Raw genomic sequence first — 56,662 nt, 5'->3', positions numbered from 1 at the left:
TCGTCCAGAAACTGGTCAAACAGAAACTCCGTGTCCTGAGGGCCGCCGGCGGCTTCAGGGTGAAACTGGGTGGAGAAGAACGGCTTGGTTTTGTGCTTGATGCCTTCGCAGGTGCCGTCGTTGAGATTCTCGAACAGCATGGTCCACTCGGCGGGCAGCGTTTCGGTGTCTACCGCGAAGCCGTGGTTCTGGCTGGTGATGTAGCAGCGCTGGGTGCCGGTGAGCTTCACGGGCTGGTTGTGGCTGCGGTGGCCGTACTTAAGCTTGAAGGTGTCGCCGCCCGCCGCCAGGCCCATCAGCTGGGAACCCAGGCAGATGCCGAAAATGGGTTTGTCCTGCTGCAGGGCTTTTTGCAGGTGCCGGATGGTGGCGTCGCACATTTTCGGGTCGCCGGGGCCGTTGCTCAGGAACAGGCCGTCGTAGTCGAGCGTGGTGAAGTCGTAGTTCCAGGGCACCCGAATCAACTCCACGTCGCGCTCCAGGAAGCAGCGGATGATGTTGGTTTTGGTGCCGCAGTCTACCAGCACGATTTTGTGCTGGCCCGAGCCGTAGTGCTGCACGCCTTGGGGGCTCACCTGGGCCACCAGGTTTTCCAGGTTGGGGTCGTGCAGGGGTACGTCCTGCTCGGCCACAATTTTGCCGAGCATGGCCCCCTTCTCGCGCAGCTTCTTGGTGAGCATACGCGTATCCACGCCGAAGATGCCGGGGATGTTGTACTCCGCCAGCCAGTCGCCCAGGCTCTTGGCGGCGTTCCAGTGGCTGTGCTCCTCGGAGTAGTAGTTCACCACCAGCCCGGCAATGTGAATCTTGTCCGACTCGAAAATCTTGGAAATCGACTCGTACAGCTCCTCACCCGGCACGCCATAGTTGCCCACCATCGGGTAGGTCAGTACCAGAATCTGGCCGGCGAAGGACGGGTCGGTAAGGTTTTCGGGGTAGCCGGTCATGGCCGTGCTGAACACCACCTCGCCCGCGGCCGAGGTAAAGGCACCGAAAGAAGTACCCTCGATTTCGGTGCCGTCTTCCAGCACTAGTTTTACTGTTTGGGACATCTGGTTGTTCTATTGCAGAGACACAACATGTTGCGCCTCAATCGTTGCTGACGTTGTTAAAGCTGCGTTGTTCTGACACAAGTCGTTCAACGACGAGACGCGAAATAGTGCGTCTCTACACCGTCCTGGTCCAGCGCCGAAGCCTGCTGGATGACAGGTGTTGACTTCTCCGTCAGTGCATACAGCGCCTGCAGGAAACGATCAACTTCGGCTTTAGTGATGTTGAGTGGCGGGAGCAGGCGGAGCACTGTCGGGTCAGAAGCGTTGCCCACGAAGATGTGATAGTCTGAGAGCAGCTTGTCGCGTACGTCCTTAATGGGGAAGTCGTACTTGATGCCCACCATCAGACCGCGGCCGCGGATTTCCTCGGCCCCGGCGTGGGCTTCCAGCTCCGTGCGGAGGTAGTGGCCTAGCTCGGCGGCGTGCTGCACCAGGTTTTCCTGCTCAATCACCTCCAGCACCGCCAGGGCGGCTGCGCAAGCCAAGTGGTTGCCGCCGAACGTGGTGCCCAGCAAGCCATAAGATGCCTTCAGCTCCGGCGCAATCAGGATGCCGCCGATGGGGAAGCCGTTGCCCATGCCTTTGGCCACCGAAATAACATCGGGGCGGATGCCGGCGTGCTGGTGCGCGAAGAATTTGCCGCTGCGGCCGTAGCCGCTCTGCACTTCGTCGGCAATCAGCAGGGCACCGTACCGTTTGCACAGCGCGGCTAGGCCAGTCAGGAACTCATCAGAAGGCATGATGATGCCGCCTACCCCCTGAATGGGCTCGATGATGGCCGCGCACACGTCGCCGCCTTGCAGCACCTGCTCTACCGCGGCTAGGTCATACTCCACGAAGGAAATGGCATGGTCGGCGTTGAAGGGCGCTACGATTTTAGGGTTATCAGTAGCGGCTACTGCCCCGGAGGTGCGGCCGTGGAAAGCGCCTTTGAAGGCCACCACGCGCTTTTTGCCGGTGTGGAAGGAGGCCAGCTTCAGGGCATTCTCGTTGGCCTCAGCGCCGGAGTTGCACAGGAACAGCGAGTAGTCCTCGTAGCCCGACACCTGGCCTAGCTTGTGGGCTAGCTGCGCCTGAATCGGAATCTGCACCGAGTTGGAGTAGAAGCCGATGTTCTGCAGTTGCTCCGTGAGGCGCTGCACGTAGTGCGGGTGGCTGTGGCCGATGGAAATAACGGCGTGGCCGCCGTAGAAATCCAGGTATTCCTGGCCCTTATCGTCCCAGAGTTTCGCCCCCATCGCCTTTACCGGCGTGATGTTGACGAGCGGATACACGTTGAAAAGCTCCATGGTTTTGCGGTATTCCCAGGGTTGAAACCCTGGGCTAGTCAGCGAAAATGTAAAGAGACTGGCTGGGCCCTGCGTAGCCCAGGGTTTCAACCCTGGGACACCTGTGCCGCTAAAACAGCCCCGCTTTCAATCCTAGGCCAGTCGTTTCCGGTAGGCCAAATAGCAGGTTCATGTTCTGCACGGCTTGGCCGGAAGCGCCTTTCACCAGGTTGTCGATAACCGAGGTGATAAGCAGCTGCTTGCCGAATTTCTGCACGTGCAGCAGGCACTTGTTGGTATTCACTACCTGCTTCAGGTGGATTTCCTTATCCGATACCGTGGTGAACGGCGCATCGGCGTAGAATTGCTGGTACAGCTCCCGCGCCTCTTCCTGGGTCAGGTCCGACGGCGTGTAGACGCTGGCGAAGATGCCCCGCGTGAAGTTGCCACGGTACGGGATGAAGTGCATGGCGCTATCCAGCTGCGGCTGCAGCTGCGCCAGGCTCTCCCCGATTTCGCCGAGGTGTTGGTGCGTGAAGGGCTTGTAGATGGACACGTTGTTGGTGCGCCACGAGAAGTGCACCGTCTCCGACAAGCTCTGCCCCGCGCCCGTACTGCCCGTTATGGCCGATACGTGCACATCGTCCGTGAGCTTACCCGCTTGCGCCAGGGGTAGCAACGCCAGCTGGATGGCCGTAGCGAAGCAGCCGGGGTTGGCAATACTCTGGGCCTGCTGAATGCGGCTCCGGTTCAACTCCGGCAACCCGTACACAAACTCCCGGCCTTCAAACTCCGCGTCAGCTTCCAGGCGGAAGTCGTTGCTGAGGTCGATGATGTGGGTGGTTTCTGGTAGCTCGTGCTGGGTTAGCCAATCTTTAGAGTTGCCATGGCCCAGGCATAGGAACACCACGTCTTCATCACCGGCCAGCTCCGAGGCAAACACCAGGTCCGTCTCGCCCACCAAGTCATCATGCACCTGGTAGATAGGGTTTCCGGCGTTGGAGGAACTGACGATGGCACCTAGCTCCGCGTACTCGTGGTGCAGCAGAATGCGAAGTAGCTCCCCCGCCGTGTAGCCGGCCCCGCCGACGATGCCGACCTTAATTTTCATCGTTGAAGGAGCTATGAATCCGCAGCTGGTTGCTGAATATCTTGATGAAGCCTTTCGCGTCCCGCGAATCCCAGGCGTTGTTTTCCTCGCCGTAGGTGGCCACCTTCGACTGCATCATGTCAAAGTCTGACTCAATGCCCAACAGCTCAAACTGGTAAGGCTTCAGCGTCACGTACACCGTGCCCGACACCCGCGCCTGCGACGACTCCAGGAACGCCTCCATGTCGCGCATCACCGGGTCGAGGTACTGGGCCTCGTGCAGCAGCGTGCCGTACCAGTTGGCAATGTAGTCTTTGTGCAACAGCTGCCAGCGGCTCGACACGTGCTTTTCCAGCAGGTGGTGGCCTTTGATGAGAATGAGCGGCGCGGGCGCCTCAAAGCCCACGCGGCCTTTAATGCCCAGAATCGTGTCGCCCACATGGGTATCGCGGCCGATAGCATACTGACCGGCCAGCTCGTTGAGGGCCACAATCAGGTCCACCGGATTCATGGTTTCGCCGTTCAGGGCTACCGGCTCGCCTTCCTCAAACGTAATGCTGATTTCCTGCGGCTCGGTTTTGGTAAGCTGCGTCGGCCAGGCCGCTTCGGGCAGGCCCTGGCGCGAAGTCAGGGTTTCTACCCCGCCCACGCTGGTGCCCCAGATACCTTTGTTAATGGAGTATTTGGCTTTTTCCCAGCTCATCTCCACCCCGTTGGCCTGTAGATATTCGATTTCCTGCTGGCGCGACAGGCCCAGGTCGCGGATGGGCGTGATGATTTCCGTATTAGGCGAAATCACCGAGAAGGCCACATCAAAGCGCACCTGGTCGTTGCCGGCGCCGGTGCTGCCGTGGGCAATGTAGTCGGCCTTGTTTTCGCGGGCGTATTCAGCCAGGGCCAGGCTCTGGAACATGCGCTCGGCACTTACGCTCAGCGGGTAGGTGTCGTTTTTTAGGATGTTTCCGGCCAGCAGGTAGCGCAGGCAGTCCTGGTAAAACCGCTCGGTTACGTCAATTACTTCGTGGCGCTTGGAGCCCATTTCATAGGCGCGTTTTTCGATTTCAGCCAATTCTTCCTTCGAAAAACCGCCTGAGTTAACGATGACCGTGTGGACTTCCAGGCCCAGCTCTTTCGTCAGATACACAACGCAGTAGGACGTATCCAAGCCGCCGCTGTAAGCTAAAACTACCTTTTTCATTTAGGAGAACTTAGAACTCAGATGTTAGCGCGTAGAAAGCAGGACTCGGAAGAGGGAAGTGAGAGCAAGGAAAACCCATTAGAACTGCTCTAAGCTCTAACGGCTCACTTCTAGGCTCTCTATCGTTCCTGACTCAGGATTTCGATGGTTTGCTGGCTGAACTGGTCGTCGAGCTTGTCGTAGACCATGCCGGTGCACAGGCACATTTTGCGCTCGTTTTCCATCAGGATGCCGTAGTTTTTGCAGCTCGAGCAGCCTTTCCAGAAATCGTCCGACTGGGTCAGCTCGGGGAAAGTGACGGGGCGGTAACCCAGCTCGTTGTTGATCTTCATCACGGCCGCTGAAGTCGTGATACCGAAAATCTTAGCCGCTGGGTATTTCGTGCGGGAAAGCTCAAACACGCGGTGCTTGATAGCGCGACCCAAGCCTTCTTTGCGCAACTCCGTGTTTACAATCAGCCCCGAGTTGACCACGAACTTGTTGTCCTCGAAGGTCTCGATGTAGCAGAAGCCGGCCAGTTGCTCGTCGATAAAGGCAATAATGGCGTCGCCTTTCACCATCTTCTTTAGCAGATAGTTAGGGTCGCGTTTGGCAATGCCGACGCCCCGCGCTTTGGCAGATTCGGCATACCACTGGCAAAGGGTGTCCACGTACTGCGCATCAGCAGCATCGGCGACTCGTAAAATCATGGTCGAAGCTCAGTTAGTTGCCTTTTGTGTACGGCAACAGACTCGAAAAGACGGTAAGGGAGGAGCTTGGAAACGAGGTCCAGGGTTGCGGCTTCGCTACCATCAGCGGGGTAGCTGACAGCCTGAAAAAGCTCGAAAAAGCAAGCGTCCGCTGAATTGCCCCGGTTGCGGGGTACTTAGGGTTCAGTCGGGCAAGGGTGCACTAGGGCCTACACTCGTGTCAAGTCGTTACTCTGAGAAACTTTCTTCCGTAGGGCGCTTACTGGGTGGCCCTCTCGCCAGGTTTTATCCTAAAAACCCCGACGACGTATTGCATGCCAGCTCTTAAGCTGGCATTGTTCGCACAACCAGGTTTGGTCGTCGCAGAAGCGCAATAGAAGAGAGAAGAGGCATTGACAACGGCCGCGGGGCGGCGTGGGGTGTTTCTGCGGTTTAAAATGAATAGGACCGCTAAATCGTTGCAAAACTAGATGTTTTTTTTTGGAAACTTTGCCGGCCCGGCCGCAAAAAATGTTCCCGGCTCCGGCGTGTTTGCGCCGGGCCGCGGCACCGGCAGCGGCTTCATTTGGCACTTGGCGGCCCGTTACGCCCATTTTTCCCGAATCCTATTCCATGCGCGAAGGCCTGAAAATTTTTAAAATCGGCGGCGGCATCATTGATGATGAAGCCCAGCTAGGCCACTTCCTGACGGAGCTGGCCCGCATCCCCGGCCGAAAAATCCTGGTGCACGGCGGCGGCAAAGGCGCCAGCCAGATGCTCCAGAACCTCGGCATCGAGCCCCAGATGGTGCAGGGCCGCCGCATCACCAACGCCCCTACCCTCGACATCGTGACGATGTTCTACGCCGGCAAAACCAACAAGCAGGTGGTGGCCTTGCTACAGGCGGCCGGCGTGGATGCGCTAGGCCTGTCGGGGGCCGATGGCAATGCTATTCGGGCCGTGAAACGCCCGGTAAAGGACATCGACTACGGTTTTGTGGGCGACTTGCCCGACGGTAGCGTCAATACGGAGCTGCTAGGCCAGTTGCTGCAGGCCGGCATCACGCCCGTGTTCTGCGCCATCACCCACGACGGCCTAGGCCAGCTGCTCAATACCAACGCCGATACCATTGCCAGCACTTTAGCGTGCGCTCTGGCCGTGCAGTATAAGGTGGAGCTGCACTTCTGCTTCGAGAAAGATGGGGTGCTTTCGGACACCAACGATGAGCACTCGGTGATTCCGCAGATTGTGCCGGCCCAGTATCAGCAGCTGAAGGCCGAGGGCGTTATTGCCGCCGGCATGGTGCCGAAGTTGGATAATGCTTTTGCCGCGCTAGAGGCCGGGGTGGAACGCGTAGTGATTGAAAACGCCCTGAAAATCAACGAATCCGTGAAAACTGTGCTATGCCGGAGCTAATCGAGCGGCTGACCGAGGACGCCATTGAGCTGCTGCAGGAGTTGATTCAGACGCCTTCCCTTTCGCGGGAAGAAGACCAGACAGCCGAGCTGATTTTCCGCTTCCTGACCTTCCACGGCGCCCACCCGCGGCGGGATAAAAACAATGTCTGGGCCGTGTCGAAGCACTTTGATGCCGCCAAGCCCACCATCCTGCTCAACTCCCATCACGACACCGTGAAGGCCGGCAACACCTGGACCTATGACCCGTTGGGCGCTGTAGTGGAAGGCGACAAGCTGATCGGCCTGGGCAGCAATGATGCGGGCGCCTCGGCGGTGAGTTTGCTCGCTACGTTCCTGTACTTTCACGAGCGCACCGACTTGGCCTACAACCTGATCTGCGCCATTACGGCGGAGGAAGAAGTGTCGGGGGCAAATGGTATCCGGAGCGTGTTGCCCCTGCTAGGCCACATCGACCTGGGAATTGTAGGAGAGCCCACCCAAATGGCCCTCGCCGTGGCCGAAAAAGGCCTCGTGGTGCTCGACTGCGTGGCTCATGGCCGGACAGGGCACGCTGCCCGGGAGGAAGGCGAAAACGCCCTCTACAAAGCCGTAGCCGATATTCGGTGGTTCGAGGAGTTCCGCTTCCCAGAGGTGTCGGAGCTGCTGGGCCCGGTGAAAATGACCGTGACGCAGATTCAGGCCGGCTCCCAACACAACGTGGTGCCGGACCGCTGCACGTTTGTGGTGGATGTGCGCACCAACGAGTTGTACTCCAACCAGGAGGTAGTGGAGCTGGTGCGCCAGCACGTCACGTCCGACGTTACGCCCCGCTCCACCCACCTCAACTCTTCCCACATCGAGCCAGGCCACCCGCTGGTGCAACGCGGTATAGCCCTGGGCCACCGCACGTTCGGCTCCGTGACGCTGTCGGATCAGTCGATGATGCCGTTTACCACGGTGAAAGTCGGCCCCGGCGACTCGGCCCGCTCCCACACCCCCGACGAGTACATTCTACTCAGCGAAATCCGTGCGGGTGTGCAGGGCTACGTAGCTTTGCTGGACGGGCTGGTGCTGTGAGGCCGCCCGAAGCCGATGCTTCGCGTATCGTTTAACGAAAGCCAAAAAGCACGTCATGCTGAGCTTGTCGAAGCATCTCGCGTGCTGACGTTGCAACAGTAATCATACGTCAGTACGCGAGATGTCTCGACAAGCTCGACATGACTGTCTGTCTACTATTTACCACGACTGCACTGGTCGTGACAACCAACCACGCAGCATGAAAATCTGGGATAAAGGCATTGCCGTCGATAAGAAGATTGAACAGTTCACCGTGGGCCGCGACCGGGAGCTGGATATGTACCTCGCGCAGTTCGACGTGCAGGCTTCCAAGGCCCAGGCCAACATGCTGGCGAAAGCCAGGCTGCTTTCCGGGGACGAAAACCAGCAGCTCCAGCAGGGCCTCACGGAGCTGGCCGCGCAACTCGAAAACGGCACCTTCACCATCGAGGAGGAGTTCGAGGATGTGCACTCCAAAATTGAGTACTACCTGACCGAGAAGTTCGGCGACGCGGGCAAGAAAATTCACACGGCCCGCTCCCGCAACGACCAGGTGCTGACGGCTATCCAGCTGTTCCTGAAGGACTACACCGAGCGGGCCGCCGCCAAAACACTGGAGCTGGTGCAGGTGCTGCTGCAGAAAGCCGAAACGCACAAAGAGGACCTGATGCCCGGCTACACCCACTTCCAGGCGGCCATGCCCAGCTCTTTCGGGCTGTGGTTTTCGGCCTACGCTGAGCACCTGCTGCTGGACTTGGCCCTGTTCGAAGCCGCCCACACCGTGGCCGACCAGAACCCACTGGGCTCCGGGGCCGGGTTCGGCAGCAGCTTCCCCATCGACCGGCTCCAGACCACCCGGGAAATGGGCTTCGGCAACCTCGCCGTGAGCAGCGTGGGCGCCCAAATGCTGCGCGGCAAAACTGAGAAGACTGTGGCGTTTGCTCTGGCCGGCATGGCTGCTACCCTCGCCAAAATGGCCTACGACCTGGTGATGTACAACTCGCAGGACATGGCCTTCGTGGAGTTGCCCAAGGAGTTTACCACCGGCTCCAGCATCATGCCCCACAAGAAAAACCCCGATGTATTTGAGCTGATCCGGGCGCGCTGCAATACCTTCCAAGCCCTGCCTAATACGCTCATGCTAGCCACCAGCAACCTGCCCAGCGGCTACCACCGCGACTTTCAGATTCTGAAGGAGCTGCTCTTCGAGCCCATGACCCAGATGCTCGACATCCTCGATATCGTGCTGTTCGCCCTGCCCCAGCTCCGCATCAAGCCCAACCTGCTGAATCAGGAGAAATACGACGCCGTGTTTACGGTCGAAAACATCAACCAGCTCATCCAGAGCGGCACGCCCTTCCGCACCGCCTACAAACAGGTAGGCTTGGCCGTGGAAGAAGGCTCGTACGTGCCGCACAAGGAGTTTCAGACCACGCACCTGGGCAGCGTGCACAACCTGGGCCTGGACGAAATACGGGCGAAAGTAGAGCGGCTGCGGCAGGGCAGCCGGCTGCTGTAGCGCCGGCCTCCCCCACTATGCGGCCCGGAACGCTGCCCGAAGCGCCGACCGGTTGCTACAGGCTGTCCGGCTTCCCCGAAACCCCTTCCGGGGTGCCCGAAGACCCAAAAGTATCTCCGGGAACGTCTTCGGTTGCTCCGGGAAGAGCTTCGGAGAGGCCGGGAGAGGCTTCGGGCAAGCCGGGCGACGCTTTGGTCGGGCCGGCAGGCGTTTCGGGTGGGCCGGGGGTGGTTTTGGTCGGACCGGGCGAGGCTTGGGCCGCTGCCGGGGGCGGTAGTAGTGGGCCGGGAAGCAGAGATAGGCAGATAGGCTTCGGGCAGCTTTCAACCCAATTTTAATTGAGATGAATACCGACGATGTACCGCTTCGTGATGGATACTGCGGGGTCTACGCTTAGGCTGATGCCACCACTAATCCGCTCCTTTTGCAGTGTGCCGAACATGGATAGCATCTGTTGCATCTCGCCGCGGGCTTTGTGTTCAAAAAACTCAAAACCCTGCAATTGAAATGCTTTGGTCTGGCCATACTTTTCGTCGGCATTGATAAAAGCAGTTTTCAGATTATCCAAAGCAGAAGGTGCAATATCAGCATCGTTTACTCGTGCCAGCAATTCATCATAACGTTTGTAAGCAATCAAGCTCCCTACTTCATCAAACTTATCTTTAGCCAGCTCTACTATTGCTAATTGCTTAAGGGTATATGCCTGCGTATACAGGTTGTTTTTTCCTTTAATTGCTATTTTTACATAAGAATAATTCTGTTTTTCTGCTTCAGTCAAGTTTGTGTAGAATAAGTAAGCACAATTAGACGCCGGGATGCTAAGCTTACTGAATTGCGTTCCAAGCTTATCATTAACCAATTCTAATTCCACGTAACGCCCTTGCAATTCTTCTGCGTTGGTTGAGGCGCCCATTCCGATTTTATAATTTACTTGTCCGCCATAATATTTGGCGACGGCATCAATACCTTTTTTTTCTACTTCCGGAACGCAGCCACACAGCATTACCAGCAACAGATACAACGATAGATTTTTGAGCATAAGTCCGCAAGAATTAAAACAGAAAGGCGTCCTGCAATAATACAGGACGCCTTTTACATTTCGGCACAACCGGAGGTCGTGCTACACTCTTACAGGTGAATCACCTCGCCGTAGGCAGCAGCGGCGGCTTCCATAATAGCCTCACTCATAGTGGGGTGCGGGTGTACGGCTTTGATGATTTCGTAGCCGGTGGTTTCGAGCTTGCGCGCTACTACCACTTCGGCAATCATCTCGGTTACGTTGGCACCAATCATGTGGGCACCGAGCCACTCGCCGTACTTCTTGTCGAAGATGACTTTCACGAAGCCGTCTTTCACGCCGGCAGCCGAGGCTTTGCCGGAAGCAGAGAACGGGAATTTGCCCACCAGCACGTCGTAGCCCTGTTTTCTGGCTTCGGCTTCGGTGAGGCCTACCGAGGCAATTTCCGGCGAGGCGTAGGTGCAGCCGGGAATGTTCTGGTAGTTGAGCGGCTCGGGATGGTGGCCGGCAATCTTCTCGACGCAGATAATACCTTCGGCCGAAGCCACGTGAGCCAGCGCGGGGCCGGGCACGATGTCGCCGATGGCGTAGATGCCGGGCACGTTGGTCTGGTAGAAGTCGTCGACGATGACGCGGCCTTTCTCCACCTTGATGCCCAGCTCTTCGAGGCCGATGTTTTCGAGGTTGGTTTGCACGCCCACGGCGCTCAGCACCACGTCGCAGGCAATCTGCTGGTCGCCTTTAGCGGTTTTGATGGTTACGTTGCAGCCGGCGCCGCTGGTGTCCACCTTCGTTACCTCGGCGCTGGTCAGCACATTCACACCGATTTTCTTGAAGGATTTCTCCATCTGGCGGCTCACTTCCTCGTCTTCCACGGGCACAATGCGGGGCAGATATTCCACCACCGTTACTTCGGAGCCCATGGTGCGGTAGAAGTAGGCAAACTCGACACCGATGGCGCCGGAACCCACCACCACGAGGCGCTTGGGCAGCTCGGGCAGCACCATGGCCTGGCGGTAGCCGATGATTTTCTTGCCATCAACGGGCATGGTAGGCAGCTCGCGCGAGCGGGCGCCGGTGGCCAGAATGATGTGCTTGGCTTCGACGGTTTCCTTGGTGCCGTCTTCCTTGGTTACTTCTACTTTGCCGGGAGCCAGCAGCTTGCCGGTGCCCATGATGGCGTCAATCTTGTTCTTTTTGAACAGGAAGTTGATGCCTTTGCTCATGCCTTCGGCCACGCCGCGGCTGCGCTTAATCACGGCATCGAAATCGTAGCCTACGCCGTCGGCTTTGAGGCCGTAGTCGGCGGCATGGTTCAGATATTCAAATACCTGGGCGCTTTTGAGCAGGGCTTTGGTAGGGATACAGCCCCAGTTGAGGCAGATGCCGCCGAGCGACTCCCGCTCGATGACGCCGACTTTCAGACCAAGCTGCGAAGCCCGGATAGCGGCCACGTAGCCGCCGGGGCCGCTGCCGACAACGACCAGGTCGTATTGCAATGCCATGTTGTTGTACTTGAGGGTGAGATAGGGAAACCCGCGCCGGGCACGAGGCCCCACAGATGGAGCCCGGCAAAGATAGGCAGGCGGCGCAACTCACCAACCGCCGGCTTTTGCCCGGCCGCCGGCCGCTCCACTGCCGAAACCCGGGGCCAGGGCATATCCGTTCGGGTAGCGCTGCCGTAGAAGGCCCAACTGGCTTTTTTCGGCCTGTAGCTTCCTTTTTTTGTTCCCCCGCCATGACTCATCGTTACGTTTCGCTCCTTTCTATTGCCGGTAGCCTGCTTTTCTTCTCGCAGTGTGCTACCACCGTTGAAACCGATAAGCCTACCGCCACCGCGCAGCGTGCTATGCGCCAGGAAGTGGCCGCCCCACGCGTAGCCGACAGCACTGATGCCACGCTCTCGGCTTCGGCGGCGCCTGCTATTCCGCTGCCGGATGCACCTTCTTCGGTGGAAGCGGCGGCTCCCAAAACCAGTGCCGACTACCGCAAGGCCATTAAGGTAGCCGATGCCACGCTGGCCAGCAAGCCGCGCGACTTTGATGCCGTGCTGACCCGCGCCAAGGCCAAAAGCCACCTCAAAGACTACAACGACGCCATTGCCGACTACAACTTCGCGGCCCGCCTGCAGCCCAAAAACGCCGAGGTATACTACAACCGCGGCCTGAACCGCCTCAAGCTGAAGCAGTACACGGCCGCCGTTTCCGACTTCAGCAAAGCCACCCGCTACAATCCCGCCGACAAGGAAGCCTTCTTCGGACGGGGCGCGGCCCGCATGCAGATGTTCCAGTTCAAGAGCGCCATTCCGGACTTCACCAAAGCCATTGAGCTGGACCCGACCTACGCCGACGCGTACGAATACCGCGGCATCAGCTACTCATCCATCAACAAGCCCAACGAGGCCAAAGCCGACCTCGAAAAGGCCACCCAGCTTAACCCTGCCGCCGCCAAAAGCCTGCGCCGCTACGCTGGGAAATAGGTTCTGGGTGACAGGTGACAGGTGACAGGTGACAGGTGACAGGTGACAGGTGACAGGTGACAGGTGACAGGTAAAAAGAACGTCATTCCGAGCTTGTCGAGGAATCCTGCTAGGCTGGTAAGTACTATCACCACCTCAGCACGCAAGATTCCTCGGCTTCGCTCGGAATGACGTTCTTTTTACCCCCATCACCTGTCACCTTTTACGTGTCACCTGTCACTTCTTCACCTCATCACTTTCCCCCAAACAGCAGCTTCAGGTAGAAGCTGGGCTGGCGGACGCGGGCGCGCATGTCCAGGTCCAGGAACATCATGGACAGGGTTTCGGCCAGCGTGGGGTTGCGGGCAGCGCGGTTGGCCACAAAGTTGAACAGCCACGGATAGTCGAGCAGCTTCTGCATAGCCCGGCTCAGGCGCAGCTCCTGCCCCAGCCGGTTATACACGGCGGCATCGTAGCCGCGCAGGAACGCCGGCGTGAAATCCTGGGCGGCCAGCGCCCGGCTGGCCCAGTCGGCGGCATGCCGCCCCGACACCATAGCGTGGCTGATGCCTTCGCCGGTAAACGGGTCGATGAGCGAGGCGGCATCCCCGAGCAGCAGGTAGTTCCGGCCCGACAAGGCGCGCCGTCTGGAGCCCAGCGGCAGCCCGAAGCCCCGCACCGGCCCCAGCCGCTCAGCGTCAGCAAACCGCTCTTTCAGCGCCGGGTGCGTGGCCAGAATTTCGGCGAGCCGCTTCCGCAGGTTCACTTTCTTCTTCGACACGGCCTCCGTGAGCATCCCCACGCCCACGTTGGCCTCGCCGTTGGGCAGCGGAAACACCCACAGGTAGCCCGGCAGAAAATCCTTGATGAAGTGCAGCTCGATGAAGTTGTCGGGGTGCAGGCCGCGCACGCCGCGGTAGTAGGCGCGCAGGCCGGCGCAGTGGTGGGCCGGCTCCAGCGCGTGCCCCGCAATCTGGCGCGCAAACCCCGACTGTGCCCCGTTGGCGACCAGCAGCAGCCGCACCACTGCCACGGGTGTGCCGTCGGCGGTTTTCAGCAGCCAGCGGCCGTCGGGCTGGGGCTCCGTGGCAGCCACGTCCACTCCTTCCCGAAAGTCGATTTCCGGCCGCTGGCGCACTTGCTCAACCAGAAAATTATCGAAGTCAATCCGTTTGCTGATGTGGCCGGCAGCCGGGTCGGTGGCGGGGTTGTAGTTGTAGCGAAACGGCACGGCCAGCTTGCGGCCGTTGGGCGCGTAGAAGTCGATGCCCCAGCTGGGGACCTGCGTGGGCAGCGCCTGGAGGCGGGCCGGCAGCGCGGCATCAATCCGCTTCAGCTCCACCAAGACTTTGCCGCTGAGGGCGTCGCCGCACACTTTGTCGCGCGGGAACGTGGCGCGGTCCAGGAGCAGGCAGGGCTGGCCGGCGTTGGCGAGGTGCAGCGCAGCGGTGGCACCGCCGGGGCCGGCCCCCAGAATGCAGATGTCGGTTTCGAGCACGGAGTGATTTTTAGGAGCTGATTTTCGGCTTCTTGCCTGCGAAAGCTGAAATCCGGCCACGAAGATGGCAACTTGCCTGCACTCCGGCGTGTTCAGCTCGTCTACTCGCCCCGAAACACACCAACCCAAATCCAAAAACCTATCTTCGCCGCATGACTAAACTGCTCGACGGAAAAGTGGCCCTCATTACGGGCGCTTCCAAAGGAATCGGCCGCGCTATAGCGGTATATTTTGCCCAACAGGGTGCTCAGGTGGCTTTCACGTACCTCTCCAGCGTAGAAAAAGGCCAGCAGCTCGAACAAGAACTGGCCGCGCACGGTACCAAAATCAAAGGCTTCCGCTCCGACGCCTCGGTGTATGCCGAAGCCGAGAAACTGGTGGAAGACGTGGTGGCCGAGTTTGGCAAGCTGGATATTCTGGTGAACAACGCCGGTATCACGCAGGACGGCCTGCTGATGCGCATGAGCGAGCAGCAGTGGGACCAGGTGCTGGCCGTGAACCTGAAGTCGGTGTTCAATCTCACCAAAGCCGCTACCAAACCCATGATGCGCGCCAAAGCCGGCAGCATCATCAACATGAGCTCGGTGGTGGGCGTGAAGGGCAACGCAGGCCAGAGCAACTACGCGGCGTCTAAGTCGGGCATTATCGGCTTCACGAAGTCGGTGGCGCTGGAGTTGGGCTCGCGCAACATCCGCTGCAACGCCATTGCACCCGGCTTCATCGAAACCGAAATGACCGACGCCCTCGACCCCAAGCAGGTAGACGAATGGCGCAAAGCCATTCCGCTGAAGCGCGGCGGCACTCCCGAAGACGTGGCCAAAGCCACCGCCTTCCTCGCCTCCGACGACAGCAGCTACATCACCGGCCAGGTGCTGCAGGTAGATGGCGGCATGCTGACCTAAGATTTTTTGTCGGGCCCGTTGAGCTGCGCATAACGGGCCTTTTCATGTCCTGTAGTGAACCGTAAGCTTCTCCTTTTACTCGTAGCAGTGCTGCTCGCGGCCTACGGCATGTATCCGCACCTGCAGCGCGTGCTGCAACGCCCGGCCCGGTTGGCGCAGGCCGAGCTTACCACGCTGGGTTTGTCGCGGAAGCTGCGCGAAGGGGACCTTATTTTTCAGACCTCGCAGTCGGCCCAGAGCCAGGCCATCCAGCTGGCTACACACTCCCCCTACAGCCACTGCGGCATGCTGCTGCGGCAGGGCGGCGAGTGGCAGGTGCTGGAAGCCGTGCAGCCGGTGAGCATCACGCCGATGGAGCAGTGGGTTGCGCGCGGCAAAAACCAGCACTTCGTAGTCAAGCGCCTGCGCGACGCCGACCAGGTGCTCACGCCGACCGTTGTGCGCCGCCTCCGGGATGTTGGCCGGCGCTACTGGGGCAAACCCTACGACCTGTACTTCGGCTGGTCCGACGAACGGATTTACTGCTCGGAACTGCTGTGGAAAGTCTATTACGAGGCAACCGGCCGGCAGATTGGCCGGCTGCAGCGGCTGCGTGAGTTTGACCTCTCCCACCCTGCCGTGCAGGCCAAGCTGCGCGAGCGGTACGGCAAACGCCTTCCGCTGGATGAAAAGGTGATTTCGCCGGTCAGGATGTTTGAAAGCCCGGAATTGGTAGAGGTAAAATAGACTGCCAACTACTCCCGGTGGCAGCAGTTGGCAGTCTATTCTTGTTCTAAGCCAGCAGCAGATTCTGCCGAGGAACTGGAGACGCTCCGCGTTGGCGAGCGGCCTTACTTGGCCGCCGGATACCAGTTGCGCAGCCGCACGTCGATTTTCTTGTTGGCGGTATTCACGGTTTTCTTGAATGCTGCCACATCGCTCAGGCCGTTTTGGCCGCGGTAGTGGTACGGGTATACGATGCCCGGCTTGAAGGCCAGCACCCCCTGCGCGGCCTGGTTCACGTCCATGGTGTAGGGCAGGTTCATGCATACAAACGCCACGTCGATGCCTTTGAGGGCGCGCATTTCCGGAATGTCTTCGGTGTCGCCGGACAGGTATACGTTTTTGCCGCCCAGGCCCAGCACGTAGCCGTTGCCGCGCCCTTTGGTGTGCATGGCGTCGGCCACTTCGGGCAGGTTATACATCGGAACCGCCGACACGCTCATGCCCAGCGTGTCGAGCCGCTGGCCATTGCTCAGGACGCGGATCTGGGCTTTGTATTCGGCGGGCAGCTTCTCGGCTACTGCCTTGGGCGCTATCATCAACGCCTTGCCTACGGGAAGCCCCGCCAGTGTTTTGGGGTCCATATGGTCGCCGTGGATGTCCGTAATCAGGATAACATCGGGCGCGGCCAGCCCGGCGTAGGCCTCAGCTCCATCATAGGGGTCCACGTAGATGGTTTTGCCGTTCCAGGTAAATACCACGCTGCCGTGCGTGATGGGCTGCACCGTGAGCGGACCGTTCTTGGTCGTAATCTGGTCGGCGGCTACACGTGGCGCAGCAGACTGGGCCTGCGCCTGAACCGTAAACGCAGCCAGTACGGCCGTGAGAGCGAGCGTAAATTTCATCCGTTTTTTGCCTGTTGAGTGAGAGTGAGTACCAAAGGTGCCCGGCTGTGCGGTCCTTTGGAAGGAGCCGCCACCGAAAACCGTGAGCATAACCTCGTCGGCCCGTACAAGTTCGGGCTGATGGGAAACATCATGTTGCTGGTGCGGATGGTTGCTCCAGGAAACCGCTAGAACTGCCGTGAGCCGGCCGCTTCCGGTCCCGGTTGGAAGTCCCTACCTTCGCCCTATAGCCCGTTATTCGCGGGTGCACAGCCCAGGGCAAGCAACTTCCCGGCTTGGTTAGGAGTTCTTGGGTTCCAACTGCTACTGTTTCCGTCTTTGATTTCTGTCGCTGCTTCTCCCTGGTTGATATTGCTGTGCCTCGTGGCGGGTGCGGGCTACGCGGCCCTTCTGTACTCGGCGAAGGCGCCCTGGAGCCGGGGCCTGAACTACGGGCTGGCCGCGCTGCGCTTCGTGGTTGTGAGCCTGCTGTGCTTCCTGCTTCTGTCTCCGTTCATCAAAACCACCAGCAACACCACCGAAAAGCCCACCATTGTGCTGGCCGTCGATAACTCGCAGTCGGTGGGGCTGTTTACGCCGGCCCCGGTGCTGCAGCAGGCCACAGCCGGCTTGCAGCAGCTGGAAACCGCCTTGCGCGGCAAAGGCTTCGAAGTGGAAACCCGCCCGCTGGGTGGCGCCACTACCCGCCCCGATTCGCTGCGCTTCACCGCCCCGGCCACCGACCTCAATGGCCTGCTTACCAGCGTGCGCGAAACCTATGACGGACGTAACCTGGCTGGTGTAGTGCTGCTCTCCGATGGCATCGTGAACCAGGGCCAGTCGCCGACTTACTCCGAGTTCAGCTTCCCGATTTACAGCGTAGCCGTCGGCGACACGGTTCCCAAGAAGGACCTGAGCCTGCCCGCCCTCACCTACAACCGTGTGGCATTCAGCGGCAACCGGTTTCCCATCGAAGCCGACATCAGCTACGAGGGTTTTGCGGGCGGTACGGCCGTAGTGCAGCTGCGCGAAAATGGCCGCGTGCTCCAGACGCAGCGCGTGGCACTGCCGGCAGGCCAGCGGCGCACCAAAGCCACGTTTACGGTGGTGGCGCCGGCGCCCGGCAAGCGCCGCTACGAAGTGGTGATTGAGCAGCAGGCCGGCGAGTTTACGGCGCTCAACAACAGCAAATTCGCTTACATCGAAATTGTGAAAGGCAAGCTGCGCGTGCTGCTGGCCGGCGCCGCCCCGCACCCCGACCTGAAAGCCCTGCGCGCCGCCATCCAGCAAAACGACAACTTCGACCTGACCACGTATCTGCCCGGCATCAGTCCGCTGAAAGCCGGCCAGGACTACGACGTGGCCATTCTGCACCAGCTGCCGGCCCGCACCGGTGAAGGCGCGGAGGTGCTGGCGCAGGTGCGCAGCCGCCGCATTCCGGCGCTGTACGTGCTGGGCGCGCAGTCTGATTTCAATGCCTACAATGCCCTCGGCACCGGCCTTACGGTGCAGCCCCGCGGCTCCCAGACCGACGACGTGACGCCTGTGCTTAACTCGGCTTTTTCGCGGTTTTCGTTCGAGGAAGAGGCCCAGCGGCGCTTTGCCGCTTATCCGCCCGCGCCGGTTCCCTTCGGCGACTACCACTTGGGTGGCGGGGCCGAGGCGGCGCTGTTTCAGCAAGTGGGCCGACTCAGGACGCAGAAGCCGCTGCTGGTATTCGGGGGTTCGCCGCAGCAGCGCCAGGCCACGTTGCTCACCGATGGCAGCTGGCAATGGCGCCTGCAGGAAGCCGTGGAGCACAACGACCAGCCCCAGGCCTATGACCGGATGGTGAACCGCACGCTGCAGCTCCTGACCCAGAACGCCAACAAGAAGCGCCTCGACGTGTACCCCACGCAGGACGCCTTCAGCAGCCAGGACGACGTGACCTTTGCGGTGGAAACCTACAACGCCATTTTCGAGCGGATTTACGGGCAGCAAATCACGCTTACGCTCACCGACGAGCAGCAGAAAACCCGCACCTTCACGTATACCAACGCCGAAGATGGCACCCCGCTGCATTTGGGCGCGCTGCCCGGCGGCCTCTACCGCTACACCGCCCGCGCCACGCTGGCTGGCCAGGCCCAGCAGGACCGCGGCGAAGTACTGGTGCAGGAGCAGCAGCTGGAAGCCCTGCAAAGCCGCGCCGACCACAATCTGCTGTATCAGCTGGCCCGCCGCAGCGGCTCGCGGCTCTACTATCCGCAGCAGTTCCAGCAGCTCACCGACGATATTCTGAAGGCCGACTACAAGCCGATAATCTACGCGCAGGAAGACCTCAAGGACCTCATCAATCTGAAGTGGCTGTTTTTCCTGATTCTGGCCCTGATTACGGCCGAGTGGGCCACCCGCAAGTATTCGGGCGGCGTGTAGAGATTCGCACTTGCCCGGTATAGAGACGCACTATTTTGCGTCTCCTTGTTGCTGGGCTTAGCCGGCATGGTTCCGGCTGTCCAGCCACCAGGCGCAAAATATTGCGTTTCCACCGCACGGTAATCTTGTAGCGTAATAATGCGTGGTACCTTTGCGCCATGCGCTACATTCTGCTCAACAAGCCCTACGAAGTTCTCACCCAGTTTACCGACGAAGCCGGCCGCCAAACACTCAAGGATTTCGTGGCCGTGCCCAACATCTACCCCGTTGGCCGCCTCGATTACGACTCCGAAGGCCTCGTGCTGCTCACCGACGACAAGCAGCTGCAGCACCGCCTCTCGGAGCCCCGCTTTAAGGTGCCGAAAACGTATTGGGTGCAGGTGGAAGGCATTCCGACCGAAGAAGCACTGGAAAACCTGCGTCGCGGCGTAGACCTTAAAACCGGCTACACCACGCCCGCCGAGGTGGCTTTGCTCCCTGATGCGCCTGAGCTTTGGGAACGAAGCAAGCCAGTCCGGTTCCGGGCCAACATTCCCACCAGTTGGGTTCAGATTCGCATTTCGCAGGGCATGAACCGGCAGGTGCGCAAGATGACGGCCGCCGTGGGCTATCCTACCCTACGCCTCGTGCGCATCAGCATTGCCGATATGGAAGTAGGAGCGCTCCAGCCCGGCAAGTGGCGCGAGCTGACCACCGACGAGGTGCAGGCTCTGCGCGAGGACATGGCCGCCCAGACGGCCGCGGCCGGCACCTTCAAAACGCCGAACAAAGGCACCGAATACTGGCCCGGTGGTATCCGCCCTGCCTCTGCTAAAGGCGGCCAGAACAGCGCCAGGGGCTACAACCGGGGCGGGTTTGGCGGCCAGGCCAGTGGCAAAACTGCGGGTGGCAACTCACGCCCTGGCAGCCGCGACGCGGGCCGCAACGGTGGCGGTACCTTTAAGGCCAAGCCGGCTGGCGGCAAACCGGCGGGCAACTCCACGCCCGGCAAAACCGGCAGCAAGCCTGGCCCTAAATCGGCGGGGCGCGGTGCAGGGCGTAAGCCCGGCCCGGCGGGCGGTGGCCGTTCCGGCGGGCGTGGCTAGTGCCGGGGCCAGTTAGCCGCCGGGTGCGGCTGGCCTTGCTCCTGCTGGCCCTGGGGTTTCTGGCGCTGAACGTGGTGGCCGCTTTTCACGCGTGGCGCTTCACGCACTTCGTTGTGGAAGCCGGCACGCACACCGGCAACCTCGAGCAACTCACGGCCCCGCAGAAGCTGTGGGTACTCCTGACCGGCATCAAAAACCCCAGGCCCGTCAACCAGGCCCGCCCCGACTTTCCATACGTTACGCTCTACCTGTCCAGTCCCAACGGGCGGCTGGAGTCGTGGTATAGTGCCGTGCCGGATGCGCGCGGCACAGTGGCGCTGTTTCATGGCTACACCAGTTCCAAAAGCAAGCTCCTGACCGAAGCTGCCACCTTCCGTCGTTTCGGCTACAACGTGCTACTCACCGATTTTGCCGGCAACGGCGGCTCCGATGGCAACGTCTGCACAGTGGGCCATCATGAGGCCGAAGACGTGGCCGCCGTCGTGCGCTGGCTGCAGCGGCGGCCCGGCGCGGTATTTATTTATGCCAACTCGATGGGGGCCGTGGCCACGCTGCGGGCCGAAGCGGAGCTAGGCGTGCAGCCCACCGCCAACGTACTGGAATGCCCCTACGGCTCCATGCTGCAGACCGCCCAAAACCGCTTCCGCTCCATGCACGTCCCTCCCTTTCCGATGGCTAACCTGCTGGTGTTCTGGGGCGGGGTGGAAAACAACTTCTGGGCCTTCGACCTCAACGCTACGGCGTACGCCACCCGCCCCACCACTCCTACCCTGTTGCTGTGGGGCGACGCCGATCCGCGCGTCACCCGCTCCGAAACGGACGCCATTTATGCGGCCCTGCGTGGCCCCAAGCAGCGGCAGGATTTCCCGCGTTCCGGCCACGAGCCGTATTGGTGGAAACATTGGCAACTGTGGGAGCAGACGATTCAGGAGTTCCTAAGGCAACAGTAATCTGCCCACCTGTCAGCGTATCTCCGGTTGAGCTTTTGCGTAAAAGCCAGTCCGTCGCAAATCTTTCCTGACTGATCTGGCAAAGTGACAATCTGTCACGAAAAAAGGCTTTTTCCGGGGCTGGTACGCGTCTTGTAATTCCCCCGATGCGAGTAATTCGCACCTAGTATCTGACACTCCAACTCCTAACAATAACCAGTCAAATGGGCAAAATAATCGGTATTGACCTCGGCACCACCAACTCGTGCGTGGCCGTAATGGAAGGCAACGAGCCGGTGGTAATTCCGAACAGCGAAGGCCGCCGCACGACTCCCTCCATCGTGGCGTTCCTCGACAACGGTAAAGGCGAACGTAAAGTAGGTGACCCCGCTAAGCGTCAGGCCATTACCAACCCTACCAACACGCTTCAGTCAATCAAGCGTTTTATGGGCCGCGGCTTTGGTGAAGTAACCGAAGAAGCCAAAAACGTTTCGTACCAGCTGGTAAAAGGCTCCAACAACACGGTAGCCGTACAGATTGGCGACCGGCAGTATACGCCGCAGGAAATTTCGGCCATGGTTCTGCAGAAGATGAAGCAGACCGCCGAAGACTACCTGGGCCAGCCCGTGACGGAAGCCGTTATTACGGTACCTGCTTACTTCAACGATGCCCAGCGTCAGGCCACCAAAGAAGCCGGTGCCATTGCCGGCCTCGATGTAAAGCGCATCATCAACGAGCCGACGGCAGCAGCGCTGGCGTACGGCCTCGATAAGAAGCACAAAGACCAGAAGATTGCCGTGTATGACCTCGGCGGTGGTACGTTCGATATTTCCATCCTGGAGCTCGGCGACGGCGTATTCGAAGTACTGAGCACCAACGGTGACACCCACCTCGGCGGCGACGACTTCGACCAGGTTATCATCAACTTCCTGGCCGAAACCTTCGCCAGCGAAAACGAAGGCCTCGACCTGCGCAAAGACGCTATGGCCCTCCAGCGCCTGAAAGAAGCCGCTGAGAAAGCCAAAGTAGAGCTGTCGTCGTCGACGGAAACGGAAATCAACCTGCCCTACGTAACGGCTACCGCTTCGGGCCCGAAACACCTGGTGGTAAAGCTGAGCCGTGCGAAGTTCGAGCAGCTGGCTGACTCGCTGGTGCGCCGCTCGATGGAGCCCTGCAAAAAAGCGCTGCAAGACGCCGGCCTGAGCACTTCCGATATCGACGAAGTAATCCTGGTAGGTGGCTCGACGCGTATTCCGCGCATTCAGGAAGAAGTTGAGAAGTTCTTCGGCAAGAAGCCTTCGAAGGGCGTAAACCCCGACGAAGTAGTAGCCGTGGGCGCTGCCATCCAGGGCGGTGTACTGACCGGTGAAGTGAAGGATGTGCTCCTGCTCGACGTAACGCCTCTGTCGCTCGGTATCGAGACGATGGGCGGCGTGATGACCAAGCTTATCGAGTCGAACACGACCATCCCGACCAAGAAGTCCGAGACTTTCTCGACGGCTTCCGACAACCAGCCTTCGGTAGAGATTCACGTGCTGCAGGGCGAGCGTCCGCTGGCTTCGCAGAACCGCACCATCGGCCGCTTCCACCTCGACTCGATTCCGCCAGCACCCCGCGGTGTTCCGCAAATCGAAGTAACCTTTGACATTGACGCCAACGGCATTCTGCACGTATCGGCCAAAGACAAAGGCACGGGCAAAGAGCAGAAAATCCGCATTGAAGCCTCTTCCGGCCTGACGGACGCTGACATTGAGCGCATGCGCAACGAAGCTGCCGCCAACGCCGAAGCTGACAAAGCCGAAACCGAGCGTATCGGCAAAATCAACGCGGCCGACTCGATGATTTTCCAGACGGAAAAGCAACTGAATGAGTACGGCGACAAGCTGAGCGCCGGCAACAAAACGGCCGTTGAAAATGCGCTGGCTGACCTGAAGAAGGCCCACGAGAGCAAAGACATCAGCCAGATCGATACGGCTATGGAAGCCATCAACACGGCGTGGCAGGCGGCTTCGCAGGAAATGTACGCCGCTACCCAGGGCGGTGCCGATGGCCAGCCCGGCGCAGACGGTGGCAACCCCTTCGGTGGTGCCGGCCAGCCCGGTGGCAACGGCCAGCAGGGCCAGCCGCACGACAACGTGACGGACGTTGACTACGAAGAAGTAGACGGCAAGAAGTAAGCCTGCCTCAGCGCTGATTTCAGTGTCAGCCTGATTCGGGTGCAACAAAAAAGGCCCGGAGCAATGTGCTCCGGGCCTTTTTTGTTGAAAAGTGTGAACAGCTTCTCCAGGAGTAAAGCCGCAGCTACGCCAGTTGCTGTAGCCAGGCAGCCGCAGCCGTTTCGTCTTCAAATAAACGATATGTCAGTGACGACTCTTTATTCTGTGTCATGACCAGGTTCATCGAGAGCCGGGCAAATACGTCGTGCGCAATCAGGATGGCGGCGTAAATGGCTTTGTCCTTATTATGAGCATCCGTCAACCAGTTATTATTGATCCAGAGACGCTCCTCCTCTGTGAAAGCTACCATTGCGCGCTGGTCGCCGAGGAGCTTGTGCCAGCCGCACGTATGGAGCAGGGTGCTGGCGTGCGTCAGGAATGCCTGAAGTTCTTCAAACTGGCGCTTGCCGGCGTTGTACTTCACCACCGCGTAGCCATCAGGATGCTCGAGCAGTTTGCCTACAGCATTCTCAAAAATAAATCCGCAGGCGTGGCTGCGCGAAGGAAAGCGGCATAGTATGGTTGGGTTGCTCAGGAAAAGGAAGATCAGTAAATATTAACAAAATAGGCCACCAAAACACACATACCTCAACTGTGGAAGCTATTTTCCTTGCAGAATCAGTGCTTACTCTACTTAAGCCCGCTGCACTTAGCGTGGCAGTGCTTTCTTGCAGCTATGGCACACATCATCATTATCGGCGGCGGCATTGGTGGCCTGGCAGCGGCGCATGCGCTACTCCGGCTAGGCCACACAGTGCATGTGTATGAAGCGGCGCCGGAGCTGCGCGAAGTAGGCGCGGGCCTCGTGCTGGGCGCTAATGCTATGCGGGCATTGAGCGAGCTAGGCCTGCACGACGCCATACGCCCCCACGGCGTCCCGGTCACGCGCCTCGACCTGCGCGAGCAGTCGGGCCGCCTGCTGCAAACAGCCGACACGTCGGTTTTCACGCAGCGTCTGGGCTTCGACAACCTGGGCATTCATCGGGCCGAACTGCAGCGGGCATTACTGGCGGAACTGCCAGCCGGCACTGTGCAACTGGGCTGTGCGCTGGAACGATTCGAGGAAGAGGCTACGGGCGTGAAGGTCTGGTTTGCGGATGGCAGCAGCGCCACTGCCGACGCCCTACTGGCCGCCGACGGCATTCACTCGCGTGTGCGCCGGCAGCTCCTGCCATCCGCCACTCCGCGCTATGCCGGCTACACCTGCTGGCGGGCCGTGGCCGATGCGGCATCGTTGGGGCTGCCGGCTGGTGAGTCGTGTGAGGTGTGGGGCAACAGTGGGCGGCGGTTTGGGTACGTGCCGGTTGGTGAGGGGCGCGTGTATTGGTTTGCCTGCCTGAACAGCCCGCAGCCCCACTCCTCCACGTTCCGCGCCTACCACCTAGCGGATCTGCAGCGCGAATTTGCCGGGTTTCCGGCGCCCATTCCGGACCTGCTGCACCTGACCCGCGCCGACCGGCTTCTCTGGAACGACATTCTGGACCTCAGGCCCCTCTCCCACCTCGCCTACGGCCGCGTACTGCTCCTCGGTGATGCCGGCCACGCCACAACGCCCAACCTGGGCCAGGGCGCGGGCATGGCCGTTGAAGATGCCGCCGTGCTGGCCCGGTGCATGGCCGCGCACCCCGCTTTGCCGGCTGCCTTCCGTCGTTTTGAGCAGCGGCGCCTGCCGCGTACTACGCGCATTGTGCGCACTTCCTGGCAGTTGGGCCGCGTTGGGCAGCTCGAAAACCCGCTGCTGACCTCCCTGCGTAATACTGTCATGCGGCTCCTGCCGGCCGCCGTAAGCCGCAGCCAGATGGCCTGGCTTTATGAGGACCTGTAGCCGGCCGGCACTTACGTTGTCAGCTCCTTTTTGGGGCGGTTGGGGTTGGCGGCTTCTTCGGCCTCTTCTTCGTCTTCCTCCTCAAAACCCTCCTTGATTTTCTCAACGGCCTCCACATGGTCGTCGGCATCGGCCTCCTCGGCATTTGCCTCCTGCTCGGCCTTGTCGTGGGGCTCGTAGCTGAGCTTGATGTAGATGGGGAAATGGTCGGACCCGACGTAGGGCAGTCGCTCCATGTCGTCCACCTTGAAATCAGGCGATACAAACACGTGGTCGAGGGGCCAGCGCAGCAGCGAATATTCGGCGTGGAAAGTGGGCAGCAGGCCGCGGCCCACCCGCGGGTCGAGCAGGCCACTGATGCGCCGGAACAGCTCGGACGTGTGCGACCAGGCCACGTCGTTCATGTCGCCGAATACGATGGTGGGCTCTTCGCACTTTTCAATCTCCTTCCCTACCAGCAGCAGCTCCGCGTCGCGCTTGGTGCTGGTTTTGGACTCGGCGGGCGCCGGCGGCTTGGGATGCAGGCCAAACAGGCGGACCCAGGTCTGGCCGTCGCGCAGCTGCACGCGGGTGTGCAGCGAAGGCACATCATCATCGAGCAGGTATTTCACCACACAGTTTTCCAGGGGCAGGCGCGAGAAAAACAGCAGGCCGTAGGTGTTGTCGAGGGGCTCGTGGCAGGTGTAGGGGTGGGTTTGCTCCAGCGGCTTGAGCTGCTCATACCACCACTGGTCCGTTTCGACGGCCATAATAACGTCGGGGTCAATGTCCTGCAGCACGGCCAGCGCCTTGTCGCCCTGCTTGTTGTACTGCAGCACGTTCATCACAGCCAGACTCAGGTGCCGCTCCCCGTCTTTGAGCGTGCTGTCGCCAACCTGCTTGCTGGCCAGACGTGTGTAGGGCATGATGCGGAACCACTGGTACAGCACGGCCCCCAGCAGCGCCCCCAGGGCGCCCAGGCCCCAATAGTCCGGCAGTTCATGCCAGCCCAGCAGCAGCCCGCCCCCAATAGTGACCAGTGCCACGGCCACAATCTGCAGGCGCGGAAAGTCGAATATCCGGATCCACCAGGCCGTTTCTTTCAGCAAAGGCAGCAGCGTAGCCACCAGCGTAGCCACGGTCAGCAGCAGATTCAGGCCATGCAGGAAGGTGAGCCAGAGAGGAAGAGTAGCGAAGTCGGGCACTAGTGGTGTGGTAGGGAGAGAAGGGAGAGCGAGCGGCAGAAACGGGCGGAACTCGGCTTAGTCGTCGCTGAAACCGCCTTTGCGCAATTCCTCAATGGTACGCATAACCTTATCCTTGAGCGAGGTGCGGTACTTTTCCAGTACATCGGCGAGGCGCGCATTGCTCAGGGCCAGCATTTGGGTGGCCAGCACGGCGGCGTTGGTAGCACCTTCCAGCGCCACCGTGGCCACGGGCACCCCGGCCGGCATCTGCAGCATCGACAGGATGGAATCGAGCCCCTGGATGGAAGTAGCCGAGTTGATGGGCACCCCGATAACCGGCAGCGTGGTGAACGAGGCCACCATACCGGGCAGGTGGGCCGCGCCCCCGCCACCCGCAATAATCACGCGCAGGCCGCGCTTACGGGCCGTTTCGGCGTATTCCACGAGGCGGTGCGGCGTGCGGTGAGCCGACACCAGCGTAATTTCATACGTGACCCCGAACTGCCGCAGCAGCTCGGCCGCCGCCGACATGATTTTCAGGTCGGACTGCGAGCCCATGATGATGCCCACCAAAGGCGTATCGGAAGGAGCCGGCGTTTCAGCCGCCGGAGCGGGAGCTGGAAGGATGGTACTCATGGGAGAAAGAGAGAAAACAGGACAGACCTGCCGGGATTGGCTTCTACGCGGCACCGTCGCTACGGTTAATCTGCCAAACATAGCTTTTTCCCTGCTTGCTGATTTTCAAAGGCTCGTACCTTTACTCTCTCCCTCTGCGCGCCCCTATGGAAATTCTGCTCGCCACCTTCACCACGCTGTTCTCGGTCGTGAACCCCTTCGGGGCCATGCCGGTGTTTCTCACCCTCACCGAAGACGATACGCCCGCGCACCGGGGCGCAGTGGCGCTGCGGGCGTGCTTTTATATGGTGGGCGTGCTGATGGTCTCATTTTTCGCGGGGCAGTACGTGCTCAACTTTTTCGGCATCAACATTCACCATCTGCGCATTGCGGGCGGCATCCTGCTCATGCGCTCCGCCTTCGATTTGCTGACGCCCGGCGGCAACCGCGCCAAAGTCTCGGATGCGACGCTGGAGGAAAGCATGCACAAAGAAGACATCAGCTTCACGCCGCTGGCCATGCCCATGCTCTCGGGGCCGGGCTCCATGGCCGTCTGCATCGGCCTGTTCACACAAAAGCTCACCTTCCCCGACATGGGCCTGATTGTGCTGGGCTTCTGCCTGGTAGCGCTGGCGGCTTACATCATCCTGATGTCGTCGTTGCGCCTGACCCGGTTTCTGGGCCGGCCCGGCATGGCAGCGCTGGCCCGCATCATGGGCTTCCTGACGCTGGCCATCGGGGTGAATTTCCTGGCTACGGCTATTGCCGCGCTGTTTCCGGGGCTGAGCCGGTAGAAGTACGGCATCTGCTCACTAGTTTCTAGGAGTCGGCAATAAGTTTGACCAGGATTCAGCGTGCTCAGGCGCAATGCCGAAAGCGGCCTGTTATCTTTGCCGCTCCTATGCTGAAGAACGACCTCCTCCTCCGTGCCGCCCGTGGCGAAGAAACCGAGCGCACTCCTGTATGGCTGATGCGCCAGGCCGGCCGCATCCTGCCCGAATACCGTGCCCTGCGCGCCCGCCTCAGTGGCTTCAAAGAGCTGGTAGAAACCCCCGATCTGGCGGCTGAAGTCACCATTCAGCCCGTAGACGCGCTGGACGTGGACGCCGCCATCATCTTCTCCGACATTCTGGTAGTGCCCGAAGCCATGGGCCTGACCTATGAGATGGTAGAAGCCCGCGGCCCGCTGTTTCCGGAAACCATCAAGTCGGCGCGCGATGTGGAGCGCATGCGCATTGCCGACCCCGAGGAGCACCTGGCCTACGTGCTGGAAGCCATCCGCGTGACCAAGCGTGCCCTGAACGGCCGCGTGCCGCTGATTGGGTTTGCGGGCGCGCCCTGGACTATTCTGGCGTATATGGTGGAGGGCCACGGCTCCAAAACCTTCAGCAAAGCCCGCCGCATGCTCTACCAGGAGCCGGAGCTGGCGCACGCGCTGCTGCGCAAAATCACGGACACTACCATTGCCTACCTGAAAGCGCAGGTGGAAGCCGGAGCCAATATCGTGCAGGTGTTTGATTCATGGGCCGGCATTCTGCCCCCGGCACACTACCAGGAGTTCAGCAGCCGCTACATTGCCGAAATCTGCGCCGCTAGTTCTACGGTGCCCGTTACGGTGTTTGCCAAAGGTGCATTCTGGGCCGTGGAGGACTTCGCGCAGCTCCCTTGCCGCACCATCGGCCTCGACTGGAACCAGGATGCGCGCACCGTGCGTCCGCTCGTGGGCGATAAAACGCTGCAGGGCAACCTCGACCCCTGTGCCCTCTACGGTACGCCCGCGCAGGTGCGCGCCGCCACCATTGCTATGCTCGACCAGTTCGGCCCGTACCGCCACATTGCCAACCTGGGCCACGGCGTGTACCCCGACACCAACCCCGACAACGTGAAGGTGTTCATCGAGACGGTGAAGGAATACAGCCCGAAGCTGCGCGGCTAACCAGAAAACGGGCAACGCGGCCTCGCTGATACTCATGCCATTCAAGCGCCTTTTCCTCTGGGCCAAAGCGCACCGCGTGGCGCTGCTGGCAGCGGGCCTGCTGCTGGCGTGGCTGCCGCTGCTGGCTCTGTGCTTCTACAACCAGCCGTTTCTGTGCGACTTCTCGGTTTCGACGGATGTGCAGACGCATGGGTTGTGGGGCGCGCAGCCGTACCTATTTCTGAACTGGTCGGGGCGCTACTTCACCAATCTGCTGCTGTTCGTGGCTAACCCGCTCAGCTACGGCTGGCTGGAAGGCGTGCAGCTCACGGCCCTTCTGAGCCAGGTGCTGCGGGTGGCGGTGCTGTATGTGGCCGTTCGGGTGTTGGCGGGGAGGCAGATGCGCCGCCGGGAAGCCGCCGTGCTGGCCACCGGTCTGGCGCTGCTGTACGTGGCGCTGGCTCCGTACAAGTTTTCGGCGCTGTACTACTTCACCGAAATAGTAGTGTACCATGTGGCTGCCTGGCTGCTGGTGCTGGTGCCGCTGGCCGTTGAGCGCCTGCACCGGGCACCGCGTGCCGCTGCCCGGAAAGCCTGGGGACTGGCCGCCGGCCTGGGCACCATAGCCGCAGCCGGCGCCAACGAGCTGACCATTATGCTGCTGGGGTTAGTCATGCTGCTAGGCGCCGGCCTCAGCCTGCACCGGCGGCAATGGTTTAGCCTGCGCGTGTGGGTTGGCTTAGGCATTCTTCTGCTGGTTTTTGGCACCCTGTCGGTGCTGGCTCCGGGCAACTCGGCCCGGCAGGAGCTGGATGGCGCACTGGTACCGGCCGCGTCGGTGCAGGAGGCGGCCTCGCGTCTGGCCGTGCTGCTGCGCTACCTGTTTGTGGAGCCTGCCATGCTGGTAATTCCGGTGCTGGTGCTGGTTTTCGGGCCGCTGGCAGTACGAATTCTGCCGGCGCGGCCGCCCGGCCTGCGCTTGCCGCTGTTGCTGGGCGCGGCCGTGTTGGTAGGTGGCGTGGTGCTGGGCACCGTGCCCTATGCGCTGATGTGGGCGCGGGTGCCGCTCATTCCTAGGGCCACGAATATCATGGTGTGGTGGTGGCTGCTGGGCTGGCTGGTAGCAGCATGGGCGAGCCTGCCCACCAACCCGCAGCAGGCGCGCGTCGCGTCGCCCTCGGTTCGGATTCTGCTGAGTCTGGTGCTGGTGGTAGTTATGCTGCAGCCCGCTGCCCGCGCCACCCTCGACCTGCGCCACGATGCGCCGGAGTTTGCCCGGCAGTGGCAGCAGCGCTTCGACAAGCTGTGCCAGGCTGGCCGCCACACGCCGCACACCACCCTGCAACTGGCTCCGCTCCCACCCCTTACCAACCGCCTGCTCTTTATTCCTCCCGATGACGTGTCGCCGATGTGTGGCTTTGGCGTGAATACGCGGCTGGCCGCGTGGTTCGGCGTCGATTCGGTGCGGCTGGCGGTGCCGCAGTAGTCCGCTAGAGCACGCGTTTTTCCTGGGCTTCGGCCAGCAGCAGGCTTTTTTCAATCGGCACTACGCCTACTTGCTCGCACACCAGCCCGCCGCCCAGGTTGGCCAGCGCCGCCGTAACGGGTGCCGGCAGGCCCAGCGCCACGCACAGCGCCGCAATGCTGATAACCGTGTCGCCGGCGCCCGACACGTCGGAGATGCTGCGCAGGTGCGCCGGAATGTAGGTGCGCGTCAGCTCGCCGTTTTCCACGAATACGCCCCGCTCCGAAAGAGTTACCAGCACAATTTCCGGAGTCAGCACCTCGCGCAGCCGGGCCACAGCCGCCTCAAAATCCGGCCGGTCGGCCTCCGTATCCCCAAACTCCAGCTTCAGTCCCTCGCGCAGCTCCTTCAGATTGGGCTTGAACAGCGTGCAGTTGCGGTAGGCCAGAAAGTTCTTTTTCTTCGGATCGACTACCGTGGGAATGCCACGCTGCCGGGCCAGCTGAATGAAGTGCTGAATGCTGGTTTCGCTGAGGACACCTTTGTCGTAGTCCTCGAAAATGACCACATCGGCGCGGCTTAGCAGCAGCTCGAAGCGGGCAGTAAGGTCCGTGTCTTCCGCCGCATTCAGGTCGGTTTCCACTTCCGAGTCGATGCGCAGCAGCTGCTGGCCGTGCGCCAGAATGCGCTGCTTGACGGTGGTGGGGCGGTGCCCGGAACGCACAATGCCTTGGGCGGAAAGGTTGTTGCTTTGCAGCAGCTCCAGCAGCTGGTCGCCGCCCTGGTCCTGGCCTATCACGGCGCATAGCAGTGGCGTAGCGCCCAGCGCCTGCACGTTCAGGGCCACGTTGGCAGCTCCGCCGAGGCGCTGCTCCGTGCGGCTCACATTCACGACCGGCACCGGGGCCTCCGGCGAAAGGCGCGCAGCCTTGCCCCACACGTAGGCATCCATCATCACGTCGCCCACAATCAGCACGGTCAGCTGGTTGAAAGCGGCAAACAGGTCGGGTAGCGAAGCGGGCGGTACGGCGGCAACGGGCATCAGAGCGGGTTCAGGGGAAGAAGCCGCAAAGGTAAACCGCAGACCGCAATGATGCCTGCTGCTGCCCACGCCGCACCCGGCCCCACGCAAAAAAGCCCCGGCAAGAGGTATATCCTCGCTCGGGGCCCTGTTGTACGCTTCTGCGGAAACTATTGCAGCTTCGCCAGGCAGTTTTTGATGCGGATGAAGGCTTCGCGCAGCTTTTCATCGGCGGCGGCAGTGCTGAACCGCATGCAGTTCGGTGCCCCGAAAGCAGCCCCGTCCACGGCTGCTACGTGCCCATCGTTGAGCATGAACATGGCCAGGTCCGAGGCCGTGCCGATAACGTCGCCGCTGGGCGTGGTTTTGCCGAAATAGCCCGACACATCAGGAAAAACGTAGAAAGCCCCGCTGGGAGTTGGCGTGCGGAAGCCCGGAATATCCTGGCACAGCGCCAGCACCAGGTCGCGGCGGCGGCGGTAGGCGGCCACCATTTCGTCGGCGGAGCTGCGGCCGCCCTGCAGCGCCGCCAGCGCCGCCCGCTGCGTGATGGAGCAGGTACCGGACGTAATCTGGCTCTGCATCTTCTCGCAGGCACTGGCAATTTCCCGGCGGGCCGCCAGGTAGCCAATGCGCCAGCCCGTCATGGCGTAGCCCTTGGAGAAGCCGTTCACGGTGATTACCCGGTCCTTGATGGCGGGGAACTGCGCCATGCTCACATGCTCGCCCACGAAATTGATGTACTCGTAAATCTCATCGGCCAGTACATGCACCTGCGGATAGCGGGCTACCACCTCGGCAATGGCCGCCAGCTCTTCCCGCGAGAATACCGAGCCGGTGGGGTTGCAGGGCGAAGAGTACATGATGAGCTTGGTGCGGGGCGTAATGGCTGCTTCCAGCTCCTGCGCCGTCACTTTGAAGTCGTTTTCCAGCGTCCCCATCAGCGTGACGGTGGTGCCTTCGGCCAGCCGCACCATTTCCTCGTAGCTCACCCAGTAGGGCGCAAACACAATCACCTCGTCGCCGGGATTTATCAGGCTGAGCACGGCGTTGGCCAGCGCCTGCTTGGCGCCGGTGCTCACCACAATGTTTTCGGGCTTGTAGTCGAGCTGGTTGTCGCGCTGCAGCTTGTCGCAGATGGCCTGGCGCAGGTCGGGGTAGCCGGGCACGGGCGTGTAGAACGTGAAGCCGTCGTCGAGGGCTTTTTTGGCGGCGTCCTTGATGTATTGCGGGGTCTGAAAGTCAGGCTCTCCGAAGCTCAGGCTGATAACATCTACGCCCTGCGCGGCCAGTTCCCGGGCTTTTTTGGCCATGGCAATAGTCTGCGACTCCTGCATGGCATTGATTCGGTCAGACAGTACGGAAGACGTGAGCGTGGTAGCGTCGGGCATGGGAATTAGGGAAGTGGAAAGGGGCGAAAGTAAAAGTACGGGAGTGGCGCGAAAGTCTTTCGGAGGGGCAGAAACAGGCTCAGGGCACTACTCCTGGCCCAGCCAGCGGAAGCGGCGCAGCAGAATGCGCAGGTCGGTGCCGGGCTCATAGTCTTTGGCATAAAGCAGCTCCAGGCGGCGGCGTGTAGCAGCCGTGAGGGGCGCGGCGGCCTGGGCCACATCGGCCGGCGACAGGATAGCGCGGGCCAGCCGCTGCGGTGCGGCCGCGTAGCGCAGGCCCACCCAGGTGCGGGAGCCGGTCAGCACGCGCAGGCAGTTGCGCAAAAAGCCGCCTTTCTGCTGCTGCAGCCACAGCAGCAGCGGCGCGCCCAGCAGCAGCAGCAGGCTGGTCACAATATCAAGTAGCCGCTTGTTGCGCACCTGCTCGGGCCGAAACAGGTTGAGGGTAATATCGAGCGTGTAATAGTCGCCGGGCGAGTCTTTGGAAGAGCTGCCGATGATGTACTCGCTGTCCTGGGGCAGAATTTTGAAAGCTACGGGCGGCTGTTGCGGCAAACTCACCATGAGGCTGATGATCTGGCTGGCCGACAGGTCGCGGCCGCAGAAAATCAGCTCATCCAAGGCATAGATGCGGATAATTTCGTCCAGCTGCCGCACTTCGCCCAGCAGATCATCGGGTGAGGCGGCTACCATCGGTTCGGGTTCCAGCAGCGCCGTAGCGGCCGCACCGTAGCCAGCCGGATACACAGAAGCCGGCGCAGGCTCAGCGGCCCTGGTAGGCGCTGCTTCCTGTTCCTGCGGCGTGATATAGCCGATGATGCGGGCCTGCACCGCGGCCTGTTCCAGCAGATGGCGTACCCGCTGGCTCTCAGCCGAGGAACCCACAATAGCCACGTTTTTCTGCCGGCGCTCCGAGAGGCGCAAGTCGCGGTAGCGCAGGAAATGCGCCACCAGCCGCCGCCCCACCAACGCCATTACGGCCCACACGCCCCCCAGAATGATCAGCGCTTTCGAGAAGCGCCAGGCATCGAAGAAGTTGCTGATGGCCGAAATCAGGACCGTGCCCACGAAGATGCCGCGCACGATGCGGGCGGTTTTGGTGGGCTTGTCGTAGGCGCCGCTGAGGTAGGCCGCGCTCAGCCACACGGCAATATAGGCCGGCACCGCCAGCAGCATAAACTGCGGCGGGTAGGCTGTGGGCACGTATTTGTGGTTCTGCTCCCAGTAGGTTTTCAGAAAATACATGCCGCCGTAAATCAGGCCGGCATCCAGCAGTACGGGAGCCGCCTGGGTGAGCAGCCGCTCGGCTACGGCCGCACCGGCCCGCAGCCAGATAGCCGCGTTGATCAGCAGCGAGAAGGTGCCGGCCCGGCCCGGCGCAAAGTGCTTCTGCGCGAAAATCACCATGGCCCGGTAGAACACGAACACATAGTTCACGCTCGTGCGCTTGGTGCTTTCCCCCTTGTAATGGATGATGCGCGTGGTGGGCAGGTAGTGGTTTTGCCAGCCGCCCTGCGTGATACGGTACGACAGATCAATGTCCTCGCCGTACATAAAGTAGTCTTCATCGAGCAGGCCCACCTGGTCGAGGGTGGCTTTGCGCATGAGCATGAAGGCCCCGCTCAGCACTTCTATTTCGTGGGTCTGGTCTTTGTCGAGGAAGCCGAGGTGGTAGCGCCCGAACCGGCGTGACCTGGGAAACAGCTTGGCCAGCCCGAAAATCTTGTAGAAGGCTACCCACGGCGTAGGCAGGCCGCGCTTGCTTTCCGGCAGAAACTTGCCCTGCCCGTCCAGCATCTTCACCCCCAGCCCGCCCGTGTTGGGGTGCGCGTCCATGAACTCGCAGCAGATGCGGAACGTGTCCTCCTCCACTACCGTATCGGGGTTCAGCAGCAGCTGATACTCTCCTGTGGCAATGCGCAGGGCCTGGTTGTTGGCCTTCGAGAAGCCCGGATTGTCCTTGTTTTCGATGAGAATAACTTCCGGGAACCGGGCCTTCACCATGGCCACGGAGCCATCCACGGAGTTATTATCCACCACAAATACCTCCACCGGCTGCCCCAGCTTCTCCACCGCCCGCCGCACCGACAGCAGCGCCTGCTCCAGAAAGTAGCAGACATTGTAGTTGACAATGACAACGGAAAGCTTCACAGGGAGCGGCAGCGCGGACGGGTGGGTAGAAAGAGCGAAAGTTACGGAGTACCGCCGTTATTGCGCATACCCGCGCCACACCAGTCTGCCGGTGGGCATCCTTATAAAGGAACCAGCCCCCGCTACATGTGTCGTAGCGGGGGCTGGTTGTTGCGTGCAGGGCTACTCAGCCAGGAAAACAGCTTCTGTCTGGCTCCCAGCTACCGTGCCTGGCGCTGGCGCTCCACAATGCTGCGGCCCAGCGTAATTTCGTCGGCGTATTCCAGCTCGCCGCCCATCGGAATGCCGCGGGCAATGGTGCTGATGTGCACGCCTTCGAAGTCGCGGAGCTTGCGCGAAAGGTAGAAAGCGGTGGTGTCGCCTTCCATGGTGGGACTGATGGCGAGGATAACTTCCTTGATTTCCGAATCCGGCGTGCCCATACGCTCCACCAGACTCTCAATCTGCAGGTCGCTGGGACCTACGCCCTCAATGGGCGAGATGACGCCGCCCAGCACATGGTAGGTGCCCTGGTACTGGCCGGTATTCTCGATGGCAATAACGTCGCGGATATCGGACACTACGCACACAGTGCTATGGTCGCGGAGCTTATTGGCGCAGATGGTGCACTCCGGCGTATCGGAAATGTTGTAGCAGGTGTCGCAATAGCGGATTTCGAAGCGCATCTTGGCCAGCGCTTCTGCCAGCGTAGCCGTGGTGTCGGCTTCGGCCTTGAGCAGGTGCAGCGCCAGGCGCAGGGCCGTTTTCTTGCCCACGCCCGGCAGCTTCGACAGCTCACCAACGGCGTTTTCTATCAGTTTGGAAGGAAATTCCATTCAGTCAGGAAGTAGTAAAAAAAGAACTGCCAGCCGACGTGGCCGCACAGAACTCAAGACCGGAAATACGTTCTGTTGAAACAACAAAAGCAGTCTAATAAGTCCTTTGCGGCGGGCCGGATGGCAGCTTTTTTTGGCAACCGAAAAGTTACAGGATATCGGCCGAGATGCCCCGGTCGTGGATAGCGGAGCACATGCCGGCCAGTTCATCAAACGAGCCGTGCTTCACGGTGCACTGGCCCTTATAATGGATCAGCAGGGTGCACTGCTCGGCCTGTTCCGGCTCGTGGCCGCACACATCAATCAGGGTTTTGATAACGTGGTCGAACGTATTCACGTCGTCGTTGTACACGATTAAGTCGCGCACGTCGGTCGTTTCTTCCAGGAGCAGAACGTCCTCGTCGTACTCGATTTGCGGTTTGCTGTTCATGGCACAAAAATACGGAAAAACGAACAGAAAGCCGGATTTCACTTGCCCGGCCGGCCTGCTATAACCCCTTGAGCGCATGAATCGTTTCGGACTGCAGCAGGAAAAAACCGGGCGTTGCAACCGCCACGCCGCCACGCTGTCGTTGGTTGCGGCACGAGCGCACAGCTCCCGGAAACTGCCGTAATTTCGGCTTTCGTTTCTTTCTTCTTTTCCACTTCATGCTTCACTCCTCCCCTCGCCGGCCGCTGCTTTCCGTGCTGCTGGTGCTTTTGTTGGCGCAACTGCCGGCCCTGGCCCAGCAGAAGCGCCTGACCATGGAAGATGCCTTCCTCAACCGCAGTCTGCAACCCGAAAACCTGCGCCAGCTTTCCTGGATTCCGGGCTCCAAAGACGAGTACAGCTACCTGCGCACGGTGGGCGGGCAGGACGAAATAGTGCGCGGCACGGCCGGCGGCCAGGTTACGGCCGTGGTATCGTTGGGCGAGCTGGGCCAGGCGCTGCAGGCGGCCGGCGCCCCGGCCGTCAAGGCTTCGGCGTTTCCGGCCGTAACGTGGGCGAATCCGCAGAGTCTGCTCGTTACGCGCATCAATAAGGTGTACCGCCTGGATGCCGCCACCAAGCAGGCCAGCGTACTGTTTGGCTACGACCAAGCCGCCGAAAACGTGGAAATGGACCCCACCAAAACCCGCGTTGCTTTCACCAAAGACCAGAATCTGTACATCTCGGCGGCCGGCCGCGAAAACGAGGCCGTGACCACCGAAACCAACCCGGGCATTGTGAACGGGCAGGCGGCGCACCGCTCGGAATTCGGCATCACGAAGGGCACGTTCTGGAGCCCCGGCGGCGGCAAGCTGGCCTACTACCGCATGGACCAGACCATGGTGACGGACTACCCGCTGGTGGACGTTTCGGCCACGCCGGCGCAGCAGAAAGCCATCAAATACCCCATGGCCGGCGACAAAAGCCACGAGGTGACGGTGGGCGTGTATGACCTGGCAGCCCGCAAAACGGTGTTTCTGCAAACCGGCGAGCCCAAGGAGCAGTACCTGACCAACATCAGCTGGAGCCCCGACGAGAAAAGCATCTACGTGGCCGTGCTCAACCGGGGCCAGAACCACCTGAAGCTGAACCAGTACGATGCCGGCACCGGCGCCTTCGTGAAGACGCTGTTCGAGGAGAAAGACGACAAAACGTTTGTGGAGCCGCTGCACGAGTTGAAGTTCGTGCCCGGCAAGCCCGACCAGTTTCTGTGGCGCAGCCAGCGCGACGGCTACGAGCATATCTACCTCTACAGCACCAGCGGCAAGCTGCTGCGCCAGCTCACGAAAGGCCCCTGGCAGGTGACCGACGTGCTGGGCTTTGCCGATAACAACCGCGAAATCGTGTTTCAGAGCACGGCTGCCAGCCCCATGCAGCGGCGCGTGTACGCCGTGAAGCTCAGCGGTGGCAAAATGCGCGACATCACGCGCGAGGCCGGTACGCACACGGCCATGCTCAGCCCCAGCGGCCAGCGCCTGCTCGACGTGTTCAGCAACGCCACTACGCCGCGCGTTATCCGCACGCTGAGCGTAGCCGATGGCAAAACCAGCCAGACGCTTCTCACGGCCCTCAATCCGCTGACGGAATATCAACTCGGCGAAACCAAGCTCGTGACCATCAAAGCCGCCGACGGCAGCACTGACCTCTACGGCCGCCTCATCACGCCGCCCAACTTCGACCCGGCCAGGAAATACCCGACGGTGGTGTACCTCTACGGCGGCCCGCACGTGCAGCTCGTAACGGACTCGTGGCTGGGCGGCTCCAACCTCTGGATGCAGCTGATGGCCCAGAAAGGCTACGTGGTGTTCACCGTCGATTCGCGGGGCTCAGGCAACCGGGGCTCGGCGTTTGAGCGCGCCACGTTCCGGCAACTGGGTACCCAGGAAATGGCCGACCAGCTCAAGGGCGTTGACTACCTCAAAACCCTGCCCTACGTCGACCAGGCCCGCATGGGCGTGCACGGCTGGAGCTTCGGCGGCTTCATGACCACCACGCTGATGACGCGCAGCCCCGGCACCTTCAAGGTGGGTGTGGGCGGCGGCCCGGTGATTGACTGGCGCCTGTATGAAATCATGTACACGGAGCGCTACATGGACACGCCCCAGGAAAACCCCGAAGGCTACGAAAAGGCCAACCTGCTCAACTACGTGGATAAGCTGCAGGGCAAACTTCTGCTCATTCATGGCACCGTGGATGATGTGGTGGTGTGGCAGCACAGCCTCAACTACCTGAAAACCGCCGTGGACAAGGGCGTGCAGCTCGACTACTTCGTGTACCCCGGCCACCCGCACAACGTGGGCGGCAAAGACCGGGTGCACCTCTACAATAAAATCACGCAGTACTTCGACGAGCAGCTGTAACGCTTGCATGTGCGGGCAGCAAAAAGCCAGTGGCCGCCGCGCCAGTGGCTTTTTGTTTGTCCCGGCTGCGCGCCTGTTGTACCGGCCCGCCAGGCTATCGGCTTCAAAAAACGGCCTGCGCGCCTCATCCAAATCCGGGCTGCTGCGTTTCTAGCTCTACTTTCCGCTTCTCATCCGTAGCTCCGCGCTTCCTATGCCTGTTCCGTCCGCCGAATTCAAGAAAGCTCTCAAACGCCTGCCCGACGCCGAAAAGGAGAAGCTGCTGCTGCGCGCCGTGCGCCGCGACGCAGAGCTCTACGAAACGCTCGTGTTTGAGCTGCTCCCGGATGTGACGACCGAGCAGGTCTACGAGCAGGCCTCCGACCGGATCCATGAGCTGTTCAACGTGGCCGTGACGGGCCGGCTGCTCAACCGCAGCCTCAACAAAGCGCTGGGCAAAGCCGTGAAAGAAACCGCCCGCGCCCGGCGCATCACCAAAGACAAGCGCTTGGAAATCGACCTGAACCTGTACGCGCTGCGCCTGATCTTCGACAACTACACCGGCCAGTTCGATTCGCCGTACGCGGGCTTTTTCACCAGCACGGCCCGCCTAACGGCCCGCACCGCGCAGCTGGTGCGCACGGCCCTGCACGAAGACCTGTGGCTGGAATACAAGCCGGAGCTCGACGATTTCCTGGCGCAGCTGCACGGCCGCAGCAAAAGTCGCAGCCTGAAATTTGAGTTGCCGCGCGAGCTGGTGCTGCCGGATTAATGGTTTCTTGCGGGAAATATCGGTTGTATGATTTTCCTGCGCTTCGCCTCGGCGGCTCTGGTGCTTTGCGGCGCCACCGCCTGTTCCGAAACCCCTGCCCGCCGTCCGGCTTCCGCCGCCGAAACTACTCCGCCCGACACAGCCGCCGTGCAAAAAGCCGCGCAGGAGTACCGGGTGCACTACAATACGCCCCTCAGCCTCGACAGCACCGATTTCTACTACCAGCCGGTTTCGGTGGTAGCACAAGACGCGGGCGGCCGCAGCCGCATTCTTTCCAGCAGTTCCTACAGCAGCGACTCTGAAGGCAACAGTGGCATAGAAGGCACCTGCTACAACGTGCTTTTCTTTCAGAAATCCGGGCGGCAGGAACACGCACTGCTACCGCACGGCCGGTTCGTCATCACGGAAATAGATGCCGAGAAAAAGCCGGATGTGCGGTGGCCGTACCTGTTCTACACCTTCATCAAGGCCGATACCAACGCTGACCGCGACCAGGACGGTGAAGATGCCAGCGCCCTGTTCGTGTCGGACCGCAGTGGGCGGCAGCTCCGGCAGCTCACCCCCGATGGCACCCGCCTGGAAAGCCGCTCCATCCTGCCCAAAACCAGTATTCTGCTGGTTGAAGTCTGGCCGGATACGAACAAGGACCGGGCCTTCACGCATGCCGACGGCACCTACTGGCTCCGCTTCGACCTGGCCAACCTCACGGCACCGCCCGTCCGCCAGCCCACCGCAGCCCTGGCCGAAGCGCTGCACCAGCAGATGCTGCTGCGGCAGGCCAGACACGGCAACTAACACAACCGCACAAAAAAGCCCCACCGAAATGCTCGGTGGGGCTTTTCACTGAATGAGAGTTCATCCATTCATCATTCAGCGGCAATCAGATCTACTGCTTGGCTACTACGTTGAAGCTCAGCGAGAAATCGTCGTAGATGGCTTTGTCGCCGATGCCTTCGAAGAAGGATTTCGAGCCATATTTGATGTCGAACTTGGTCCGGTCGATGGTAGCAGTGCCGCTGGCCGAAGCCAGGCCGCCTTTCACACCCGTTTTGGCCGGGAACGTGATAGACTGCGTGATGCCTTTGATGGTCAGGTCGCCGGTGATGGTGGCGTTGTTGCCGGCCGCATCAGCCTTTTTCAGCGGCGTCACTTTCGTGATTTTGAAGGTCGAGGTAGGGTTCTTGTCGATGCTGAAGAAGTCTTCGGAACGCAGGTGGCCCACCAGTTTGCCGTTGGTGTCGGCATCCTTAATGTCGGTTACTTTCAGCGTGTTCATGTCAACCACGAACGTGCCGCCCACAATCTGATTGCCGCGCACCAGTACGCTGCCGTCTTTGAACTGCACATTGCCATCGTGCTGGCCGGTTACTTTTTTCCCAACCCAGCCCAGGGTGCTCAGCTGCGGCTGCACTTTGTAGGTTTTGTCGGCAGCTTTCTGGGTGCTGGCGGCTTTGGCAGCAGCAGGATTGCCGGCGTACACGGGAGCGGCGAGCAGCGAAACGGCCAACAGGGCAGGAACAAGGATTTTTTTCATGGTATGTGAAATGTGGAGTGAGTAAGTGCGGTTGAGAAGCTGAAAACCGTCAGCCACGGATTTTATCGAGCAGGACGCTGAGCTGCGCCGCTTCTTCTTCGGAGAGATGCTGCAAGCCGGTAGGGTTCTGCGCCATGGCCACATCCATCTGGCTAAGCAATTCCAGGCCGGCATCCGTAATGCGGATGTCCACGGCCCGGCGGTTGCTGGGGCACACTTTACGCGTCACCAGCGCCTTGCTCTCCAGCTTATCGACGATGCGGGAAGCATTGCTGGTTTTATCCAGCATCCGCTCGATGAGTAGGTTGACGGTAGCCGGCTTGGGATGCTGGCCGCGCAGAATGCGCAGGATGTTGAACTGCGGCAATGTGACACCGAAAGGCTTGAAAGCCGCCGCCTGCCGCTGCTCCAGCCAGCCGGCCGTGTACAGCAGATTGATGTACGCCTTCTGATAAGCGTCGCGGAAAGTAGGCTGCTTGATTTCGTCTTCGATTTTCATAACCTGCATAAGCTACTGCGGTAATGCGCTGCAAATATATGTACATACATTTAATGTCCAAACACAGTTCCGCACTTTTATTTTTCTTTCTCACCAAAAGCTGGGTGGCAGCCATTTACCCTCGGTGTCCGTAAGAGGGCCTCTCACCTTTTTCTCCTGTTATCCCATGAAAAACCTCCCTATATCCCTGCTTGCGCTGCTGCTGGCCGTAGCGGCCCCGCTCAGCGCCGCTGCCCAGACCAAAACCGAGCCAGGCCCAACCACCCGTGTTGCCGCCACAGCCTCCGACCAGTATCTGATGCAGAACGGCGAAGTGGTGCTGCGGCAAAACGGCCGTACCGTTTCGCTGTCGAAAAACGTGGTGCTTTCCAACGGGACAAAGGTTAACTATAAAAGCGGAATAGTGGAATTTCCGACCGGCAAGAAAACCACGCTACGCGAAGGCGACTATGTCACCATCGGGGGCGACGTGGTGTTTGCCACGCCGGGCAGCGCCGCTGCCGCCCGCGGCGACAACTCGGTGCCGGCCGATGCCAAGTTTAATAAGTATGTAGACCGGGGTACCACGCCTACGTCCACCACAACTACCATCATCGACTCGCAGGCCAACGACCTGACGACGCTGCTGAGCCGCAAAATCCAGCTCCTGAACGAGAAAATCGGCCTGATGACGCCCAACCCTGCCAACCAGGCGGCCATCGAGAGCCTCAACCAGCAAATCAAGACCCTGGACGCTCAGATTAACCGCTAGCCAGGAAAATTCAGCACGGGAGCCGGCACCGCATACAGCTCGCCGGCTTTTTCGTGCACCAGCCCGAACGGCTCGTCGCGCACGATGAGCAGGCCGTCCAGGTCGCAGATCTGGGCCAGCCCGCTTACCTGCAGCGCCGACCAGATGCCCAGTGACGTTTCGACCATGCAGCCCAGCATGGTTTGCAGGCCGTGGGCCTGGGTTTCGCGCAGAATGCGTAGGCCGTTGCGGTAGCCGCCGGCTTTCATCAGCTTCATGTTTACGCCGTGAAACTGCCGCGCAATGTCGCCGAAGTCGGCCTCATCGGTCACGGATTCATCGGCGAAAAGCGGCCAGGGCGTGCGCGGGTGCAGGTAGCGGTAGGCCTCAGCATGAGCGGCGGGCAGCGGCTGCTCCAGCAGGCGCACCTGCAGGCCGGGCAGCGCGGCCGTGCGCTCCACAAACCGCAGCAGCTCGTCGGGGTCCTGCCAGGCCTCGTTGCCATCAATAAGGAGCGGCCGGCCGGGCAAAATGCCCGTTACCTCGCGCAGCAGGTCATAGCCGGCTTCCTGGTTTACTTTTATTTTGAGCAGCGAGAAGCGCGCCATATCCTGCTCGCGCAGAAAACCGGCTACCTCGCCAGGCTCCATAATAGGCAGCGTGAAGGCGGTAGGTACGGCGGCGGCCGGGGCCGGCGCGCCCAGCCACTGCCATACCGGCTGCCCGGCTTGCGCGGCCTGCAGGTGCACCCACGCCGACTCCAGCGCGAACCGCAGAGCGTGGGCCGGCTGCTGCACGGCCAGCAGCTCCTGCAGCTCTTCTTCGTGCCGTATGTGGCCCAGCCCGGCTTGCTGCAGCTGCTCAAACCCGGCCCGCAGGCTTTCCGGCGTTTCGCCGTAGCGCACGTTGGGAGCCGCTTCGCCAAAACCAACTGCCCCGGGCTTTTCGCCGCGCACCTGCACCAGCAGATTGGTTTTGGTGGTGGAGGCGTTGCGGGAGATTTTCCAGGTGAAACGAAGTGGAAGTTCGAGCGTGGCGAGGGACCAGAGGGGCATGCGGAGCGGCGAAGAAGGGGGTGAGAATTCAAAAAACGGACAACGAAACCCAAAAACCTATCTTTGCTGACATTCCCATTTTTTCCCCTTGCTGCCGCGCATGAAGTTTTCGCGACTCGTTCCTGTTGTTTTGCTGCTGGCCGTAGTGGCCGTGCTGCTCACTGTTTTGGCTGCTTATGGCATAGGCGGCATTAGTTCTGGGGTGGCCCAGGCGGCCCGCTGGCTGTTTCTGGCCGCTTTTGTAGCCTATGCGGTTCAGCGCCGCTCCCTCACCTTCTGGATTGTGGTAAGCATGTTCGTCGGGGCCGAAATCGGCAACGACTACCCGGCTTTCGCCGTCAACCTTAAAGTCCTGAGCGACGCTTTCCTGCGGCTGGTGAAGACCATTATTGCGCCGCTCGTATTCGGGACGCTGGTAGTGGGCATTGCCGGCCACGCCAACCTGAAGCAGGTAGGCAAAATGGGCCTGAAGGCGCTGGTGTACTTCGAAATCGTCACCACGTTTGCCCTGTTCATCGGGCTGGCAGCCATCAACCTCACCAAAGCCGGCGTGGGCATCAGCCAGACGGGCATAGACGTCACCGATGAAAAGCTGCAGACTGTAGAGCAGAGCACCTCCGACATTATCCTGCACATATTCCCCGAAAACATTGCCAAATCCATTGCCGAAGGCCAGGTGCTGCAGGTAGTGGTGTTTGCCATCATCTTCGCCATCGGGCTGGCCATGGTGCACCAGAAGCACCGCCGCCCCATGCTGGAGTGGTCGGAAAGCCTGTCGGAGGTGATGTTTAAGTTCACCAACGTGGTGATGTTCTTTGCACCGCTGGGCGTAGGCGGGGCCCTGGCCTACACGGTGGGCAAAATGGGCTTCGCGCCGCTGCTGAATGCGTTTCAGCTGCTGCTCACGCTCTACGCGGCCCTGATTGTGTTCCTGCTGGTGATTCTGCTGCCCATTGCCTTTATTGCCCGTATTCCGGTGAAGCGCTTCATCAAGGCCATTGCCGAGCCGGTGAGCATTGCCTTTGCCACCACTTCCTCGGAAGCCGCTCTGCCGCGCGCCATGGAAGCCATGGAGGGCCTGGGCGTACCGCGCCGCATAGTTGCCTTCGTGATGCCGACGGGCTACTCCTTCAACCTGGATGGTACCACGCTGTATCTGTCGTTGGCCGCTGTTTTCGTGGCGCAGGCCGCCGGCATCGATCTGTCGCTGGGGCAGCAGCTGATTATGGTGTTCACGCTGATGCTGACCTCGAAAGGCGTGGCCGGTGTGCCGCGCGCCTCCCTCGTGATTCTGCTGGCCACGGTGGCCTCATTCAACCTGCCCGCCTGGCCGGTGTTCATCATTCTGGGTATTGATGCCCTGATGGACATGGCCCGTACGGCCGTCAACGTTATCGGCAACTGCCTGGCTACGGCCGTGGTAGCCCGCTGGGAAGGCGAGTTCATCGACAACTACGTGGCCCCCGACCCGGTAGACGACCTGGCCGAAGCCGACAGCGCCCTGGCTCAGCACGGGCACTAATCCGGCTGCCAGCTGCCCGCTTCCTCAAAGCCTCTCTCCCTTGCCGGAGGGAGGCTTTTTGCTGGCGAAGCGTTTCGGGCAATAAGAACATTTGTTAGATCGTATATTTTCAGATATTATTTATATTAGCAGTGCAATTATCAGTGAACTTCCCCCTCTACATTAGGGGTTCTTAGCGCATCTACCACCAGGCCACCCACCTTATGCACAATCTGCACCGCTCCTTGCTTTCTTTGCTGCTGGCGTCCACGTTATTGGCAGGATGCAAATCAGCTGACCGTATCATGTTCCAGACCCCCAGCCAGCGCCTGAGCAGCCAGCTGCCGCCGCTGGAAATTGAGGTGGATAATGGAGCCCTGATGCAGACGGAAGGCGCGCTGCCCGAAGACCCGATGCGCGTGTTCCGGCAGGAAGTAAGCCAGAACCTGATTGAGCCCGCCGACAGCGCCCGTTTCGGCTACGCCAAGCTGCTGGTAACGCAGGCGGAGGTGAAGCGCACCGGCAAGTTTTTTCAGGGCGTGCAGCTGCTGACCATGATGGTGCCCAGCCTGCTGGGCGTGCCGGTAGAGTACTACCGCACCGGCCTGAAGGCGGAAGTCCAGATTCTGAACGCCCGCAGCGAAGTAATTGGCAGCTACGTGGGTACGGGCCGCTCCAAGGTGCGCGTGGCGATGTACCACGGCTACTCGCAGGCCAATGCGCCCCGCCTCGCCGACGTGCAGGCCCTGCGCCTCGCCCTCGACCAGATCCGGCCGCAGCTGGAAGCCAGCGCCGACACCCTGCGCCAGCAATTACTGGCCGCCGGTCCGCTGGAAACCACCCCTGACGGAACGGGCAGCGGCCAATAGAACAACGACATTACGCTAGTATATAAAGCTCCTTTCCACTTCGGTGGAAAGGAGCTTTTGCGTTGTGGCGCACGCACAGGCGGCGCAACCTTTCAGCGCAGAGTTGCACCTTTGGCTCGTCACTTACTTTGCTTTTCCATGAAACACGCAATGCAGCGCCTGTTGCTGGCTACCTGCCTGCTGGCCTCTCCGCTGGCGCAGGCGCAGAACCCCGCCGGCCCCGCCGCCCCGGATGCCCCGGCCACCCAGCCCGCCGCGCCGGCCCCCGCCTTCCCCTACCCTATGCAGCAGAAGCAGCTGGCCAACGGCCTGAACGTCGTGACGGTGCCGTTCGACTCGCCGGGCCTGGCTTCGTTCTTTCTGGTAGTACGGGCCGGCTCGCGCGACGAAGTGGAGCCGGGCCACACCGGTTTTGCCCACTTCTTTGAGCACGTGATGTTCCGGGGCACCGAAAAGTACTCTAAGGAGAAATACAACAACGTGCTGAAAAGCATCGGGGCCTCGGCCAACGCCAACACCTCCCTGGACCGCACCGTGTACCACATGACCGGCAACGCGACCATGCTGGAAAAGATGTTTGAGGTAGAAGCCGACCGGTTTCAGTTTCTGAAATATCCGGAGCACGAGTTCAAGGCCGAAGCCGGCGCCGTGAAAGGCGAGTACACCAAGAACTCGGCCTCGCTCTACAGCCAGCTCAACGAGAAAGTGGCCGACGCTGCCTTCGACAAGCACACCTACGAGCACACCACGATGGGCTTCTTCAAGGACATCGTGGACATGCCCAACCAATACCAGTACTCGCTCACGTTCTTCGACCGGTTTTACCGCCCCGAGTACACCACGCTGCTGGTTGTGGGCGACGTGAAGGCCGAGGAGGTGAATAAGCTGGCCGACAAATACTTTGCTTCCTGGAAGCGTGGCAGCTACACGCCCGCCATTCAGCCGGAGCCTGCCCAGACGGCCCCGCGCTACGTGCACATTCAGAACCCCAACTTCCCGCCCCTGCTCAGCCTGAGCTACAAAGGCCCGGCCTTCTCCGACCAGAGCAAGGACCTGCCCGCGCTGGACGTGCTGACGACCATGCTGTTCGCCGAAAACTCGCCGCTGTACCAGCAGCTGGTCGTGAAGGAGCAGAAAGTGCGCTTCGTGGGTGGTTCACCCAACATGACCCGAGACCCTTACCTGACCACCATCCGCGCCTCGGTGGTGAAAGCCGAGGACATGCCCTACGTGAAGGAGCAGATTACGAAGGCGCTGGACGACCTCAAAACCAAGCCCATTGATGCCAAACGGCTGGCCGACACCAAATCGGCGCTGAAATACAGCTTCCTGATGAGCCTGGATTCGCCCGACCAGATTGCCAACTCGCTGTCGGAGTTTATCTGGCTGACCGGCAACCCGGAAAGCCTCAACCGCTACTACGCGCTGTACGACCAGGTAACGCCCGCTGATATTCAGACTGTAGCCAAAAAATACTTTGTGCCGGCCGGCCTCACGGTGGGCACCATCGGGCCGGGCGCTACGGGCGGCGTGCAGTAATCCTCTCTTCTGATTTTTCTTCCCATGAACCATACTTTTTCCCGTTTCCTGCTGGCGGCCGCGCTGCTCGGCCCGGCCGGAGCACTATCGGCGCAGGCCGCCGAGCTGGTGGAGCTGCGCCAGCCCAATGCCGCCAAAGTGGTGGTGAAACTGCAGTTCCGCAACGGCTCCGCCGCCGACCCCGCCGGCAAAGAAGGCCTCACGTTCCTGACCTCCCAGCTCGTAACCGAAGGCGGCACCAAAGACATGACCTCGGCCCAGCTGAAGGACTTCCTGTACCCGATGGCCACCCGCTACTATGCCTTCACGGACAAGGAAGTGACCACCTTCACCTTCGAGTTTCACCGCGACTTTATCGATAAGTTTTACCCAGTACTGCGCGGGCTGATGCTCACGCCCAGCTTCACGCAGCAAGACTTCGACCGGCTTAAGTCCAACCAGCTCAACTATGTGGAGCAGGTGATTCGGGCTTCGTCGGACGAGGACTACAGCAAGTTTGCACTGGAAGACCAGCTGTTCCGGGGCACCCGGTTTCAGCACATGACGCGCGGCACCGCCGCCGGCGTGAAGAGCCTGACGCTGGCCGACGTGAAGAAGCACTACGCCGCTGCTTTTGGGCAGGACAACCTGACCATCGGGCTGGCCGGCAACTACCCGGCTTCGTTTGCCAAGCAGCTGGAAGCCGACCTGAAAAAGCTGCCCAAAAGCTCGGTGAAGCCTGCTGTGCCTACGGTAGCCATGCCCAAAGGCATTCGGGTCGAAATCATCAGCAAGCCCGATGCCCTGGGCTCGGCAGTCTACACGGGCTTCCCCATCCGGACTACCCGCGCCAACGACGACTTTGCGGCGCTGATGGTGGCCAACTCGTGGCTGGGGGAGCACCGCAAAAGCTACGGCAAGCTCTACGACAAAATCCGGACGACCCGCTCCATGAACTACGGCGACTACAGCTATGTGGAGTGGTACGAAGGCGGCGGCCAGAACATGCTGCCCGTGCCCGGCGTGCCGCGCCACGCCAACTACGCCAGCCTGTGGCTGCGCCCGGTCCAGATTGCCGAGGGCCTGCGCAAACAATATCCCACCGAGCTGGGCGACCTGAAAGTGGGCCACGCGCCGTTTGCGCTGCGCCTGGCCGTGCGCGAAATGGACAACGTGGTGAAAAACGGCCTCAGCAAGGAGGATTTCGAGCTGACCCGCACCTTCCTGCGCTCCTACGTGAAGCTCTACGGCACTACGCCCGCCAAACAGCTCGGCTTCCTGCTCGACTCGAAGTTTTACGGCCGCAAAGACTGGCTGAAGGAAGTGGACGGCCAGCTGGCCAAGCTGACCGTAGACGACGTAAACCGCGCCATCCGCAAGCACTGGCAGGTGCAGAACATGTTCGTCACCATCGTGACCGACGACAGCGAGGCCCAGCCCCTGGCCGACGTGCTGAAGAACAATACTCCTTCGCCGATGAGCTACGCCAACGTGGTGAAAGCCGGCCTGCCCGCCGATGTAGTGGCCGAGGACAAAGCCGTAGCCGACTACAAGCTGAACGTAACGGACGTGAAAATCGTGGATACGAAAGACACGTTTAAGTAAGCTGAGTTTACGATAGCAGGCTACCTGAAGAAACCGCCCCGGAGAATTTCCGGGGCGGTTTTTCTTTTCCGGTTAAACCTGTTGCCTGGCGGCCCATCTATGCAGTATATTTTGCTAATTCATTCCTTCCCAGCCAGATGAAAGTAATGCTCCTGCCCCGCCTCCTGCTGCTACTGCTCGTACTGCTCACGGCTGCCCCGGCCAGCCAGGCCAAAGGCAACCGGCGCGGCCCCGGCCGCCCAAACCCCGAACTCAAAGCCTACCGGGAGCAGAATGTGCTGCCTGCAGTGCGGCAGCAGCGCCAGAAACTAGAGCCTCAGCTCAGCACCTCCGACCGGGCCCAATTGGCCATTTACCGCACCCAGCTACAGGAGCTACGCCAGCAGAGCCAGGCACTTCGCCAGAGCATCAAACCGGCCGGCACGCAGGCGCCCGGCACGCGCCCCGAAATGACGGAAGCACAGAAGCAGCAGTTTCAGAAGTTACACTCCGACCACAAAGCCCTGATGCAGAACGTGGGCCAGCTGGCGCAGAAATACACCGGCGACATAGCCCGCCTTTCGCAGGAGCTGCAGCCGCAGAAAGAGAAGTGGGCCGCCGACATGAAGGCGCTGGCGTTGAAAAACGCGACACCCGAGCAGCAGGAGAAAGTGGGAAGAATGGCCGGGCGCCTGCGTCCCGTTGCCTCTACCGGCCGGCTTTTCGATCCTCCGGTGTTTCTGCTCATGGACCCCAATGCTCCCGCCAGCCAGCCTGTTTCTGCCCTGGGCAGCACCTCCGTTTACCCGAATCCGGCCGTGACTACCAGCCAGCTGGAGTATGAGGTAAAGAAAGCCGGCCCCGTGCTGGTAGAGCTGCTCGACAGTCGGGGCAATGCGTTGCGCACCGTGGCTACCGAGCCCAGGCAGGAAAAAGGCCCGCACACGGCGCAGGCAAATGTTTCGGAGCTGCCTGCCGGCATTTACTTCTACAAAATCACCACTACATCAGGCTCCGAAACCCGCCGCTTCGTGAAGGAATAAGGACAATTACGCACCTGTTAGCTTCTAAGTCATAATTATACACATTGTTATATTTTTAAATAAAAATGTATTTATGTATGCAATATCATTCAACCTAATCATTAATGTCCTATGAGAAAGTCTTTGTTAGTGGCAGCGTCATTGGCGCTGTGTGTAAGCTTTACTGGTTGTGAGGACCAACGGCAGGAAGTTCAGCCCATAGTTGGCATAGCAACAACGGCTAACTACGAGAATCCCCGTCCTAAATTCGATGGCAATGATTGTGTGGAGAAAGGTGGCGACTGCCTGCCGCCTGTTATCATCAACCCTCCACAACGTGGCACTGCCGCTAATTTTGACAACATTATGTCAGACGCTTCGGCAGTGGGAAAATATTTCAATGGGGCTGACTGGCAACCCATGTTTCCACAGCTAGCCGAAGCAGGCAATGCAGACGTGTTGAAAGCACTTCAATCAGGCACTTGCTATTTCATCAAGTATTATTCCAAAGACTCTGGTAAGTCGTTCTACATTGGTGGCCAGCAAGAAGTAGGGCCAAACAACCATTCAGTAGTGATTCCAATCATCAACCGATAGTTTTCAACCTTTTCTCAAGCAGCTCTGATGCAATTCAGAGCTGCTTTTTTTGCAAAATGAAAAGAAAGTCCATCACTCTCTTCCTAGCAGCAACTACTTTCGTTGCGGGGTGCCAGCTGGACAATAGAAAAAGTATCACCTTGTCACCTACTCAGGAATATTTCAATGCCACAACTCCCTACTCTATAAACCTTAAGCATGCTTCGCAACTGAGATACCGCGAAGATTCCATCACGAAAACCGAACAGCTATATCTATTCAATGAGGAGTACGGCATAATAAACCGCTACGGGCTACGAAAAAAGGATCTTCACGCAGATGGCGTTTATGATATAAGCAAAGTTTTTCCGAATACTCAGATTGTTCCTGAAGGCTTTTACGTTATCAGTGCGGATTCTATTTTATTTTTGAGCGGAGCACGCAATGAATTCTGCCTGACTGATGGCAATTTTGAGCCCAAGTACAGATGGTCGTTGAGTAAAGCTATCCGCCCCTATGGTATATCAATTTACGCCAGCTACCAGCCGTTAGGCTACTGGAAGAAACGCATATACACCCAGCTGGCGCCCAATCTCGGCAGCACCATTCACGACAAAGCCAAATTCAACCAGGCGAATTCAGTACCCAAGGGAGCAGTAACTTTCCTGGGCGAATCTATGCGCCTGCTTAATGAGCAAGGGCACTTCCCTAAGTTCCTTTCCGCAGATCATTCTTATAATACGCATGGCCCTGATTTCTGCGTTACCAACACCGGCACCGCCGTGTATTCGTTCGGCGCATTTCCTGAGCTTTACGTCTATCCTCCTGACGGCAGCCGCAGAAAGGTAATTGCCCGCAGCCGCTACCACCAGCCCCCGCAGGAATTTCCTTTTGAGAAATACATCGATTACCGTTATCTGCGTGAATACAAACTACGCAATTCGGAGTATGGAAATATTCTTCATGATTCGTACCGCCAGGTTTATCTGCGCGTATACGAACACGGAACAGTGGGCCGGGGCGGGGCTTTGCCGATAGATGATTTTTCTAAAAAGCCCTGGAGTCTAATGATTCTGAACGAGGACCTGCAGGTGTTAAAAGAAATTAAATTTCCACATACTTATAATCCGAATTCTATCCTTGTAACCCGGCGAGGATTACTTATTTCTCCGACCCGGCCCGGACTGCCGACATACCAGTCCAAGCAGATTCCGTTTCAATTATTTGTGTATACTCAAGCTCAGAAACCATGAAACTTATCTGTGTCCTGCTAGGTGCAACGTGGCTGGTCAGTAGCTGCCAGTCTGAGCCTTCAGCAAGTGAGGAAGTGGAAATCGTAGCCGCCGCGCCGGCCACTACACAGCCTGCAGTGACTGATGTGCAAACTACATTTCAAACATATCTATACAGTGGCTTTCAGCAAACTATTCCTGAAACTGAGCACTGGTATGTAGTTATTCCTTCTCTCGGCTGTATAGGCTGCAATATAGAGGAACTGAAAGTACTTGCGAAGGGGCCGCAACGTCCTCAGGTAACGGTCCTAGCGGCACATCTGCTTCTGAAACTTTCTGCGCTAGAAAGGAAGCGGCTGGCACAGGTTACGCAGCTGCTGGCCGATACCACGCTGGCAGCTCCCACCCGTCTCGACCAGCTGCCACTACCGTTTCCGGCATATACCGGCCTGATCCGGACACGCGCCGGCAGAGTTCAGGAGTGCATTCCATTCAACAAGGAGGATTTCCCTGCGGCATTTGCCCGGCTTCCCGGCAGCATAGCGCGTAAATGAGCCAGCGGGCCCACGAAAAAGCCAGTCTGCTCCCAGACTGGCTTTTTCGTGGGCAGAAACTGATGGCCGGTTTCCGGCGCTCCGCCGTACGCTAGTATCTTTACGCCCTATGCTTCGCAAACCGCTTACCTGGCTTCTGCTCTTCGTTGTTTCCACGGTGATGGCCGCCTGCTGCGGCTCCGTGGCCTGCGACTGTCAGGATTCCCTTGATGATGCTGTCTTCTTCGACTTCAACCTGAGCCCCACCGCCCCCAACCGCCTCGATTCGGCGGCGGTAGACACGGTGTTCTTCGTGCGGCAGCTGTTGCCCTACCGCGACACCGTTACCACGGGCCGGCCGGCTATTGATACCGTCCAGATACTGCGAGCCGGGCGCGAACGGGGCAACAGCGTGGTACTCAACAACGCCCAGCCATTCGGGCAGCGCGGCACGCGCAAGCTCGACCAGTATTCGTATAAGATTTACCTGGGCAAACGCCGGGCTCCCATCACCAGCTTCGTCGTCGACAGCATTCAGCTCCGGGACGAAATCAGGAGCGACGGCTGCTGCAGCTGCAACACCAACCTGAAGAAGCTCGTGTTTCTCAGGGGCAGAGCGCCTATCGACGCCACGGACCCCGCCGGCCAGGACAAGCCTGTGCCAGTCACGCTGAACCCTTAAGCGCGCCCTGCCACAGCCACCGCCGGGGCGGATACGTATACCCAACTTCTACCGAAAGTCTGGCCGCAATGATTTGGCCACCTTTTGTGTTCCTGTTGTACTATGCTGCCCGAAACCACCGTTGCCCGCCCGCCCAAGTCCGCGTTTCCCTTCAAATCCACGCTCAGCCTCGAGCCTATTATTGCCTATTGGCAGTCGCGCGAGCAGGACGACAACCCGGGCGTGGCCCTGCTGGCCCGCTCCATCGGCGACAAAGTGGCTGCCGAAGCCTGGTGCCGCGGCCCTATCACGGATGTGAGCGTACTGGAGCACAACAGTGACCTGATAGATACCATGATGCTGGCAATGTTCCCGCCAGCCACGTTCCGCTCCGACATCAGCGGGGCAATTGCGCCCTTTCAGCGCCACAGCTTCTACCACACCCCGCGTTTTGCGGAAGTGCTCCTGACGGCCGCCAAAGCCATCAAGCAGCCGCTCAACATCGATACCCAAACGCTGGACCTGCACTCCACGCGCATGGCCTACCAGCTGGTGCTGGACCAGGTGTATGGCGTGCAGATGCCGGACCACGGCAACATTATTTTCACGGTCCCTGATTACAGCATCGGGCTCTACCGCCACTACGGAGTTGAGTTTAACTCTACCTTCCTGGAAGTGCGGGTGGTGGGTCCGCGGCCGGAGCTTACCTCCGAGGAAATTGAGCTGCTGACCCGCAACCCACACCGTATGGACCTGTGGCAGCAGCTGTTGCCGCCGGAGCTGTTTGAGCTGGAAGGCTTCAACATCCTGCACCTCACCGACGTGACGGAGCAGGAAATCCTGTCGGAGCTGAAGTACGACCTGCTGGAGCGGGACGTGCTGCAGGCCTCCGACCGGCTGGAGCAGATTCAGGAGAAGCTGCGGGTGCTGTTCAAGCGGCCGTTCCTGCAGCTCGGCATTGCCGCCTACGACGAGAAAAAACGGGCTTTCGTGGATTTCGGCCGCAAAATCAACCACAGCTTCCTGACCAAGCAACTCCACAGCAAAGATGCCGGCTCCGGCTTCCGCCAGATTTATTCCGAGCTATGGCAGAACCGGCAGCCGCTGGTGCTGGAAGACGTGGAAACGGCGGCTATTCCCGAAGACCTGCGCCAGCAGATTCTTAGTATCGGCATTCGCTCGGCCATACTGGCGCTGCTGCCCTACGGCGACGATACGGTAGGCCTGCTGGAGTTGGGCTCCCCGAACATCGGCGACCTGGACGAGTTTGACATTGAGACCGTTGCCCAGTTTGTGCCGCTGTTCGCCGTGGCGGTAAAGCGCAACGCCGAGGAAATCCAGACGCGGGTGCAGGCCATCATCAAGGAGAAGTTCACGGCTATCCACCCGAGCATGGAGTGGCGTTTCACCACTGCTGCCGAAAACCTGCTGCAGAAGGTGGAAGACGGCAACCGCAACGCCGAGATGGAGGCCATCATCTTCCAGGATGTGTATCCGCTGCACGGCTCCTGCGACATCCGGGGCTCCAGCACGGCCCGCAATGAGGCCATTCAGGGCGACTTGATTGAGCACCTGACGCTGGCCAACAAGGTCCTCAAGAAAGCGTCCGAGTTTCAGGCGCTGCCAATCCTCGACGAACTAAAATTCTATGTCAACAAAAACCTGCGCCGGCTGCGCCAGAGCCTGATTTCGGGTGATGAGGTGAGCATCTTCGAGTCGCTGAAGAGCGAAGTGGAGCCGCTGTTTGAGTACCTGGGGCAGAATACGCCGGAGCTGCAGCCGGTTATTGCGCAATACTGGTCGAATATCGATGCGGAGCTGGGCATTCTCTACAAGCGCCGCCGGGCCTTCGAGGAAAGCACCACCCTGCTCAATGACACCGTGAGCGACTACCTCGACGAAGAGGAGGAAAAGGCCCAGCAGATGTTTCCGCACTACTTCCAGCGCTTCAAGACCGATGGCGTGGAGTACAACATCTACGTGGGTGCCTCGCTGGTAGAGCACAAGCCCTTCGACCTGGTTTTTCTGAAAAACCTGCGGCTGTGGCAGTTGCTCACCATGATTGAGATTACGCGCCGCACCATGGCCCTCAAGCCGCAGCTGCCCGTACCGCTCGATACCACCCAGCTCATCCTCATTCATAGCCAGCCGCTGGCCATCCGGTTCCGGCAGGATGAGCGCCAGTTCGACGTGGACGGCGCCTACAACATTCGCTACGAAATCATCAAGAAGCGCATCGACAAGGCCACCGTGCAGGGCACCGGTGAGCGGCTCACGCAGCCCGGCCACATTGCGCTGGTGTATTCGCAGCAGCGCGAAGCCGACGAATACCTCGAATACCTCGACTATCTGCAGGACCGCGGCCTGCTCGAACCCGAAATAGAAGAGCTTGAGTTGGAAGAGCTGCAGGGCGTGAAAGGCCTGCTGGCTTTGCGCGTGAAAGTGCGCATCAGCTAATCTGCCCCGCGCGAAACCACCGAAGGAAGCCGCTTCACTCCCTCCCAGAGGGCTTGGGGCGGCTTTTTTGTACTGTAAAGTTGAGGGTTCCTGCCGCTGTTTCGAGGGAGAATCACCCACAGGCTATGCTTTTCCGAGTGGCTGGCTAAGCCAGCGTGTAGCGCTGTCCGCTGGCGAGTACAGAGCTACTGCTTGGTGAGTTGGCCACGTGAAAGCACGCTAGAGCTGTTGCTCTTCTCGCCAGTACAGCCGCAGCGCGGTACGCAGCAGAATCAGCCAGAGCAAGCCCGCCGCGAAGCCCGCCAGCACGTCGGTAGCGTAGTGCACCTGCAGGTACACCCGCGTCAGGCCAATGAGCACGGCCCATAGCAGGAGCAGCAGGCCCCAGACTGGGTGCCGGCCGTGCCGCCAGAGCAGCCACGCCAGGCAGCCGTAGAGCGCCATCCCAATCATGGCGTGGCCGCTAGGAAAGCTCAGGCCCAACTGAGCAAGCAGCGCCGTGGTTGGGCGGGGCCGCTGGAAATGCATTTTGAGCAGTTGGTTGAGGATAGCCGAGCCGGCCACAGCCAGCAGTAGCTCCAGCGCTTCCCGCTTACGCCCACGCCAGCGTAGGGCAGCCGGCAGCAGCACCCCGGCAGGCGCCAGGAAAGGCAGCGAGGCGAAAAACGTTACGAAATGCACCACACTCGTCAGGGCGGGCCAGGCAGCCCGCAGCGCATTTGCCTGCGCGATGGCCCAGTTGTCGAAGGTGAGCGAATGCGCCACAAACACTACCCGTGTGAGGTAGAAAAACAGCAGCAGCGACGCCAGAAACACGCTGCCTATCACCAATGCTTCCAGGGTGAGGAGGCTAAGCAGGGCAAGCAGACGGGCCGTAAGCTTCTTCATAAATCACGGAGTGGCGCGGCTTTCTACGGACTTCCCGGGCTGCGTGGCCGTTGGCCGACTCCCGACAAAGCGGCTTGGTCTCTCTGGGCAGCAGCATGGGCCGCCGCTCCTGTGGCTCTTGCGCCGCAGCCGGGAGGCAGTAACGCCCGATACCGCGCGGACGGCGCCACCGAAGAAAACAAAAAAGCCGGCCCATTTCTGGACCGGCTTTCGTGCGCTCGGAGAGACTCGAACTCTCACACCTTTCGGAACTGCCGCCTGAAGACAGCGCGTCTACCAATTTCGCCACAAGCGCAGCACGTTTATCAAGCGGTTTCCCTTGCGGGGTGTCGTTTGATGATGCAAAGATAGAGACAAGTTTGAGCACCAGACAAGTTTCGCGCAAAAAAACCGCATAAATATTTCTCTAAAAATTCGCTTTTCAGGCTATTCAGGCTGTTTTTCAGTTAATTGCGGTGCGTTTTTAAATTTCATTTTCACTCGTTTTTCCAGTTGCTTGAGTAGTGGAATGGCTACTATCAGCCACACCAGACCGGCCGTGAACCCCGCCAGCACATCGGTGGCGTAGTGCACGCGCAGGTACACGCGGGTCAGGCCGATGAGCAGAACCAGCGTAACCAGGCCGCCGGTGAGCAGCCACCGCAGCCAGGGGCGCTGCACATGCGTCTGCACCAGATACACCAGCAGCCCATAAAACGACGCCGAAA

Annotated in this window: 50 protein-coding genes and 1 tRNA gene (2 of these 51 cut by a window edge); 28 read left to right on the top strand and 23 right to left on the bottom strand. The window is 60.1% G+C overall.

The genetic code is table 11. The features are described 5' to 3' along the window. The 5 genes from carA to BUE15_RS14210 form a co-directional block, all read right to left on the bottom strand. Nucleotides 1-1,052 carry the 5' portion of a glutamine-hydrolyzing carbamoyl-phosphate synthase small subunit gene (carA, locus tag BUE15_RS14230; protein ID WP_073286339.1) on the bottom strand. Its footprint begins 28 nt before the window's first position, so 1,052 of the gene's 1,080 nt are visible here — the first part of the coding sequence; the start codon lies at nt 1,050-1,052; its stop codon lies beyond the left edge, outside the window. A gap of 86 nt (nt 1,053-1,138) precedes the next feature. Further along, nucleotides 1,139-2,341: an aspartate aminotransferase family protein gene (locus BUE15_RS14225; protein WP_084549064.1), complete on the bottom strand. Its 1,203-nt coding sequence runs from the start codon at nt 2,339-2,341 to the stop codon at nt 1,139-1,141. A gap of 109 nt (nt 2,342-2,450) precedes the next feature. After that, nucleotides 2,451-3,431, bottom strand: a complete 981-nt coding sequence (gene argC, locus BUE15_RS14220; protein WP_073286336.1) for an N-acetyl-gamma-glutamyl-phosphate reductase — start codon at nt 3,429-3,431, stop codon at nt 2,451-2,453. Continuing rightward, nucleotides 3,421-4,608, bottom strand: a complete 1,188-nt coding sequence (argG, locus tag BUE15_RS14215; protein ID WP_073286333.1) for an argininosuccinate synthase — start codon at nt 4,606-4,608, stop codon at nt 3,421-3,423. Before argG ends, argC begins: the two co-directional genes overlap by 11 nt. A gap of 119 nt (nt 4,609-4,727) precedes the next feature. Further along, nucleotides 4,728-5,297, bottom strand: coding sequence for a hypothetical protein (locus BUE15_RS14210; RefSeq protein ID WP_073286330.1), 570 nt, complete (start codon nt 5,295-5,297; stop codon nt 4,728-4,730). Nucleotides 5,298-5,909: 612 nt separating this feature from the next. Between BUE15_RS14210 and argB the strand changes: the two genes are divergently transcribed. The 3 genes from argB to argH all read left to right on the top strand — a co-directional run bounded on the left by argB (nt 5,910) and on the right by argH (nt 9,248). Next, a complete protein-coding gene (argB, locus tag BUE15_RS14205) occupies nt 5,910-6,692 on the top strand; it encodes an acetylglutamate kinase (RefSeq protein WP_073286327.1) in 783 nt (260 codons plus the stop codon). After that, a complete protein-coding gene (locus BUE15_RS14200; protein ID WP_073286324.1) occupies nt 6,680-7,750 on the top strand; it encodes a M20 family metallo-hydrolase in 1,071 nt (356 codons plus the stop codon). Before argB ends, BUE15_RS14200 begins: the two co-directional genes overlap by 13 nt. Nucleotides 7,751-7,949: 199 nt before the next feature. After that, nucleotides 7,950-9,248, top strand: a complete 1,299-nt coding sequence (gene argH, locus BUE15_RS14195) for an argininosuccinate lyase (RefSeq protein ID WP_073286321.1) — start codon at nt 7,950-7,952, stop codon at nt 9,246-9,248. A gap of 334 nt (nt 9,249-9,582) precedes the next feature. Here the strand turns inward: argH and BUE15_RS14190 are convergent, their stop codons facing one another. Both BUE15_RS14190 and lpdA read right to left on the bottom strand, forming a co-directional pair. Next, nucleotides 9,583-10,287, bottom strand: coding sequence for a hypothetical protein (locus tag BUE15_RS14190; protein WP_073286319.1), 705 nt, complete (start codon nt 10,285-10,287; stop codon nt 9,583-9,585). An 89-nt stretch (nt 10,288-10,376) separates the two neighbouring features. After that, nucleotides 10,377-11,771: a dihydrolipoyl dehydrogenase gene (gene lpdA / locus BUE15_RS14185; protein ID WP_073286316.1), complete on the bottom strand. Its 1,395-nt coding sequence runs from the start codon at nt 11,769-11,771 to the stop codon at nt 10,377-10,379. A gap of 233 nt (nt 11,772-12,004) precedes the next feature. Between lpdA and BUE15_RS14180 the strand changes: the two genes are divergently transcribed. Further along, nucleotides 12,005-12,745 (top strand): tetratricopeptide repeat protein, encoded by a 741-nt coding sequence (locus BUE15_RS14180; RefSeq protein ID WP_073286313.1) that lies wholly within the window; start codon nt 12,005-12,007, stop codon nt 12,743-12,745. Between the two features lie 232 nt (nt 12,746-12,977). On the opposite strand, the gene BUE15_RS14175 is transcribed toward BUE15_RS14180, so the two are convergent. After that, on the bottom strand, nt 12,978-14,222 hold the full coding sequence (locus BUE15_RS14175) for an NAD(P)/FAD-dependent oxidoreductase (protein WP_073286310.1): 1,245 nt from the start codon (nt 14,220-14,222) through the stop codon (nt 12,978-12,980). Between the two features lie 152 nt (nt 14,223-14,374). Here BUE15_RS14175 and fabG point away from each other — a divergent pair, with 152 nt between their 5' ends. Both fabG and BUE15_RS14165 read left to right on the top strand, forming a co-directional pair. Beyond that, a complete protein-coding gene (gene fabG, locus BUE15_RS14170) occupies nt 14,375-15,124 on the top strand; it encodes a 3-oxoacyl-[acyl-carrier-protein] reductase (protein ID WP_073286308.1) in 750 nt (249 codons plus the stop codon). 54 nt (nt 15,125-15,178) lie between these two features. Then, the gene (locus tag BUE15_RS14165; protein WP_244535953.1) at nt 15,179-15,850 is read left to right on the top strand and encodes a YiiX family permuted papain-like enzyme; all 672 of its coding nucleotides are present in this window, start codon (nt 15,179-15,181) and stop codon (nt 15,848-15,850) included. Nucleotides 15,851-15,954: 104 nt separating this feature from the next. Here the strand turns inward: BUE15_RS14165 and BUE15_RS14160 are convergent, their stop codons facing one another. Further along, nucleotides 15,955-16,731, bottom strand: coding sequence for an MBL fold metallo-hydrolase (locus tag BUE15_RS14160; RefSeq protein ID WP_073286305.1), 777 nt, complete (start codon nt 16,729-16,731; stop codon nt 15,955-15,957). 318 nt (nt 16,732-17,049) lie between these two features. Between BUE15_RS14160 and BUE15_RS14155 the strand changes: the two genes are divergently transcribed. The 4 genes from BUE15_RS14155 to dnaK all read left to right on the top strand — a co-directional run bounded on the left by BUE15_RS14155 (nt 17,050) and on the right by dnaK (nt 23,313). Continuing rightward, nucleotides 17,050-19,122: a VWA domain-containing protein gene (locus BUE15_RS14155; protein ID WP_244535952.1), complete on the top strand. Its 2,073-nt coding sequence runs from the start codon at nt 17,050-17,052 to the stop codon at nt 19,120-19,122. Nucleotides 19,123-19,280: 158 nt separating this feature from the next. Next, nucleotides 19,281-20,207 (top strand): pseudouridine synthase, encoded by a 927-nt coding sequence (locus BUE15_RS21340; RefSeq protein ID WP_084549062.1) that lies wholly within the window; start codon nt 19,281-19,283, stop codon nt 20,205-20,207. A gap of 23 nt (nt 20,208-20,230) precedes the next feature. Further along, nucleotides 20,231-21,157, top strand: coding sequence for an alpha/beta hydrolase (locus BUE15_RS14145; RefSeq protein WP_170865270.1), 927 nt, complete (start codon nt 20,231-20,233; stop codon nt 21,155-21,157). A 203-nt stretch (nt 21,158-21,360) separates the two neighbouring features. Continuing rightward, nucleotides 21,361-23,313 (top strand): molecular chaperone DnaK, encoded by a 1,953-nt coding sequence (gene dnaK / locus BUE15_RS14140; protein ID WP_073286299.1) that lies wholly within the window; start codon nt 21,361-21,363, stop codon nt 23,311-23,313. 124 nt (nt 23,314-23,437) lie between these two features. Here the strand turns inward: dnaK and BUE15_RS14135 are convergent, their stop codons facing one another. Next, complete coding sequence (locus BUE15_RS14135) at nt 23,438-23,776, bottom strand: hypothetical protein (protein WP_139252310.1); 339 nt, start codon at nt 23,774-23,776, stop codon at nt 23,438-23,440. 252 nt (nt 23,777-24,028) lie between these two features. Between BUE15_RS14135 and BUE15_RS14130 the strand changes: the two genes are divergently transcribed. Continuing rightward, on the top strand, nt 24,029-25,177 hold the full coding sequence (locus BUE15_RS14130; RefSeq protein WP_073286293.1) for an FAD-dependent monooxygenase: 1,149 nt from the start codon (nt 24,029-24,031) through the stop codon (nt 25,175-25,177). A gap of 11 nt (nt 25,178-25,188) precedes the next feature. On the opposite strand, the gene BUE15_RS14125 is transcribed toward BUE15_RS14130, so the two are convergent. Both BUE15_RS14125 and purE read right to left on the bottom strand, forming a co-directional pair. Beyond that, nucleotides 25,189-26,361, bottom strand: coding sequence for an endonuclease/exonuclease/phosphatase family protein (locus tag BUE15_RS14125; protein ID WP_073286291.1), 1,173 nt, complete (start codon nt 26,359-26,361; stop codon nt 25,189-25,191). 57 nt (nt 26,362-26,418) lie between these two features. Beyond that, nucleotides 26,419-26,901, bottom strand: a complete 483-nt coding sequence (purE, locus tag BUE15_RS14120; protein ID WP_073286402.1) for a 5-(carboxyamino)imidazole ribonucleotide mutase — start codon at nt 26,899-26,901, stop codon at nt 26,419-26,421. Nucleotides 26,902-27,125: 224 nt separating this feature from the next. Between purE and BUE15_RS14115 the strand changes: the two genes are divergently transcribed. The 3 genes from BUE15_RS14115 (at nt 27,126) to BUE15_RS14105 (ending at nt 30,359) form a co-directional block, all read left to right on the top strand. Continuing rightward, nucleotides 27,126-27,752, top strand: a complete 627-nt coding sequence (locus tag BUE15_RS14115) for a MarC family protein (protein WP_073286400.1) — start codon at nt 27,126-27,128, stop codon at nt 27,750-27,752. 107 nt (nt 27,753-27,859) lie between these two features. Continuing rightward, nucleotides 27,860-28,894, top strand: a complete 1,035-nt coding sequence (hemE, locus tag BUE15_RS14110; RefSeq protein WP_073286288.1) for a uroporphyrinogen decarboxylase — start codon at nt 27,860-27,862, stop codon at nt 28,892-28,894. 34 nt (nt 28,895-28,928) lie between these two features. Then, a complete protein-coding gene (locus BUE15_RS14105) occupies nt 28,929-30,359 on the top strand; it encodes a hypothetical protein (RefSeq protein WP_073286285.1) in 1,431 nt (476 codons plus the stop codon). Nucleotides 30,360-30,363: 4 nt separating this feature from the next. Here BUE15_RS14105 and BUE15_RS14100 read toward each other — a convergent pair whose 3' ends face one another. The 5 genes from BUE15_RS14100 to BUE15_RS14080 form a co-directional block, all read right to left on the bottom strand. Then, nucleotides 30,364-31,380, bottom strand: coding sequence for a bifunctional heptose 7-phosphate kinase/heptose 1-phosphate adenyltransferase (locus BUE15_RS14100; RefSeq protein WP_073286282.1), 1,017 nt, complete (start codon nt 31,378-31,380; stop codon nt 30,364-30,366). Between the two features lie 149 nt (nt 31,381-31,529). Continuing rightward, nucleotides 31,530-32,750, bottom strand: coding sequence for a pyridoxal phosphate-dependent aminotransferase (locus BUE15_RS14095; RefSeq protein WP_073286279.1), 1,221 nt, complete (start codon nt 32,748-32,750; stop codon nt 31,530-31,532). An 87-nt stretch (nt 32,751-32,837) separates the two neighbouring features. Continuing rightward, complete coding sequence (locus BUE15_RS14090; protein WP_073286276.1) at nt 32,838-34,901, bottom strand: glycosyltransferase family 2 protein; 2,064 nt, start codon at nt 34,899-34,901, stop codon at nt 32,838-32,840. 200 nt (nt 34,902-35,101) lie between these two features. Next, entirely contained in the window at nt 35,102-35,716 is a 615-nt protein-coding gene (recR, locus tag BUE15_RS14085; RefSeq protein WP_073286273.1) for a recombination mediator RecR, read from the bottom strand. A 148-nt stretch (nt 35,717-35,864) separates the two neighbouring features. Then, nucleotides 35,865-36,146 (bottom strand): ATP-dependent Clp protease adaptor ClpS, encoded by a 282-nt coding sequence (locus tag BUE15_RS14080; RefSeq protein WP_073286270.1) that lies wholly within the window; start codon nt 36,144-36,146, stop codon nt 35,865-35,867. Between the two features lie 218 nt (nt 36,147-36,364). Between BUE15_RS14080 and BUE15_RS14075 the strand changes: the two genes are divergently transcribed. The 3 genes from BUE15_RS14075 to BUE15_RS14065 all read left to right on the top strand — a co-directional run bounded on the left by BUE15_RS14075 (nt 36,365) and on the right by BUE15_RS14065 (nt 40,091). Then, nucleotides 36,365-38,545 carry a S9 family peptidase gene (locus BUE15_RS14075; RefSeq protein WP_073286267.1) on the top strand — a complete coding sequence of 727 codons (2,181 nt, stop codon included), beginning with the start codon at nt 36,365-36,367 and terminating at the stop codon, nt 38,543-38,545. Nucleotides 38,546-38,738: 193 nt separating this feature from the next. Continuing rightward, on the top strand, nt 38,739-39,296 hold the full coding sequence (locus tag BUE15_RS14070; protein ID WP_073286265.1) for a hypothetical protein: 558 nt from the start codon (nt 38,739-38,741) through the stop codon (nt 39,294-39,296). A 27-nt stretch (nt 39,297-39,323) separates the two neighbouring features. Next, nucleotides 39,324-40,091, top strand: a complete 768-nt coding sequence (locus tag BUE15_RS14065) for a hypothetical protein (protein WP_073286262.1) — start codon at nt 39,324-39,326, stop codon at nt 40,089-40,091. Nucleotides 40,092-40,182: 91 nt separating this feature from the next. On the opposite strand, the gene BUE15_RS14060 is transcribed toward BUE15_RS14065, so the two are convergent. Both BUE15_RS14060 and BUE15_RS14055 read right to left on the bottom strand, forming a co-directional pair. Next, nucleotides 40,183-40,830 (bottom strand): YceI family protein, encoded by a 648-nt coding sequence (locus BUE15_RS14060; RefSeq protein WP_073286259.1) that lies wholly within the window; start codon nt 40,828-40,830, stop codon nt 40,183-40,185. Between the two features lie 49 nt (nt 40,831-40,879). Beyond that, entirely contained in the window at nt 40,880-41,329 is a 450-nt protein-coding gene (locus BUE15_RS14055; RefSeq protein ID WP_073286397.1) for a MarR family winged helix-turn-helix transcriptional regulator, read from the bottom strand. A gap of 166 nt (nt 41,330-41,495) precedes the next feature. Between BUE15_RS14055 and BUE15_RS14050 the strand changes: the two genes are divergently transcribed. Continuing rightward, nucleotides 41,496-42,080 carry a DUF6799 domain-containing protein gene (locus tag BUE15_RS14050; RefSeq protein WP_073286256.1) on the top strand — a complete coding sequence of 195 codons (585 nt, stop codon included), beginning with the start codon at nt 41,496-41,498 and terminating at the stop codon, nt 42,078-42,080. Here BUE15_RS14050 and BUE15_RS14045 read toward each other — a convergent pair. Then, on the bottom strand, nt 42,077-43,114 hold the full coding sequence (locus tag BUE15_RS14045) for a dipeptide epimerase (RefSeq protein WP_073286253.1): 1,038 nt from the start codon (nt 43,112-43,114) through the stop codon (nt 42,077-42,079). The genes BUE15_RS14050 and BUE15_RS14045 overlap by 4 nt on opposite strands. Nucleotides 43,115-43,214: 100 nt before the next feature. Here BUE15_RS14045 and BUE15_RS14040 point away from each other — a divergent pair, with 100 nt between their 5' ends. The 10 genes from BUE15_RS14040 to BUE15_RS14000 all read left to right on the top strand — a co-directional run bounded on the left by BUE15_RS14040 (nt 43,215) and on the right by BUE15_RS14000 (nt 55,067). After that, complete coding sequence (locus BUE15_RS14040; RefSeq protein WP_073286395.1) at nt 43,215-44,636, top strand: dicarboxylate/amino acid:cation symporter; 1,422 nt, start codon at nt 43,215-43,217, stop codon at nt 44,634-44,636. A 284-nt stretch (nt 44,637-44,920) separates the two neighbouring features. After that, a complete protein-coding gene (locus BUE15_RS14035) occupies nt 44,921-45,484 on the top strand; it encodes a hypothetical protein (protein ID WP_073286250.1) in 564 nt (187 codons plus the stop codon). 138 nt (nt 45,485-45,622) lie between these two features. Beyond that, nucleotides 45,623-47,023: a M16 family metallopeptidase gene (locus BUE15_RS14030; protein WP_084549060.1), complete on the top strand. Its 1,401-nt coding sequence runs from the start codon at nt 45,623-45,625 to the stop codon at nt 47,021-47,023. A gap of 24 nt (nt 47,024-47,047) precedes the next feature. Beyond that, complete coding sequence (locus tag BUE15_RS14025) at nt 47,048-48,607, top strand: M16 family metallopeptidase (protein WP_073286243.1); 1,560 nt, start codon at nt 47,048-47,050, stop codon at nt 48,605-48,607. 137 nt (nt 48,608-48,744) lie between these two features. Next, a complete protein-coding gene (locus BUE15_RS14020; RefSeq protein ID WP_073286240.1) occupies nt 48,745-49,629 on the top strand; it encodes a T9SS type A sorting domain-containing protein in 885 nt (294 codons plus the stop codon). Between the two features lie 111 nt (nt 49,630-49,740). Continuing rightward, nucleotides 49,741-50,205 carry a hypothetical protein gene (locus BUE15_RS21630; protein WP_139252309.1) on the top strand — a complete coding sequence of 155 codons (465 nt, stop codon included), beginning with the start codon at nt 49,741-49,743 and terminating at the stop codon, nt 50,203-50,205. A 56-nt stretch (nt 50,206-50,261) separates the two neighbouring features. Beyond that, on the top strand, nt 50,262-51,437 hold the full coding sequence (locus BUE15_RS14015; protein WP_073286237.1) for a DUF4221 family protein: 1,176 nt from the start codon (nt 50,262-50,264) through the stop codon (nt 51,435-51,437). Continuing rightward, on the top strand, nt 51,434-51,970 hold the full coding sequence (locus tag BUE15_RS14010) for a hypothetical protein (RefSeq protein ID WP_073286234.1): 537 nt from the start codon (nt 51,434-51,436) through the stop codon (nt 51,968-51,970). Before BUE15_RS14015 ends, BUE15_RS14010 begins: the two co-directional genes overlap by 4 nt. A gap of 109 nt (nt 51,971-52,079) precedes the next feature. After that, nucleotides 52,080-52,631: a hypothetical protein gene (locus tag BUE15_RS14005; protein ID WP_073286231.1), complete on the top strand. Its 552-nt coding sequence runs from the start codon at nt 52,080-52,082 to the stop codon at nt 52,629-52,631. Nucleotides 52,632-52,733: 102 nt separating this feature from the next. Further along, complete coding sequence (locus BUE15_RS14000) at nt 52,734-55,067, top strand: GAF domain-containing protein (protein ID WP_073286229.1); 2,334 nt, start codon at nt 52,734-52,736, stop codon at nt 55,065-55,067. Between the two features lie 219 nt (nt 55,068-55,286). Here the strand turns inward: BUE15_RS14000 and BUE15_RS13995 are convergent, their stop codons facing one another. The 3 genes from BUE15_RS13995 to BUE15_RS13985 all read right to left on the bottom strand — a co-directional run. Next, nucleotides 55,287-55,955, bottom strand: coding sequence for a phosphatase PAP2 family protein (locus BUE15_RS13995; protein WP_084549059.1), 669 nt, complete (start codon nt 55,953-55,955; stop codon nt 55,287-55,289). 213 nt (nt 55,956-56,168) lie between these two features. Further along, nucleotides 56,169-56,250, bottom strand: a tRNA-Leu gene (locus BUE15_RS13990). 131 nt (nt 56,251-56,381) lie between these two features. After that, nucleotides 56,382-56,662 carry the 3' end of a phosphatase PAP2 family protein gene (locus tag BUE15_RS13985; RefSeq protein ID WP_073286223.1) on the bottom strand. The gene runs 433 nt beyond the window's last position, so the window shows 281 of its 714 coding nt (coding positions 434-714); its start codon lies beyond the right edge, outside the window; its stop codon occupies nt 56,382-56,384.

The organism is Hymenobacter psychrotolerans DSM 18569 (assembly GCF_900142395.1).
In the GTDB taxonomy this organism is placed as follows: domain Bacteria; phylum Bacteroidota; class Bacteroidia; order Cytophagales; family Hymenobacteraceae; genus Hymenobacter; species Hymenobacter psychrotolerans.
Note: the sequence above shows the minus strand (reverse complement) of the source record. Positions and strands in the feature narration are given on the sequence as shown.

Bases quoted from the DNA above. Each gene is read 5' to 3' on its own strand.
- BUE15_RS14225 (WP_084549064.1), bottom strand. From the start codon at position 2,341: ATGGAGCTTTTCAACGTGTATCCGCTCGTCAACATCACGCCGGTAAAG.
- argC (WP_073286336.1), bottom strand. From the start codon at position 3,431: ATGAAAATTAAGGTCGGCATCGTCGGCGGGGCCGGCTACACGGCGGGG.
- argG (WP_073286333.1), bottom strand. From the start codon at position 4,608: ATGAAAAAGGTAGTTTTAGCTTACAGCGGCGGCTTGGATACGTCCTAC.
- BUE15_RS14210 (WP_073286330.1), bottom strand. From the start codon at position 5,297: ATGATTTTACGAGTCGCCGATGCTGCTGATGCGCAGTACGTGGACACC.
- argB (WP_073286327.1), top strand. From the start codon at position 5,910: ATGCGCGAAGGCCTGAAAATTTTTAAAATCGGCGGCGGCATCATTGAT.
- BUE15_RS14200 (WP_073286324.1), top strand. From the start codon at position 6,680: ATGCCGGAGCTAATCGAGCGGCTGACCGAGGACGCCATTGAGCTGCTG.
- argH (WP_073286321.1), top strand. From the start codon at position 7,950: ATGAAAATCTGGGATAAAGGCATTGCCGTCGATAAGAAGATTGAACAG.
- BUE15_RS14190 (WP_073286319.1), bottom strand. From the start codon at position 10,287: ATGCTCAAAAATCTATCGTTGTATCTGTTGCTGGTAATGCTGTGTGGC.
- lpdA (WP_073286316.1), bottom strand. From the start codon at position 11,771: ATGGCATTGCAATACGACCTGGTCGTTGTCGGCAGCGGCCCCGGCGGC.
- BUE15_RS14180 (WP_073286313.1), top strand. From the start codon at position 12,005: ATGACTCATCGTTACGTTTCGCTCCTTTCTATTGCCGGTAGCCTGCTT.
- fabG (WP_073286308.1), top strand. From the start codon at position 14,375: ATGACTAAACTGCTCGACGGAAAAGTGGCCCTCATTACGGGCGCTTCC.
- BUE15_RS14160 (WP_073286305.1), bottom strand. From the start codon at position 16,731: ATGAAATTTACGCTCGCTCTCACGGCCGTACTGGCTGCGTTTACGGTT.
- BUE15_RS21340 (WP_084549062.1), top strand. From the start codon at position 19,281: ATGCGCTACATTCTGCTCAACAAGCCCTACGAAGTTCTCACCCAGTTT.
- dnaK (WP_073286299.1), top strand. From the start codon at position 21,361: ATGGGCAAAATAATCGGTATTGACCTCGGCACCACCAACTCGTGCGTG.
- BUE15_RS14130 (WP_073286293.1), top strand. From the start codon at position 24,029: ATGGCACACATCATCATTATCGGCGGCGGCATTGGTGGCCTGGCAGCG.
- purE (WP_073286402.1), bottom strand. From the start codon at position 26,901: ATGGGCTCGCAGTCCGACCTGAAAATCATGTCGGCGGCGGCCGAGCTG.
- BUE15_RS14115 (WP_073286400.1), top strand. From the start codon at position 27,126: ATGGAAATTCTGCTCGCCACCTTCACCACGCTGTTCTCGGTCGTGAAC.
- hemE (WP_073286288.1), top strand. From the start codon at position 27,860: ATGCTGAAGAACGACCTCCTCCTCCGTGCCGCCCGTGGCGAAGAAACC.
- BUE15_RS14105 (WP_073286285.1), top strand. From the start codon at position 28,929: ATGCCATTCAAGCGCCTTTTCCTCTGGGCCAAAGCGCACCGCGTGGCG.
- BUE15_RS14100 (WP_073286282.1), bottom strand. From the start codon at position 31,380: ATGCCCGTTGCCGCCGTACCGCCCGCTTCGCTACCCGACCTGTTTGCC.
- BUE15_RS14095 (WP_073286279.1), bottom strand. From the start codon at position 32,750: ATGCCCGACGCTACCACGCTCACGTCTTCCGTACTGTCTGACCGAATC.
- recR (WP_073286273.1), bottom strand. From the start codon at position 35,716: ATGGAATTTCCTTCCAAACTGATAGAAAACGCCGTTGGTGAGCTGTCG.
- BUE15_RS14080 (WP_073286270.1), bottom strand. From the start codon at position 36,146: ATGAACAGCAAACCGCAAATCGAGTACGACGAGGACGTTCTGCTCCTG.
- BUE15_RS14075 (WP_073286267.1), top strand. From the start codon at position 36,365: ATGCTTCACTCCTCCCCTCGCCGGCCGCTGCTTTCCGTGCTGCTGGTG.
- BUE15_RS14070 (WP_073286265.1), top strand. From the start codon at position 38,739: ATGCCTGTTCCGTCCGCCGAATTCAAGAAAGCTCTCAAACGCCTGCCC.
- BUE15_RS14065 (WP_073286262.1), top strand. From the start codon at position 39,324: ATGATTTTCCTGCGCTTCGCCTCGGCGGCTCTGGTGCTTTGCGGCGCC.
- BUE15_RS14060 (WP_073286259.1), bottom strand. From the start codon at position 40,830: ATGAAAAAAATCCTTGTTCCTGCCCTGTTGGCCGTTTCGCTGCTCGCC.
- BUE15_RS14055 (WP_073286397.1), bottom strand. From the start codon at position 41,329: ATGAAAATCGAAGACGAAATCAAGCAGCCTACTTTCCGCGACGCTTAT.
- BUE15_RS14050 (WP_073286256.1), top strand. From the start codon at position 41,496: ATGAAAAACCTCCCTATATCCCTGCTTGCGCTGCTGCTGGCCGTAGCG.
- BUE15_RS14045 (WP_073286253.1), bottom strand. From the start codon at position 43,114: ATGCCCCTCTGGTCCCTCGCCACGCTCGAACTTCCACTTCGTTTCACC.
- BUE15_RS14040 (WP_073286395.1), top strand. From the start codon at position 43,215: ATGAAGTTTTCGCGACTCGTTCCTGTTGTTTTGCTGCTGGCCGTAGTG.
- BUE15_RS14035 (WP_073286250.1), top strand. From the start codon at position 44,921: ATGTTCCAGACCCCCAGCCAGCGCCTGAGCAGCCAGCTGCCGCCGCTG.
- BUE15_RS14030 (WP_084549060.1), top strand. From the start codon at position 45,623: ATGAAACACGCAATGCAGCGCCTGTTGCTGGCTACCTGCCTGCTGGCC.
- BUE15_RS14025 (WP_073286243.1), top strand. From the start codon at position 47,048: ATGAACCATACTTTTTCCCGTTTCCTGCTGGCGGCCGCGCTGCTCGGC.
- BUE15_RS14020 (WP_073286240.1), top strand. From the start codon at position 48,745: ATGAAAGTAATGCTCCTGCCCCGCCTCCTGCTGCTACTGCTCGTACTG.
- BUE15_RS21630 (WP_139252309.1), top strand. From the start codon at position 49,741: ATGAGAAAGTCTTTGTTAGTGGCAGCGTCATTGGCGCTGTGTGTAAGC.
- BUE15_RS14015 (WP_073286237.1), top strand. From the start codon at position 50,262: ATGAAAAGAAAGTCCATCACTCTCTTCCTAGCAGCAACTACTTTCGTT.
- BUE15_RS14010 (WP_073286234.1), top strand. From the start codon at position 51,434: ATGAAACTTATCTGTGTCCTGCTAGGTGCAACGTGGCTGGTCAGTAGC.
- BUE15_RS14005 (WP_073286231.1), top strand. From the start codon at position 52,080: ATGCTTCGCAAACCGCTTACCTGGCTTCTGCTCTTCGTTGTTTCCACG.
- BUE15_RS14000 (WP_073286229.1), top strand. From the start codon at position 52,734: ATGCTGCCCGAAACCACCGTTGCCCGCCCGCCCAAGTCCGCGTTTCCC.
- BUE15_RS13995 (WP_084549059.1), bottom strand. From the start codon at position 55,955: ATGAAGAAGCTTACGGCCCGTCTGCTTGCCCTGCTTAGCCTCCTCACC.